60 protein-coding genes and 2 riboswitches (1 of these 62 cut by a window edge) are annotated in these 54,694 nt (G+C 63.0%); of the genes, 11 read left to right on the plus strand and 49 right to left on the minus strand.

Annotated elements, in window-relative coordinates:
• Positions 1-126: 126 nt before the first annotated feature.
• The 31 genes from raiA to B5F94_RS08565 form a co-directional block, all read right to left on the minus strand.
• On the minus strand, positions 127-672 hold the full coding sequence (gene raiA / locus B5F94_RS08415; RefSeq protein ID WP_087329360.1) for a ribosome hibernation-promoting factor, HPF/YfiA family: 546 nt from the start codon (positions 670-672) through the stop codon (positions 127-129).
• A gap of 99 nt (positions 673-771) precedes the next feature.
• Positions 772-1,191: a DUF134 domain-containing protein gene (locus B5F94_RS08420; protein ID WP_087187635.1), complete on the minus strand. Its 420-nt coding sequence runs from the start codon at positions 1,189-1,191 to the stop codon at positions 772-774.
• A 99-nt stretch (positions 1,192-1,290) separates the two neighbouring features.
• A complete protein-coding gene (gene hemL, locus B5F94_RS08425; protein ID WP_087329362.1) occupies positions 1,291-2,571 on the minus strand; it encodes a glutamate-1-semialdehyde 2,1-aminomutase in 1,281 nt (426 codons plus the stop codon).
• A complete protein-coding gene (hemB, locus tag B5F94_RS08430) occupies positions 2,571-3,554 on the minus strand; it encodes a porphobilinogen synthase (protein WP_087329364.1) in 984 nt (327 codons plus the stop codon). Before hemB ends, hemL begins: the two co-directional genes overlap by 1 nt.
• A gap of 1 nt (position 3,555) precedes the next feature.
• Entirely contained in the window at positions 3,556-5,040 is a 1,485-nt protein-coding gene (gene cobA, locus B5F94_RS08435) for a uroporphyrinogen-III C-methyltransferase (RefSeq protein ID WP_087329366.1), read from the minus strand.
• Positions 5,025-5,915 (minus strand): hydroxymethylbilane synthase, encoded by an 891-nt coding sequence (hemC, locus tag B5F94_RS08440; RefSeq protein WP_087329368.1) that lies wholly within the window; start codon positions 5,913-5,915, stop codon positions 5,025-5,027. The genes cobA and hemC overlap by 16 nt, the downstream gene beginning before the upstream one ends.
• Positions 5,912-7,558: an NAD(P)-dependent oxidoreductase gene (locus tag B5F94_RS08445; protein ID WP_242965641.1), complete on the minus strand. Its 1,647-nt coding sequence runs from the start codon at positions 7,556-7,558 to the stop codon at positions 5,912-5,914. The genes hemC and B5F94_RS08445 overlap by 4 nt, the downstream gene beginning before the upstream one ends.
• On the minus strand, positions 7,555-8,247 hold the full coding sequence (cobI, locus tag B5F94_RS08450) for a precorrin-2 C(20)-methyltransferase (protein ID WP_087329370.1): 693 nt from the start codon (positions 8,245-8,247) through the stop codon (positions 7,555-7,557). The genes B5F94_RS08445 and cobI overlap by 4 nt, the downstream gene beginning before the upstream one ends.
• The gene (locus B5F94_RS08455; RefSeq protein WP_087329372.1) at positions 8,244-9,092 is read right to left on the minus strand and encodes an ATP-binding cassette domain-containing protein; all 849 of its coding nucleotides are present in this window, start codon (positions 9,090-9,092) and stop codon (positions 8,244-8,246) included. Before B5F94_RS08455 ends, cobI begins: the two co-directional genes overlap by 4 nt.
• The gene (gene cbiQ / locus B5F94_RS08460) at positions 9,089-9,868 is read right to left on the minus strand and encodes a cobalt ECF transporter T component CbiQ (protein WP_087329374.1); all 780 of its coding nucleotides are present in this window, start codon (positions 9,866-9,868) and stop codon (positions 9,089-9,091) included. Before cbiQ ends, B5F94_RS08455 begins: the two co-directional genes overlap by 4 nt.
• A gap of 2 nt (positions 9,869-9,870) precedes the next feature.
• A complete protein-coding gene (locus tag B5F94_RS08465; protein WP_087329376.1) occupies positions 9,871-10,167 on the minus strand; it encodes an energy-coupling factor ABC transporter substrate-binding protein in 297 nt (98 codons plus the stop codon).
• 13 nt (positions 10,168-10,180) lie between these two features.
• A complete protein-coding gene (locus B5F94_RS08470; protein ID WP_087329378.1) occupies positions 10,181-10,900 on the minus strand; it encodes an energy-coupling factor ABC transporter permease in 720 nt (239 codons plus the stop codon).
• A 53-nt stretch (positions 10,901-10,953) separates the two neighbouring features.
• Positions 10,954-11,078, minus strand: a riboswitch (cobalamin riboswitch).
• Between the two features lie 23 nt (positions 11,079-11,101).
• Positions 11,102-11,887, minus strand: a complete 786-nt coding sequence (locus B5F94_RS08475; protein ID WP_087329380.1) for a sirohydrochlorin cobaltochelatase — start codon at positions 11,885-11,887, stop codon at positions 11,102-11,104.
• A gap of 5 nt (positions 11,888-11,892) precedes the next feature.
• Entirely contained in the window at positions 11,893-12,540 is a 648-nt protein-coding gene (locus B5F94_RS08480; RefSeq protein WP_087329382.1) for a precorrin-8X methylmutase, read from the minus strand.
• Between the two features lie 3 nt (positions 12,541-12,543).
• Positions 12,544-14,040 carry a cobyric acid synthase gene (locus B5F94_RS08485; RefSeq protein WP_087329384.1) on the minus strand — a complete coding sequence of 499 codons (1,497 nt, stop codon included), beginning with the start codon at positions 14,038-14,040 and terminating at the stop codon, positions 12,544-12,546.
• Entirely contained in the window at positions 14,040-15,095 is a 1,056-nt protein-coding gene (cobD, locus tag B5F94_RS08490; RefSeq protein WP_087329385.1) for a threonine-phosphate decarboxylase CobD, read from the minus strand. The genes B5F94_RS08485 and cobD overlap by 1 nt, the downstream gene beginning before the upstream one ends.
• A 39-nt stretch (positions 15,096-15,134) precedes the next feature.
• On the minus strand, positions 15,135-16,112 hold the full coding sequence (cbiB, locus tag B5F94_RS08495) for an adenosylcobinamide-phosphate synthase CbiB (RefSeq protein WP_087329387.1): 978 nt from the start codon (positions 16,110-16,112) through the stop codon (positions 15,135-15,137).
• A complete protein-coding gene (locus B5F94_RS08500) occupies positions 16,109-16,702 on the minus strand; it encodes a histidine phosphatase family protein (protein WP_087329389.1) in 594 nt (197 codons plus the stop codon). The genes cbiB and B5F94_RS08500 overlap by 4 nt, the downstream gene beginning before the upstream one ends.
• Complete coding sequence (locus tag B5F94_RS08505; protein ID WP_087329391.1) at positions 16,693-17,049, minus strand: bifunctional adenosylcobinamide kinase/adenosylcobinamide-phosphate guanylyltransferase; 357 nt, start codon at positions 17,047-17,049, stop codon at positions 16,693-16,695. The genes B5F94_RS08500 and B5F94_RS08505 overlap by 10 nt, the downstream gene beginning before the upstream one ends.
• Positions 17,046-17,813 carry an adenosylcobinamide-GDP ribazoletransferase gene (locus B5F94_RS08510; protein WP_087329393.1) on the minus strand — a complete coding sequence of 256 codons (768 nt, stop codon included), beginning with the start codon at positions 17,811-17,813 and terminating at the stop codon, positions 17,046-17,048. The genes B5F94_RS08505 and B5F94_RS08510 overlap by 4 nt, the downstream gene beginning before the upstream one ends.
• The gene (locus B5F94_RS08515) at positions 17,810-18,331 is read right to left on the minus strand and encodes a bifunctional adenosylcobinamide kinase/adenosylcobinamide-phosphate guanylyltransferase (protein ID WP_087329395.1); all 522 of its coding nucleotides are present in this window, start codon (positions 18,329-18,331) and stop codon (positions 17,810-17,812) included. Before B5F94_RS08515 ends, B5F94_RS08510 begins: the two co-directional genes overlap by 4 nt.
• Before the next feature lie 45 nt (positions 18,332-18,376).
• Positions 18,377-19,435 (minus strand): nicotinate-nucleotide--dimethylbenzimidazole phosphoribosyltransferase, encoded by a 1,059-nt coding sequence (gene cobT, locus B5F94_RS08520; protein ID WP_087329397.1) that lies wholly within the window; start codon positions 19,433-19,435, stop codon positions 18,377-18,379.
• Complete coding sequence (locus tag B5F94_RS08525; protein ID WP_087329399.1) at positions 19,432-20,799, minus strand: cobyrinate a,c-diamide synthase; 1,368 nt, start codon at positions 20,797-20,799, stop codon at positions 19,432-19,434. Before B5F94_RS08525 ends, cobT begins: the two co-directional genes overlap by 4 nt.
• A complete protein-coding gene (cbiE, locus tag B5F94_RS08530; RefSeq protein WP_087329401.1) occupies positions 20,796-21,989 on the minus strand; it encodes a precorrin-6y C5,15-methyltransferase (decarboxylating) subunit CbiE in 1,194 nt (397 codons plus the stop codon). Before cbiE ends, B5F94_RS08525 begins: the two co-directional genes overlap by 4 nt.
• Positions 21,986-22,729 (minus strand): precorrin-6A reductase, encoded by a 744-nt coding sequence (cobK, locus tag B5F94_RS08535; protein ID WP_087329403.1) that lies wholly within the window; start codon positions 22,727-22,729, stop codon positions 21,986-21,988. Before cobK ends, cbiE begins: the two co-directional genes overlap by 4 nt.
• Position 22,730: 1 nt before the next feature.
• Positions 22,731-23,468: a precorrin-3B C(17)-methyltransferase gene (cobJ, locus tag B5F94_RS08540; protein WP_087329405.1), complete on the minus strand. Its 738-nt coding sequence runs from the start codon at positions 23,466-23,468 to the stop codon at positions 22,731-22,733.
• Positions 23,465-24,454 (minus strand): cobalt-precorrin 5A hydrolase, encoded by a 990-nt coding sequence (locus B5F94_RS08545; RefSeq protein ID WP_087329407.1) that lies wholly within the window; start codon positions 24,452-24,454, stop codon positions 23,465-23,467. Before B5F94_RS08545 ends, cobJ begins: the two co-directional genes overlap by 4 nt.
• Positions 24,451-25,206 (minus strand): precorrin-4 C(11)-methyltransferase, encoded by a 756-nt coding sequence (gene cobM, locus B5F94_RS08550; protein ID WP_087329409.1) that lies wholly within the window; start codon positions 25,204-25,206, stop codon positions 24,451-24,453. Before cobM ends, B5F94_RS08545 begins: the two co-directional genes overlap by 4 nt.
• 46 nt (positions 25,207-25,252) lie before the next feature.
• Positions 25,253-26,389 carry a cobalt-precorrin-5B (C(1))-methyltransferase CbiD gene (cbiD, locus tag B5F94_RS08555; protein ID WP_343212807.1) on the minus strand — a complete coding sequence of 379 codons (1,137 nt, stop codon included), beginning with the start codon at positions 26,387-26,389 and terminating at the stop codon, positions 25,253-25,255.
• A 93-nt stretch (positions 26,390-26,482) separates the two neighbouring features.
• Positions 26,483-26,666, minus strand: a riboswitch (cobalamin riboswitch).
• A gap of 48 nt (positions 26,667-26,714) precedes the next feature.
• Complete coding sequence (locus B5F94_RS08560) at positions 26,715-27,167, minus strand: GNAT family N-acetyltransferase (protein WP_087329458.1); 453 nt, start codon at positions 27,165-27,167, stop codon at positions 26,715-26,717.
• 2 nt (positions 27,168-27,169) lie between these two features.
• Positions 27,170-29,605, minus strand: a complete 2,436-nt coding sequence (locus B5F94_RS08565; protein ID WP_087329411.1) for a cation-translocating P-type ATPase — start codon at positions 29,603-29,605, stop codon at positions 27,170-27,172.
• A 190-nt stretch (positions 29,606-29,795) separates the two neighbouring features.
• On the opposite strand from B5F94_RS08565, the gene B5F94_RS08570 reads away from it, so the two are divergent.
• Positions 29,796-30,059, plus strand: a complete 264-nt coding sequence (locus B5F94_RS08570; protein ID WP_087270590.1) for a hypothetical protein — start codon at positions 29,796-29,798, stop codon at positions 30,057-30,059.
• 49 nt (positions 30,060-30,108) lie between these two features.
• On the opposite strand, the gene B5F94_RS08575 is transcribed toward B5F94_RS08570, so the two are convergent.
• The 4 genes from B5F94_RS08575 to B5F94_RS08590 all read right to left on the minus strand — a co-directional run bounded on the left by B5F94_RS08575 (position 30,109) and on the right by B5F94_RS08590 (position 33,944).
• A complete protein-coding gene (locus B5F94_RS08575) occupies positions 30,109-31,059 on the minus strand; it encodes an ROK family protein (RefSeq protein WP_087187607.1) in 951 nt (316 codons plus the stop codon).
• Positions 31,060-31,149: 90 nt separating this feature from the next.
• Positions 31,150-32,223, minus strand: coding sequence for a lysylphosphatidylglycerol synthase transmembrane domain-containing protein (locus B5F94_RS08580; protein WP_087329413.1), 1,074 nt, complete (start codon positions 32,221-32,223; stop codon positions 31,150-31,152).
• Positions 32,223-33,311: an MGDG synthase family glycosyltransferase gene (locus B5F94_RS08585; RefSeq protein ID WP_087329415.1), complete on the minus strand. Its 1,089-nt coding sequence runs from the start codon at positions 33,309-33,311 to the stop codon at positions 32,223-32,225. The genes B5F94_RS08580 and B5F94_RS08585 overlap by 1 nt, the downstream gene beginning before the upstream one ends.
• Before the next feature lie 108 nt (positions 33,312-33,419).
• Positions 33,420-33,944, minus strand: coding sequence for a 4'-phosphopantetheinyl transferase family protein (locus B5F94_RS08590; RefSeq protein ID WP_242965642.1), 525 nt, complete (start codon positions 33,942-33,944; stop codon positions 33,420-33,422).
• A gap of 341 nt (positions 33,945-34,285) precedes the next feature.
• Here B5F94_RS08590 and B5F94_RS08600 point away from each other — a divergent pair, with 341 nt between their 5' ends.
• Both B5F94_RS08600 and B5F94_RS08605 read left to right on the plus strand, forming a co-directional pair.
• Complete coding sequence (locus tag B5F94_RS08600) at positions 34,286-34,984, plus strand: response regulator transcription factor (RefSeq protein WP_087329419.1); 699 nt, start codon at positions 34,286-34,288, stop codon at positions 34,982-34,984.
• Between the two features lie 26 nt (positions 34,985-35,010).
• Positions 35,011-37,131, plus strand: a complete 2,121-nt coding sequence (locus B5F94_RS08605) for a sensor histidine kinase (protein ID WP_087329421.1) — start codon at positions 35,011-35,013, stop codon at positions 37,129-37,131.
• A 38-nt stretch (positions 37,132-37,169) separates the two neighbouring features.
• On the opposite strand, the gene nifU is transcribed toward B5F94_RS08605, so the two are convergent.
• Both nifU and nifS read right to left on the minus strand, forming a co-directional pair.
• Positions 37,170-37,610 carry a Fe-S cluster assembly scaffold protein NifU gene (gene nifU, locus B5F94_RS08610; RefSeq protein ID WP_087329422.1) on the minus strand — a complete coding sequence of 147 codons (441 nt, stop codon included), beginning with the start codon at positions 37,608-37,610 and terminating at the stop codon, positions 37,170-37,172.
• 19 nt (positions 37,611-37,629) lie between these two features.
• Positions 37,630-38,829: a cysteine desulfurase NifS gene (gene nifS, locus B5F94_RS08615; protein ID WP_087329424.1), complete on the minus strand. Its 1,200-nt coding sequence runs from the start codon at positions 38,827-38,829 to the stop codon at positions 37,630-37,632.
• A 207-nt stretch (positions 38,830-39,036) separates the two neighbouring features.
• Here nifS and B5F94_RS08620 point away from each other — a divergent pair, with 207 nt between their 5' ends.
• Entirely contained in the window at positions 39,037-40,161 is a 1,125-nt protein-coding gene (locus B5F94_RS08620) for an AI-2E family transporter (protein WP_087187600.1), read from the plus strand.
• Between the two features lie 48 nt (positions 40,162-40,209).
• On the opposite strand, the gene B5F94_RS08625 is transcribed toward B5F94_RS08620, so the two are convergent.
• Positions 40,210-41,088, minus strand: coding sequence for a DegV family protein (locus B5F94_RS08625; RefSeq protein WP_087329427.1), 879 nt, complete (start codon positions 41,086-41,088; stop codon positions 40,210-40,212).
• 99 nt (positions 41,089-41,187) lie between these two features.
• On the opposite strand from B5F94_RS08625, the gene B5F94_RS08630 reads away from it, so the two are divergent.
• Genes B5F94_RS08630 through B5F94_RS08640 form a run of 3 tightly spaced genes read left to right on the plus strand, consistent with a single transcriptional unit; the run spans position 41,188 to position 43,286 of the window.
• Positions 41,188-41,787, plus strand: coding sequence for a TetR/AcrR family transcriptional regulator (locus B5F94_RS08630; protein ID WP_087270558.1), 600 nt, complete (start codon positions 41,188-41,190; stop codon positions 41,785-41,787).
• Positions 41,788-41,846: 59 nt separating this feature from the next.
• Positions 41,847-43,037, plus strand: a complete 1,191-nt coding sequence (locus B5F94_RS08635) for a nucleoside recognition domain-containing protein (RefSeq protein ID WP_087329429.1) — start codon at positions 41,847-41,849, stop codon at positions 43,035-43,037.
• A gap of 39 nt (positions 43,038-43,076) precedes the next feature.
• Positions 43,077-43,286 (plus strand): hypothetical protein, encoded by a 210-nt coding sequence (locus B5F94_RS08640; RefSeq protein WP_087187596.1) that lies wholly within the window; start codon positions 43,077-43,079, stop codon positions 43,284-43,286.
• A gap of 46 nt (positions 43,287-43,332) precedes the next feature.
• Here the strand turns inward: B5F94_RS08640 and B5F94_RS08645 are convergent, their stop codons facing one another.
• On the minus strand, positions 43,333-43,851 hold the full coding sequence (locus tag B5F94_RS08645) for a spore maturation protein (protein ID WP_087270552.1): 519 nt from the start codon (positions 43,849-43,851) through the stop codon (positions 43,333-43,335).
• 2 nt (positions 43,852-43,853) lie between these two features.
• A complete protein-coding gene (locus tag B5F94_RS08650) occupies positions 43,854-44,432 on the minus strand; it encodes a spore maturation protein A (protein WP_087187594.1) in 579 nt (192 codons plus the stop codon).
• Positions 44,433-44,648: 216 nt separating this feature from the next.
• On the opposite strand from B5F94_RS08650, the gene B5F94_RS08655 reads away from it, so the two are divergent.
• Positions 44,649-44,891: an AbrB/MazE/SpoVT family DNA-binding domain-containing protein gene (locus B5F94_RS08655; RefSeq protein ID WP_087187593.1), complete on the plus strand. Its 243-nt coding sequence runs from the start codon at positions 44,649-44,651 to the stop codon at positions 44,889-44,891.
• 232 nt (positions 44,892-45,123) lie between these two features.
• On the opposite strand, the gene rsmI is transcribed toward B5F94_RS08655, so the two are convergent.
• The 9 genes from rsmI to B5F94_RS08700 all read right to left on the minus strand — a co-directional run bounded on the left by rsmI (position 45,124) and on the right by B5F94_RS08700 (position 52,155).
• Positions 45,124-45,969: a 16S rRNA (cytidine(1402)-2'-O)-methyltransferase gene (gene rsmI / locus B5F94_RS08660; protein ID WP_087329431.1), complete on the minus strand. Its 846-nt coding sequence runs from the start codon at positions 45,967-45,969 to the stop codon at positions 45,124-45,126.
• Between the two features lie 4 nt (positions 45,970-45,973).
• Complete coding sequence (locus B5F94_RS08665) at positions 45,974-46,618, minus strand: tRNA1(Val) (adenine(37)-N6)-methyltransferase (RefSeq protein WP_087270543.1); 645 nt, start codon at positions 46,616-46,618, stop codon at positions 45,974-45,976.
• Positions 46,615-47,226 (minus strand): NUDIX hydrolase, encoded by a 612-nt coding sequence (locus tag B5F94_RS08670; protein WP_087329433.1) that lies wholly within the window; start codon positions 47,224-47,226, stop codon positions 46,615-46,617. Before B5F94_RS08670 ends, B5F94_RS08665 begins: the two co-directional genes overlap by 4 nt.
• Positions 47,223-47,849 carry a CatA-like O-acetyltransferase gene (locus B5F94_RS08675; RefSeq protein WP_087329435.1) on the minus strand — a complete coding sequence of 209 codons (627 nt, stop codon included), beginning with the start codon at positions 47,847-47,849 and terminating at the stop codon, positions 47,223-47,225. The genes B5F94_RS08670 and B5F94_RS08675 overlap by 4 nt, the downstream gene beginning before the upstream one ends.
• 17 nt (positions 47,850-47,866) lie before the next feature.
• Positions 47,867-48,394, minus strand: a complete 528-nt coding sequence (gene nrdG / locus B5F94_RS08680) for an anaerobic ribonucleoside-triphosphate reductase activating protein (RefSeq protein WP_087329438.1) — start codon at positions 48,392-48,394, stop codon at positions 47,867-47,869.
• A gap of 59 nt (positions 48,395-48,453) precedes the next feature.
• Positions 48,454-49,017 carry a chromate transporter gene (locus B5F94_RS08685; RefSeq protein ID WP_087329440.1) on the minus strand — a complete coding sequence of 188 codons (564 nt, stop codon included), beginning with the start codon at positions 49,015-49,017 and terminating at the stop codon, positions 48,454-48,456.
• A complete protein-coding gene (locus B5F94_RS08690; protein WP_087329442.1) occupies positions 49,014-49,610 on the minus strand; it encodes a chromate transporter in 597 nt (198 codons plus the stop codon). Before B5F94_RS08690 ends, B5F94_RS08685 begins: the two co-directional genes overlap by 4 nt.
• A 1-nt stretch (position 49,611) precedes the next feature.
• Positions 49,612-51,534: an NAD(+) synthase gene (locus B5F94_RS08695; protein WP_087329444.1), complete on the minus strand. Its 1,923-nt coding sequence runs from the start codon at positions 51,532-51,534 to the stop codon at positions 49,612-49,614.
• Between the two features lie 156 nt (positions 51,535-51,690).
• A complete protein-coding gene (locus B5F94_RS08700; RefSeq protein WP_087329446.1) occupies positions 51,691-52,155 on the minus strand; it encodes a winged helix-turn-helix transcriptional regulator in 465 nt (154 codons plus the stop codon).
• 411 nt (positions 52,156-52,566) lie between these two features.
• Between B5F94_RS08700 and B5F94_RS08705 the strand changes: the two genes are divergently transcribed.
• The 3 genes in view from B5F94_RS08705 to B5F94_RS08715 are tightly spaced (at most 54 nt apart) and all read left to right on the plus strand, a layout consistent with a single transcriptional unit that may run on beyond the window.
• Entirely contained in the window at positions 52,567-52,917 is a 351-nt protein-coding gene (locus tag B5F94_RS08705; protein WP_087187583.1) for a cupin domain-containing protein, read from the plus strand.
• A gap of 54 nt (positions 52,918-52,971) precedes the next feature.
• Positions 52,972-53,781, plus strand: a complete 810-nt coding sequence (locus B5F94_RS08710; protein WP_087187582.1) for an SDR family NAD(P)-dependent oxidoreductase — start codon at positions 52,972-52,974, stop codon at positions 53,779-53,781.
• Positions 53,782-53,813: 32 nt separating this feature from the next.
• On the plus strand, positions 53,814-54,694 hold the 5' portion of the coding sequence (locus tag B5F94_RS08715; RefSeq protein WP_087270521.1) for a 3-hydroxyacyl-CoA dehydrogenase family protein. It continues 49 nt past the right edge of the window; the window shows 881 of its 930 coding nt (coding positions 1-881); it begins with the start codon at positions 53,814-53,816; its stop codon lies off the right edge, out of view.

The raw sequence follows: 54,694 nt of genomic DNA on the forward strand, positions 1-54,694 counted from the left end.
TAAAACGAAACCTGGCGTTAATTAACGCCAGGCCTCGCAAAGTTTTGAATTTCCATTCTGCCCAGGAATTATGGGACTTCGAACTCAATTCCTGTTGCACTTAGTTTGACAATTCACTCTGAATGATCAGTCCTCGTCCACGATGAGGCCATAGCCGCCGTCATTGCGCTTATAGACCACGGCAAAGCGCCCGTCCTGATCCACATCCTTGAAGACAAAGAAGGTGTGGTCCACCAGATTCATCTGGAGCACCGCCTCGTCCACCGTCATGGGCTTGATGGGGAAGCGCTTGGTACGGACGATCTTGAACTCCTCCTCGTCCACCTCGGGGGCAAAGGAGGAAATCTCCTCGGCGTCCACACTGCGGGAGAAGGCATCCTGACGCAGGCGCTTCTCCAGGCGGCTCTTATTCTTACGCAGCTGGCGCTCCACGGAGGAGACCGCCGCGTCGATGGTGGCAAACATATCGGAGGTACTCTCCGCCACGCGGATGATGGTACCGCCGGAGCGGATAGTCAGTTCCACATTGTTGCGGTCCTTTTCCACGCTGAAGACGATGGCGGCCTCCGCATCCGCCTTAAAATAACGGTCTAACTTGCCCACCTTTTTCTCAGCGTAGGCGTGGACCTTGTTGGGCAGGTTGATCTTCTTGTCTGTGAACACGAACTTCATCGTTTTCAACTCCTTCCGCCCTCCGAAGAGGGATTGGTTCGCCGGCCGGGGCCGGTTCCCTGATTTGATTATACCACGTCGTACGCAGATTGTCACAACTTATTTCAAAAGTTTTTGTGAATTTTGCCCATCACACTCCGGACCCTCCGGGTGGGAACACACCCCGCAGCCGCAGCGGCCTCCGCCGCAGTCCCGCCGCGCACAGTTCCGGCCCGGACATACTTCCCCCTGTGGACACAGGGCATAGTCGCCGCCGGTGATGGTCAGCCGCCGTCCCTCCACCAGGGCCAGCGCCAGCTTCCTGCGGGCGGTATCGTACACTTGCTGCACCGTGGAGCGGGCCACCCCCATCTGGGCGGCGCACTCCTCCTGGGTACAGCCCAGCAGATCCATCAGGCGGATGGCCTCGTATTCCTCCACCGCCATCTCCACCGTCCCGTCCCCGCCCCCGGTCAGCGGTCCAAAGGTGTTGTGCCGGGGCAGGGCACAGATGCGGCGGCATTTCTTCGGTCTTGCCATGGGCGCTCCCTCCTGTTCCTGCTCTCAGTGTAGCAGATTTCCGGTATATGTCAAGAACACGCAAAAATAAAGCCGCTGCCAAAGGCAGCGGCTTTGTAATTACAGTCCGGCGAATACCGCTTCCGCGGCGGCCAGAGTGGCCTGAAGCTCCTCCTCCCCATGGGCAGCGGAGACAAACATGGCCTCGAACTGGGCGGGGGCCAGAGCCACGCCCCGCTCCAGCATCCCCTGGAAGTACTGGGCGTACTTGCCCACGTCGCTGCCCTTGGCGTCCACGAAGGTGGACACGGCGGTGGGGGTGAAGAAGGGGGCCAGCAGAGAGCCGATCTGATTGACCACCACCGGCGCGCCGGTCTTGGCAATGGTTGCCCGCAGACCTGCCGCCAGCTTCTCGCCCTTGGCGGCGATGTGGGTATAGACCTCCGGATGGTCCTTCAGGTAGTTCAGCTGGGCCAGACCGGCGGCCATGGCCACCGGATTGCCGCTGAGGGTACCCGCCTGGTACACCGGGCCGCAGGGGGCCACCTGCTCCATGAGGGCACGGCTGCCGCAGTAGGCGCCCACCGGCATACCGCCGCCGATAATCTTGCCGAAGGTAACGAGGTCGGCTTTCACGCCGAAGTATTCCTGGGCGCCGCCCAGGGCCAGCCGGAAGCCGGTGATAACCTCATCAAAGATCAAGAGGGCTCCGCTCTTGTCGCACAGGGCCCGCAGCCCCTCCAGGAAGCCGGGAGCAGGGCCCACCACACCCATGTTGGCGGCCACCGGCTCCACAATGATGCAGGCGATCTGGCCGGGGTAAGCGTCCAGCAGGGCCTCCACGGAGGCCAGATCGTTGAACTGGGCGGTAAGGGTGTGCTTCACGATGTCCTCGGGCACACCGGCGGAGGAGGGATGTCCTCCCGCCAGGGCGGAGGAGCCGGCGTTCACCAGCAGGCAGTCGGAGTGGCCGTGGTAGCAGCCCTCAAACTTGATGATCTTGTCCCGGCCGGTGGCCCCCCGGGCCAGACGGACGGCGGACATCACCGCCTCGGTGCCCGAGTTGACCATGCGCACCATCTCGATGTTGGGCACCAGGTCGATCATCAGCTGGGCGATCTCCACCTCCCGGCGGGTGGGAGCGCCGAAGGACAGGCCGTCCTTGACGGCCTTCTCCACCGCCTCCCGGATCACCGGGTGGTTGTGACCCAGGATCATGGGACCCCAGGAGCACACATAGTCGATATACTTCCGGCCGTCCTCGTCCCAGATGAAGGGGCCGTCGGCCCGGGTGATGAAGCGGGGAGCCATACCCACCGCCCGGTAGGCCCGCACCGGGGAGTTGACCCCGTCGGGCAGGACCTTCACGGCCTGCTCAAACAGTTCTTCCGAGCGTCCCATCAGCCGATGTCCCCTTTCTGAATGGCCTGAGCCAGTTCTTTGGCGTAGTAGGTAATGAGCATATTGGCACCCGCCCGGAACACGGACAGGGCGGACTCGCACATGATGCGGTACTCGTCAATGAGACCCGCGGCGGCGGTGGCCTTGATCATGGCGTACTCGCCGGACACGGAGTAGGCGCACATGGGCAGATCATAGGCGTCGGAGCACTCCCGGATCACGTCCAGATAGCTGAGGGCGGGCTTGACCATGATGATGTCGGCCCCCTCCTCAATGTCCAGGGCGCACTCCTTCAGGGCCTCCTTCCGGTTGTGGGGGTCCATCTGGTAGCCCTTCCGGTCCCCGAAGGAGGGGGCGGAGCCTGCCGCCGACCGGAAGGGACCGTAGAAAGCGGAGGCATACTTGGCGGAGTAGGCCATGATGGGGGTAGTCTGATAGCCGTGCTCATCCAGAATAGCCCGGATGGCGGCCACCCGGCCGTCCATCATGTCGGAGGGAGCCACCATGTCGGCCCCGGCCTGGACGTGGGACAGGGCGGTTTTGGCCAGCACCTCCAGGGTCTTGTCGTTGTCCACCTCATGGCCGCAGAGGATGCCGCAGTGGCCGTGGTCGGTGTACTCGCACATACATACGTCGGTGGTGATATAAAAGTCGGGGTACTTGGCCTTGATGGCCCGAATGGCCTCCTGGACCACGCCGTGCTCGTCCCAGGCGGAGGAGCCGACAGCGTCCTTGCGGGCGGGCAGGCCAAAGAGGATGCAGTGATTCACCCCGGCGGCCAGGCACTCCTCCACCGCCTGGCACACGCTGTCGATGCCATAGTGATTCTGGCCGGGCAGGGCCTCAATGGGCCGTACCCCCTGGAGGGTCTCGTCCACAAAGATGGGGTAGATCAGGCTGTCGGGGGACATCCGGGTCTCCCGGCACAGGCGGCGCACCGCGTCATTGCCCCGCAGGCGGCGGGGCCGTTGGATCAGTTCCATATCAAACACCTTCCAAAATGGTTTCCACCAGCGCGTCCATGGTGGCCTCACGGGCCACCCGCACAGGAATTCCGAATTTCTTTGCCTCCGCGGCAGTCTGCTGCCCGATGCACATCCCCACCATGCGCGAGAAATTGGCATCCTCACCCACGGAGGAGACGAAGCCCTTCACGGTGGAAGCGGAGGTGAAGGTCACCAGCAGGCCCTCCGCTCCTTCTACCGCCTCCCGCAGTTCCTGAGAACGGGGATTTTCATACACCGTGCGGTAGCTGGCCACGTCGTCACAGGCAATGTTACGCCTTGCCAGCCCCTCTGTCAAGGCGGGGGAGCCCTCCTCCGCCCGGAGGGCCAGCACCTTGCCCGTAGCGGGCAGGCCCTCTCCCAGATGGGCGGCGTCGTACACCTCCGGCACATAGTCGGCCTTCAGGCCGTGGGCGGACAGAGCGCGGGCAGTGCCGGGGCCAATGGCGGCCAGCTTCACGGCACCCAGGGCGCGGGCGTCCTTGCCATGGCCCTCCAGCCAGTTCCACAGGGCCTCCACCCCGGCGGGGCTGGTAAGGGCCAGCCACTCATAGTCACAAAGCCGCTCCATGGCGCTGTCCACAGCGGGACAGGGTTCCAGAGGGATCGTAGCGATGCAGGGGTACTCCCACACATCGGCCCCCAGGGCACGCAGCCGGGCAGACAGGGTGCCCGAGCGCTCCCGAGGCCGGGTGACCACCACCCGTCTGCCCTTCAGCGGCAGCTTGTCAAACCAGTCAAAGTCCTCCGCCAGAGCACACACCTTGCCCACCACGATGACGGCAGGACTCTCCACCTGGGCTTCCTCCGCCACGGCGGGCAGGGTGCCCAGGGTGGCGGAAATGCGCCGCTGGGCTGGGGTGGTACCCCGTTCCACCACGGCGGCAGGCATGGCAGGCTCCATGCCCGCATCCAGCAGCCCCCGGCAAATCTGGGGCAGAGCGGACACGCCCATCAGAAAGACCAGGGTGCCTTTGGTGCGCACCAGGGCCTCAAAGTCAATGTCCAGCTCCTTCCCCGCCCGCTGATGGCCGGTGACGATGTGGAGGGAGGAGCAGCAGTCCCGGTGGGTCACCGGAATACCGCCGTAGGCGGGGGCGGAAATGGCGGAGGTGATGCCGGGCACCTCCTCAAAGGAAACACCGTGCTGGGCCAGCAGCTCCAGCTCCTCGCCGCCCCGGCCAAAGAGGAAGGGGTCGCCGCCCTTCAGGCGCACCACGTTCTTGCCCTCCACGGCCTTGTCCAGCAGGATCTGATTGATCTGGTCCTGGGGCACCGGATGGCGGGCTGCCTGCTTGCCCACGTCGATCTGTTCCGCCTTCTCGGGCATCATGGCCAGGATGGCGGGGCTGACCAGCCGGTCATACACCACCACCTCCGCCTTCTGGAGGGCCTCCAGTCCCTTCCGGGTCAGCAGGCCGGGATCGCCCGGGCCCGCCCCCACCAATGTTACTTTACCAGGCATGGATTTCCCTCCTTCATGGAATTGGCCAGCTGCTCCGCCAGCGATGTACCCTGCTCTCTGGGTCCGGAGATCTTCTCCCGAAACATCTGCCCGGCCTGGTCCACATAGAGGCCGGTGAGGGTAATGGTCTCCCCCTCGAGCACGGCGTGGGCGGCAATGGGAGAGGAACAGCCTCCGTCCAGCTTGCGGACAAAGGCCCGCTCGGCCTGGGCGCACAGGGTGCCCGCTTCATCCACCACGCCGCTGAGATAGCTCAGGTCCTCTCCGGCCCGGGTCTGGAAGGCCATAATGCCCTGGCCCGCCGCCGGGATCATCTCCTCCACGGTAAAATACCGGGTGATGCGTCCCTCCAGCCCCAGCCGCTTCAGACCGGCGGCAGCCAGCACCAGGGCGGAATACTGGCCCTCGTCCAGCTTGCGCAGCCGGGTAAGCACGTTGCCCCGCACCGGAGCCACGGCCATGTGGGGGAACAGGGTCTTTAGCTGCACCGTCCGCCGGGCAGAGGCGCAGCCGATGGGCTTGGCCGGGTCCAGCTCGGTGACACCCTCGGGGAGCACCAGTACATCCCGGGGGTCCTCCCGCTTGGAGAAGCCCGCCAGAGGAATGGCCGGGTCCTCCTCCATGGGCAGGTCCTTGCAGCTGTGTACCGTCAGATCCACCCGACCGTCCAGCAGGGCGGCGTCCAGCTCCTTCACAAAGAGGCCCTTGCCGCCGATCTTGTCCAGGGTGCGGTCCAGGATCTTGTCGCCGGTGGTCTTCATGGTCACCAGCTCCAGCGTCATATCCGGATGGAGCGCCTTGATGCCCTCCATCACCAGCTCCGACTGAATGACAGCCAGCTTGCTCTCCCGGCTGCCCACCCGTATGGTCTTCATTCCAATCCCTCCAGTACGGCCCGGATGGCCTTGGCGGCCCGGGCGGTGCGGGCATGGTCGTCCCCCCGCCCGGCCACCCCGGCCACGATGTTGTCCCCGGCGCACACGGCGGGGAAAAAGAAGGTACATTCCTCCGGGGCGTCGGCCACGCTCACCGGGATGCCCAGCGCCCGGGCCTCCTCCCCCACCGCCCGGTTGACGGCCCGGTCGTCGGTGGCAGCCACCGCAATGGCGGCCCCCGCCAGATCGCCGGGGGTGTAGGGCCGTCCCTCCCACTGTATGCGCCCGTCCAGAGGCTTACACCTGGGGGCGATAACGGTGACCTCCGCCCCGAAGCGGGCCAATACCTCCGCCCGGCGGCAGGCCACCACGCCGCCGCCAATGACCACGGCAGTTTTCCCCACCAGGTCAATAAAAAGTGGAAAACGGAAGTGCTTTTCCGGCGGCAGGCTCCACCGGAGCCGGGCGGCAGTGTGCACCTCGATCTTGGCGGCGCACCGCTCCAGGTCCTCCGGGGTCAGGTTGTCCTTCAGCCCACCGGACAGCAGGTCCACCGCACGACTCACCGCCAGCTCCACCAGTTCCCGGGCCTCCGGCCCTTCCAGGTCGGTGGACAGCACCCGGGCGGCCACCGCCTGCTTCACCCGCTCCAGGCCGGGCAGGCAATTCTTGTAGTTCTCCCACTGGTTCAGCCGGTCCAGATACTTTTCCACAATGGCCGCCGCCTCCGGTGGAAGTTCCCGGCTGGCATCCACCCCCAGATCGTCCACGTTGTACAGGGTGAAGCCGGGCAGAGTGGCCACCTGGGGCTCGATATCCCGGGGAATGGCCAGGTCGGCCAGCACACGGGGCGGATGGGACAGCTCCGCCAGTTCCCAGGCCGTCACCGTATAATGGGGACTGGTGGTGGCGGAGAGTATCAGGTCCATGCCCTCCATGGCTTGATACCGCTCCTCGTAGGGGGTGACGGCGCACCCGGCGGGCACCACGGTCTCTCCGTGGTGATAGCTGCGCAGGGTCACGGTGACGGCACATCCCGCCTCGTAGAGGAGGGAGGCAGACAGCCGCCCCATCTCTCCGTTGCCGATGACCAGGGCCTTCCGGCCCTTCAGGCCCCCCAGATGGGCTTCCAGCCGGTCCACGGCGGACCGGGCCGCCGACCGGGGCACCCCGATAAAGCGGACCTTTGTCTTGATCTCCTTACCGGCGGCGGCGGCGTTGCGGAACAGGGTCTCCAGCACCCCGTCCGCCGTGCCCACCTCACGGGCAGCCTGAACCGCGCCCTTCACCTGGGTGACAATCTGATCTTCCCCCCAGATCTGGGAGCGCAGGCCGCCAGCCACCTCCATCAGGTGGCGGGCCGCCTCCTCCCCCGTCCGGGTCACAAAAGCGGCCGCAAAGGGGGTATATTCCACCCCCGCCTCAGCGCACAGCAGCCGTCCCGGGTCGGGCATGGGCCCCTCCCCGCAGGATAGGTAGAGCTCGGTGCGGTTGCAGGTGGACAGCAGCACGCAGCCCTCCACCCCTTCCCGGCGGGACAGGCGGCGGTCCAGCTCCAGCACCTGATTGCGGGTGAAGGACAGCTGTTCCCGCAGGTCGATGGGGGCTTTATGCCAGTCCAGGCCGGTCATAATGAGCTTCACGCCTCTTCCCCCTTTTTCACCAGCACCACCGAGAAGTAGCCGCTGCCCTCCTCCAGGTCGGCAAAGCGGGGACACACCAGTTCCCCTTCCATGCCGCAGTTGGCCACCAGGGAAGCCCGGCCCAGCAGGCCGTGCTCCTCCAGGGTGTTTTTCAGGGCGCCGATCTCCTTGCCCGCCTTCATAAACACCAGGTTGGCGTCCAGGTCCAGGCAGTCGGACACATCCTTGTGGGAGGCGGGGACGATGAGCAGCCGCTCGCTCTTCTCGCACAGGGCCATGTTCAGCTTGGCGGCTACCGCACAGAAAGAGGGTACGCCGGGGATGATCTGGGCGTCGTACCCCCGGGCTACCACCTTCTTGTGGAGATAGAGATAGGTGGAGTACACCGTGGGGTCCCCCAGGGTGATAAAGGCCACATCCTTACCCCCGTCCAGGGCGGCACACACCAGGTCGGCATTGCGCTCATAGGCCGCGTCCAGGGCGGCATGGTCCCGCACCATAGGGGCCTCGCAGGTCAGCAGTTCCTTGCCGTCGGCCAGCTCCCCCACGATATTGAGGGCGGTCTTTTCCCCCCGGCCCGCGTCGGGCACGGCCAGCACCGCCGCCTGGCGGATAATGCGCTCAGCCTTTTTAGTGATGAGTTCGGGATCGCCGGGGCCAACCCCCACGCCGTACAACATTCCTCTCATTGGTTTTCCTCCTTGAGCATTCGCAGGATCTCCCGTCGGGCCGCCCCGATGGTGGCGGCGGACCGGTCGGTATCCAAACCATCCACCTCCCGCAGCACCTCCATCAGGTGGGCGATGCGGGGCAGACGGAGATGATTGGCACGCAGGGCCGCCGGGTCGGCAAAGAGCTGCTCCGGCGTGCCCTCCAGCAGTACCTTGCCCCCTCCCAGCAGGTAGGCGTAGTCGCAGTACAGGGGCACGATGTCCATATCATGGGTGGCGATGAGTACCGTCATGCCCAATTCGTCCCGCAGCCGGGCGAGCAGCTTCATGATGTCGCTGACCCCCTGGGGGTCCAGCCCGGCGGTAGGTTCATCCAGAATGAGCACCTCCGGCTCCATCACCAACACACCGGCGATGGCCACCCGCTTCTTCTGTCCGTAGGACAGGGCGTGGGTGGGTTTGTCCCGCAGATGGGACACTCCGGTGCGGTCCAGAGCCGCCTCCACCCGGCGGTGGACTTCCTCCGCCGGCAGGCCCAGGTTCACCCCGCCGAAGGACACGTCCCGGTACACGTCGGCGGAGAAGAGCTGGTCGTCCGGGTCCTGGAACACGATACCCACCCGGCGGCGCAGCTCCAGCAGGCCCTTTTTATCGTAGCGCACCGGCTGGCCCCCCAGCACCACCTTGCCGCTCTTGGGGGTGAGCACCCCGTTGAGGCTGAGGAATAGGGTGGACTTGCCCGCCCCGTTGGCCCCCAGGATACCGGTGACCTTCCCTTTTTCTGCGGCAAAGGTGATATGGTCCAGGGCCACAGTGCCATCTTCATAGGTATAACACAGATCTTCTGCCTGGATGGCCTTCACGGCAGCAGCCTCCCTTCTACAAACCAAATGGCAATCTGCCCCGCCGCCGCAAATACGGTGAGGGGGAGCAGCCCCCACCCCGGACGATAGGCATCGTTCAGGGTGGTAAGGCTGCCGGTATAGCCCCGGGACTCCAGGGCGGTATAGATACGGTCGGCCTTTCGCCATGCCCGCAGGAACACCATGGAGGCCAGCATCCCCAGGGAGGACACCGACCGGCGAAACCCCCGGTAGCCCAGCCGGGAATCCTGGGCGGTGCGGATGTTGGAGGCCGTCTCGGCCAGCACGAAGATGAAGCGGTAAATGAGCTCCATCAGCTCCACCAGCAGCTTGGGCACATGGAGCCGCCCCAGAGCCATGGTCAGGTCGGTGACGGGGGTATTGAGGGAGAGAAAATACATACATCCCACCGCCCCCAGGGCCTTGCAGAAAATCCGACCGCCCATCCACAGGCCATCCATGGTAAAGCCCCACAAACTGTCACCTACCGGAATGGCGGCCACCATCTCTGTCCCGGCGGGGTAGGCCCCCGCCACGATGGTAAGACAGCCAATGACCAGGAAGATCATCGGCACCTTGAGAAAATGGAGGTACACCCTGGGGGAGAGTCCCCCCAGGGCAGTAATCAGCACCCCCATCAGAAGCAGGGTAAACAGGCCCACCGCCACGCTGTCGCAGCACAGGCAGATCACCAGAGCGACTACCGTCAGCAGCAGCTTGGGCATGGGAGACACCCGCCGCAGGCGGGACTGATAGGCGTAGCGGTCGGTGCCCATGGTCAGTTCGTTCCTTTCTCTTTTCCGTCCGGCTTCTTGGTGATGCGGCCCAGAATGAAGCCCACCACACCGGCGCCGATGGCGGCCTGGAGGGCGAAGAGCATGGACTCCACCTCGCCGCTGGCGGGCTCCAGAATGGGCTCAAACCAGGGCTCATAGTCGGGGTTAAGCTCCGTAATGGCCTCCTCAGCCTGGCCGTCGGCCCCGCCGAACTCGGCATTGGGCAGCAGCCACAGGGGCACGGCGGCGATGACCACCACCAACAGGATCAAAATCAAATTTTTCTGCCAAACTTTCATATCCGTCCCCTCCTTACAGCACCTGCAGCTCATGGAGCTCAGTCTTGCTGTACTTCTCCAGCACGTTGAAGATGACCACGGTGAGCAGGCCCTCGGCAATGGCCAGAGGGATCTGGGTCACGGCAAAGATGGTGAGGAACTTCACCATGCCGCCGTTGATGACCCCCAGCTGCACCGAAGTGACCACATAAGTGAAGAGGTCACCCAGGGCTGCGGCGGCAAATACCGCCACAGCGGCAGGAGCCTTGGCCTTCCGCAGCAGCTTATAGACCAGCCAGGACACGATGGGCCCGGCAATGGCCATGGAGAATACGTTGGCGCCCAGGGTAGTGAGGCCGCCGTGGGCCAGCAGCAGGGCCTGGAAGAGCAGCACAATGAGGCCCAGCACCGTCATCACCAGGGGCCCGAACAGGATGGCACCCAGGCCCACACCAGTGGGGTGGGAGCAGGAGCCGGACACCGAGGGGATCTTCAGGGCGGAGAGCACGAAGGCAAAGGCGCCGCACATGGCCAGCAGGATCTTGGCCCGGGGGGCCTGGTCGATCTTCTTCTTGATGGAGAAGAAACCGGCCACCAGGAAGGGCACGCACACCGCGCCCCAGCCGATGGCCCAGTTCACCGGCAGCATACCCTCGGCGATGTGCATGGCGGAGGCGCTCATGGTCATCAGACCCAGCAGCCCCACCAGCACCGCCGCGGCGCGGACGGTTTTGTTGGCAGTCAGAGTTTTCATGGTTGTTTCATCCTTTCCTATCACTCGTAGGTGGGTGGTTTCCGGGCCGGGCAAGGTTTTCCGGCTTGAGCCTCTCTGCCGCCGCGCGTCTTCCCAGGTTTTCCCAGTGACATGGTGCCCGGCGGCTCTTCTCTTACGGCAGCGGGACTGCGCGGGAGTTGCACCCGGCTTCCCTTTTCCCGGCCCTCTATGCAAACAGGCTTACGCCTGGAGTTGTTTGGCCTCTCCGGCGTGCTTGACGAAGAGGGCCTGGATACTGGGAAACTCTCCCAGGCCCTGGAGCACGCAGTTGACGGCGTAGCCCTCCTGCTCCAGCAGGGACTTCCAGGAGTCCTCCTCCTCCCCCGCCAGATCGTTTTTGGCATGGTCGCCCGCCACGATCATCAGGGGCCGCAGCTCCACTCGACTGGCTCCCAGTTCTTTAATACGGCGCACCGCCTCCCCAAAGCCGGGGTAGCCCTCCACCGTGCCGATGACCACGTCCTTCCGGCCCATATCCCGGAACACATACTCCAGCAAGGCGTAGCAGGAGTTGGCAAAGTGCTCGGTGCCGTGGCCCATGTAGAGAATGGCTTTGCCCTCCTCCGCCTGGGGCAGGTCTTGGAGCAGGGCCCCCACCGCGTCCAGGTAGTCCCCCGTCTCGGTGAGCAGGGGACATCCGAAGGTCAGTTTCTCAAACCGGCCCTCGAAGGGGACGGCCAGAGCCATCATCTTGTCGTACTCGTCGCCGTTCATGATGTGAGTGGGCTGGACCAGCACGTCGGTGTACCCCTCCGCCGCCAGCCTCTCCAGGGCGGCGGGCACATCGTCGATGTGGGTACCTTCCCGCTCCAACTTTCTTAAAATCATACCGCTGGTAAAGGCCCGGCGCAGGGTGCGCTCCGGAAAGGCGGAAGCCAGAGCCTTCTCAATGGCGGCGATGGTCTTTTCCAGGGTGTCCCGGTGGCTGGTGCCGAAGGACACCGCCAGAAGGGCTTGTGTATTCATATCCTTCACTCCCGTGCGTTGTTGCTGGCCTGGTAGAGCAGGGCGTTGCAGATGGCAGCGGCTACGTTGCTGCCTCCCTTGCGGCCCCGGGCCACGATGTGGGGGGTGTCCATGGTGAGCAGCAGCTCCTTGCTTTCCACCACGTTGACAAAGCCCACCGGCACGCCGATCACCAGAGCGGGGGCCATTTTCCCCTCCTCGATGAGCTCACAGGCCCGCACCAGGGCGGTGGGGGCGTTGCCGATGGCCAGCACCAGGGGGCCCTCCAGCTGAGCGGCCCGCTCCATGGACACGGTGGCCCGGGTCTCCCCCCGCTCCTTGGCCTCAGCGGCCACGTCCGGGTCGGACATGAAGCACACCGCCTTGCCGCCGAACTTCTCCAGCACCTTCTTGTTGATGCCGGAGAAGGCCATCTGGGTGTCGGTGACGATGGTGCAGCCCCCCTTGATGGCGGCGATGCCCGCCGCCACCGCATCCGGGGAGAACACCAGATTGTCGGCATAGTCGAAGTCGGCGCTGGTGTGGATAGCCCGCTTGATGATGGGCAGCTGGTCGGCGGGAAACACCCGGTCCCCCAGCTCCTGGCCGATGATCTCCATGCTTCTGGCCTCAATGTCGGCGGGAGCCACCCGCTGCAGCTCGATTTTTTTCATGGGTCATTCCTCCCCGTTCAGGATGCGGTAGATCCGCTCCATATCCAGACTGGCCCGCAGGCCGTCCGCCAGCTTGTCATACTGCCGCTGGGCGTACTCCTGCCAGTCCACGCTGGCGGCCTGGCCCTCCAGGCCCTTGGCCTTCAGCAGGCAGTTCACCAGAGCGGAGGCCGCTCCAGCCTTGTCAAAAATACCGTGGACGTAGCAGCCCCACACGTTGCCCTTGCTGAGGCCGTCGGTGTGTTCCTCCCCGGTCTGGGTGGCAAACTGCACCAGCGGGGCGGCGGCACTCTCCGTCTTGCCCATATGAATCTCATAGCCCTCAAAGGCCACACCGGCCAGAGGGGCGAAGATGCCCCCGGCCTGGACAAAGGTACCGGTCACCCGGGTGCGGGTCTTCTCCCCCTGGAACACGGTCTCAGAGGGCAGCAGGCCCAGGCCTGCCAGGGTGCCGCCTCCCTCCACCCCGTCCGGGTCGGAGACGGTGTTGCCCAGCATCTGATAGCCGCCGCAAATGCCGATGACCGCGCCGCCCCTGGCAGCGTGCTTCAGGATGGCGCCCTCCAGGCCGCTCTGCCGCAGCCACCGCAGGTCGTCCATGGTGTTCTTGGTGCCGGGCAAAATGATGAGGTCGGGATGGCCCAGCTCCCCCACGCTCCCCACATAGCGGAGGGAAACCTCCTCCATCCGCTCCAGGGGGTTGAAGTCGGTGAAGTTGGAAAGCCGGGGCAGGCGGATCACCGCCACGTCTACCAGGCCCACTTTACCGGATTTGGACAGACGGGCGGACAGGGAGTCCTCGTCGTCCACATCCACCTCCAGCATAGGCACCACGCCCAACACCGGCTTGCCCGCCAGCTCCTCCAGCTGGGTGAGGCCGGGGCGGAGAATCTCCACATCCCCCCGAAACTTGTTGATAATCAAGCCCTTGATCATCTCCTGCTCGTCCGGGTCCAGCAGCTTTACCGTGCCGTAGAGGGAGGCGAACACGCCCCCCCGGTCGATGTCGCCGCACAGCAGCACGGGGGCGTGGGCCATACGGGCCATGCCCATGTTGACCAGATCATCCTCTTTCAGGTTGATCTCCGCCGGGCTGCCCGCCCCCTCGATGACGATGATATCATACTCCGACCCCAGAGAGGAATAGGCCTCCATCACGTCGGGAATCAGGTTTTTCTTATACTTGAAGTAATCTCCCGCCTTCATAGTACCTCGTGGAATACCATTGACGATGACCTGGGAGCCCACATCGCTGGTGGGCTTCAGGAGAATGGGGTTCATCCGCACATCGGGAGCCACCCCCGCCGCCTCGGCCTGCATGACCTGGGCCCGGCCCATCTCCAACCCGTCGGGGGTGATGGCGGAGTTGAGGGCCATGTTCTGGGACTTGAAGGGGGCCACCTTGTAGCCGTCCTGCTTGAAGATGCGGCACAGCCCTGCCGCCAGCAGAGACTTGCCGGCGTTGGAGGCGGTACCCTGGATCATAATTGCCTTTGCCATCACTGCACCTCGCTGAGGGCGGCCAGCAGCCGCCGGTTTTCTTCTTCGCCCCGGACGCACATCCGGTACCAGTCGGGGCCCAGGCCGTAGTAGTTGGCGCAGGAGCGGATGAGCACCCCCCGCTCCAGCAGTCTCTCTTTCAAATCGGCCACACCGGGCAGCCGGAACAGGAGATAGTTGGCCTGCCCGGGAATCACGGTACACCCCGCCGCCGTCAGACCGGCGGCCAGACCGGGCAGGGCTTCCTCCACAAAGCGCCTGCCCTCCTCCGGCCAGTGGGGACAGCAGGTCAGGGCCGCCACGCCTGCCGCCTGAGCGGGGGTGGACACGCTCCAGGGCTGGGCGAATTTGCCCAGCTGCTCCCGCAGTCCCTCGTTGGCCGTCAGGCAGTAGCCCAGCCGCAGACCCGCCATGGCGTAGCTTTTGGTGAAGGCCCGCAGCAGCACCAGATTGGGGTGGTGGGCCAGCCAGGGGGCCAGCCCCGGCCCGCCGGTGGCCAGAGGCAGGAAGCACTCGTCCACCACCAGCACCGCGCCCACAGCACCACACCGTGTCACTACTGCTTTCAGCAGATCTTGATCGATCAGCCGCCCGGTGGGGTTGTTGGGGGTACACAGGAACACCAGGTCGGTGTCCGATTCGATGGCGTCCACGAAGCCAGCGTCCAGGTCGAAGTTTTTGTCCTGATCCAGAGTGTACCGGACCACCTGGCAGCCCACGCAGGTCACGGCCTCCTCATACTCGGAGAAGGCGGGGGCAGTGACCAGGGCCTTTTTTGGTTTCAGCGCAAACACCAATCGGAAGATCAGGTCGGCGGCACCGTTGCCGCACACCACCTGCTTCTCCCCCACTCCGTCATGGGCGGCAATGGCCCGCCGCAGGTCCCGGCACAGAGGGTCCGGGTAGCAGGCCGACTGGTCCGCCGCCTGCCGGACCGCCTCCGCCACCGGGGCGGGCATCCCCAGGGGGTTCAGGTTGGCGGAAAAGTCCAGGACCTCCCCGCCGTAGGCGGCCTGGGCGGTGAGGATATCCCCGCCGTGGGTGTAGACTGGCATAACAACGCTCCTTTTCGTGGACCATGTGGGCATTTGTCCTCAGGGGAACAATAAAATCAGCAGGGGCACCCCGCAGAAAAGCAGCAGGGCAAAGAAGGCGGTGGCGTACAGGATCCGGCCCGCCCGCAGAATATCCAGAGGCTCGGGAGGCCGCTGATCGTCCCCGATGTAGGGCTTCTCCACCAGCTTGCCGAAGTACCAGCTGGGCCCCACCAGCCGAAGCTGGAGGGCGCCGGCACAGACCGCCTCGGTGTGGGCGGCGTTGGGGGACTTGTGCTTTTTCCGGTCCCGCTTGAAGATGCGCCAGGCATTCTTCCCATCGTACCCCGCCGCCACAGCCCCCAGGCACATGAGCACACCGGAGATGCGGGCGGGAATGAAGTTCAGAATATCGTCCCACCTGGCCGCCGCCCGGCCAAAGTAGAGATATTTGTCGTTTTTATAGCCCACCATGGAGTCCATGGTGTTGGCCGCCTTGTAGAACATCCCCAGGGGCGCGCCGCCGATGGCCAGGAAGATGAGGGGGGCGATGACGCCGTCGGAGGCGTTTTCCGCCACCGTCTCTACCGCCGCCTTGGTTACCCCTGTCTCATCCAGCCGGTCGGTGTCCCGGCCCACGATCATAGAGACGGCGTACCGGGCCTTGTCCATGTCTCCGGTTTTCAGAGCATCGTATACCTTTCGGCTCTCAACGGCCAGGGACTTGGTGGCCAGCAGCTGGTAGCTGATCACGCTCTCCACCGCCAGAGCCAGCCAGGGGCTGACCAGCCAGCACCCCCACAGCAGCAATACCGTCAGACCGGTGGGGATCGCCAGGGTGAGGAGCACCAGCACCACGCCCCCTGCCAGCTCACCACCGTGGGACTTGGGGAAGATCTTCCGCAATCCCTTCTCCAGTACGGAGATGAGGGCGCCGATGGCCCGCACCGGGTGGGGAGCCCAGTGGGGGTCCCCCAGCAGCAGGTCCAGGCAGAAGCCAATGAGCAGCGCCGTCAAATGACTGATCCACCAACTCATCCCTTGTACTCCTCCAGCACCGTCAGCTCCAGGGTGTCCGGGTCCAGCGCCATGCGGAAGCCGCCGCAGTTGGGGCACATCCAGCCGTAATACTCCCGCTCCGGGCGGCCATACTTGGAAAGCAGGCCCATCAGCGCCCCGCCGTGGGACACCACGCCCACCCGCTCAAAGCCGCGGGCAGCGGCATCCTTGGCCAGCTTCCCGAGGCCGATGGATACCCGCTCCACCACCTGCTCGGCGGTCTCCCCTACCGGCATAGCAGCAAAGTTCAAACGGTCGCCCTGGCCGATCCAGGCCTGATACAGGGGATCGTCCTTCAGCTCCTCGTGGTTTTTCCCCTCAAAGGGGCCGAAGTCGGTCTCCCGCAGCTCTTCGATCACGGTGGTCTCCACCCCCGGCCACAGCAGCTCTGCCGTCTGGCGGCACCGCATCAGGGGGGAGCGGTAGATGTGCTCCACCTTGGGCAGGGTGGGCCCCACTTTACGGGCCAGCTCCTCCCCCTGGGGGGTGAGCGGTACATCCAAAGTGCCCACAAAGCGCTTCTCCAGGTTGCCCTGGGTGGTTCCGTGCCGAATGAGGATCAGTTCCATGGTTTGTCTCCTTTCAGGGTCATGGGCAGGCCGCAGAAAATGCGCTCCACACGCTCCGCCCGCTTAGCCAGACGGCAGCACAGCCGACCCACGTCCTCCCGCCAGGCCCGTTGGGCCGGGTCGATGGGTACCACGCCGCAGCCCACCTCGTCGCAGATGAGGATCAGGTCGGGATTGGCGGTCAGCAGCTCCTCCTCGTCCAGGTGGGGCCACTGCTCCAGGCCGTCAAAGATCGGCTTGGTTTTGGCTTCTTCGGGAGAATGGGCCACCTGGTCGGGAGTATATCCCGTTTTTTGCAGCACATAGTCCAGTTTTCCCTGGCCCGCGCCACCAACGATGAGTATCATACCAACACCTCGATTTTCTGGACCACAGCCACCATCAGCACCATAGCCAGCTCGCAGATCTGGAGGAAGAAGCCAGCCAGATCGCCGGTGACGCCCCCAAACTGCCGCTGGCTCATGACCCGATAGTACAGGCAGGCCAGTCCCGCCCCCAGCAGGGCAGCGCCGCCGGTCCACAGGTCCAGCCACAGCATGGCGGCCACGCAGGCCACCACCCAGATCACCATGACGCCACGGGCCTTGGCGGTATCCATGGTGTCGGTAAAGGTGGCCAGCAGGCCGGTGCCCCGGGCGTTGGGCAGGGTAACGGCAAAGAGACCGGACAGGCTGCGGGAGAGCACCGGCCCCAACGCCAGCACCAATGCGGCCCGCCCCGCTGCCGCCACCTCACTCCAGCAGGCGAAAAATACCAGCAGGTAGAGCCCGCAGCAGATGATGGCAAAGGCCCCGGTGTGGGAGTCCTTCAAAATCTCCAGCTTGCGCTCCCGGCTCTGGTGGGAGGACAGGGCGTCGCAGGTGTCGCAGAAGCCGTCCAGATGGATGCCTCCGCTAAGGGCGATGGGGATGAGCAGGGCGAAGGCGGCGAAGAAGAGGGGCCCGAAGCCCAGGTACCGGGCCAGAGCCATCCAGCCGTACAGCACCGCACCAATGACCGCTCCCACCAGAGGAAACCAGCACAGGGCCCAGGACAGAGCCTTTTTCTCCCAGTCCACCCTCGGCATGGGGACCTTGGAGTACATGGCAAAGGCAATGATAAGACTTTTCACACACGTTCTCCTTTCCACGCCACGGGGATGCCGCACACCACTTCGTAGACCTGTCCTGCCAGGGCGGCCACCCGGCGGTTCAGCTCTCCCAGCACCGACAGATAGTCCAGGGTGACAGGATCGTAATCCATGCCGTCGGAGAAGAGCTCGTTGGTGACCACCACCAGCAGCTCCGCCTGCTCCGCTGCCCGGCGGATGCCGGAGAGTACCCGGTCCAGCGCATGGTCCTTTCCGTCGGGGGAAAAGTACTCGTTGGCGCACAGGTTGGACAGGTCCTCCAGCAGCACGGCGCAGCCGGGGGGCAATACGATGTCCGCCAAACCGGTGGGGCACTCCACCGTCTCAAACCCCTTGCCGGCCCGCATCTGCCGGTGGCGCTCCACCCGGCGGACGCTCTCGGCGTCCCACACTTGCATGGTGGCCAGATAAATTCTGTTCTCCAGGCCGGAGGAGGTCACCAGAGATTCGGCAAATTCCGACTTCCCGCTGGCCGAGCCGCCGGAGACTAAGATCAGCATAACGCATTCTCCATTTCGTAGGGGCGGCCTTTATGGTCGCCCGCCTCAGCTCAGGGGCTGGTAGGCCTCAATGTCCACGGCCTCAAAGGTGGCCATCTCCCGGTACACCGCCAGGCCCATGTCCAGCAGGGGCATCACCGCCACTGCGCCGGTGCCCTCTCCCAGCCGCATACCGGCATAGAGGAAGGGCTCCAGACCCAGCTCCGCCAGCACCAGCTTGCTGGCCGGCTCGTCGGAGGCGTGGGAACCCAGCATATAATCTTTACAATTGGGGCAGATGCGGGCAGCAATGAGGGCGGCCACCGAGGAGATAAAGCCGTCCACCAGCACCGGCACATGGCACATAGCGCCGCCCAGGAACACGCCCGCCAGGCCCGCCAGATCCAGGCCTCCCACCTTGTGAAGCACGTCCAGAGGATCACTGGGGTCGGGCTGGTTGACAGCGATGCCCCGCTCAATGGCATGGATCTTCCGCACCAGGCCCTCGCTGGACAAGCCGGCGCCCCGGCCGGTCATGACCTCCGGCTCTTTATTCAAGAATACAGCGGCCACGGCGGAGGATGTGGTGGTGTTGCCAATGCCCATCTCGCCGGTGCCAAGCAGCTTGACGCCCTTGGCGCACAGGTCCCGGGCGATCTCCACACCCACCAGCACGGCCCGCTCCGCCTCCTCCCGGGTCATGGCGGGACCCTGGGACAGGTTGGCGGTGCCCCGGCGGATGTTTCTCTGCAAGATCCTCTCCCCGTGGAGAGGGACGGCCACGCCGATATCCACCGGCACGATCTCCACCCCGGCGGCCCGGCCCATGGCGCACACACTGGTGTCACCGGTGGACATATTCTCCGCCACGATGGCGGTAACCTCCTGCCCGGTCTGAGTGACTCCGTCAGCCACCACGCCGTTGTCGGCACACATCACCACCACCGCCCGCTTGGAGATGTCCACATTGGGGGTGCCGGTGATGGCCGCCATGCGGATTACCGCGCTCTCCAGAGCGCCCAGACTGCCCAGGGGCTTAGCGATGGAGTCCCAGCGGGCTTTGGCCTGTGCCGCCGCGTTCTGATCGGCGGGGGTAATGGAACGGACCACTTCTTCCAGTGTCATAGCGATTCCTCCTTGTAGCGGCGGGCCGCCGCCACGAAATTGCGGGCCATCTCAGGTCTGGCCCAGAAATGAAAGTGGGGAAAACCGGCGTACAGCGTAGGCGCATGAACACCGCAGTCCCAACCACGATTGCTCAAAGGTTTCTGGGCCCGGAAGCTGTCGCCGGGGTGCTGGCTGTCCCAGTAGTGGAACTCGTGGGCGGGCAGCTCCTCTCCCGCCTGACACAGCAGGCCGTGGGTACGGGCGGTGAGGGTCACATAGCCGAACCGGCCCAGCTTGCCGGTATTCCAGGCCCGGCCGGGGATCACCCCCGCCATGGGCCAGTCTTTTCCGCCCACATCCTCCAGTTTTTCATGGAGGTAGAGGAAGCCGCCGCACTCGGCCACGGTGGGCAGACCGCCCACCACCCCGTTCCGGATGGCGGACAACATGGCGGTATTTTGGCTCAGCTGCTCCGCCAGCAGCTCCGGGTAGCCGCCCCCCAGGTAGAGGCCGCAAGTGCCTTCCGGCAGGGCCTGGTCCTCCAGAGGGGAGAACTCCACCAGCCTGGCTCCCAGCTTCTCCAGCAGCTCCAGACCGTCGGCATAGTAGAAGCAGAATGCCTTGTCCCGGGCTACCGCGATGACCGGCGTACCCTCTACCGGCTCCGGCAGGTCCAGAGGCCCGGCGGCCAGGTCGGGGGCGGAGGCCGCCAGGGCCAGCAGGCCGTCCAGATCCATGGTTTGCTCCGCCTGGGCGGCCAGCTTTTTCAGCTTCTCCTTCAGGCCCGCCACCTCGTCGGCGGTGACCAGGCCCAGGTGGCGGCTCTCCAACGCACAGTCGGGCAGGCTGGGCAGGAACCCGTACACCGTGACGCCGGTCTCGGCCTCTATACATTCCTTCAGCCGGGGGTAGAGCATGGGGGACACCCGGTTGAGGATCACGCCCCGGATGCCGCTGTCCGGCCGGAAGGTTTTCAGGCCGTGGACCACGGCGGACAGGGTGAGAGCGCTCCCCCGGCCGTCCACCACCAGCACCGCCGGGGTGCGGGTGGCTTTGGCCAGATGGTAGGCGCTGGCCTCATGGCTCATGGCGATGCCGTCGTAGTAGCCCATGACTCCCTCGATGAGGGCCAGGCCGGACCCCACGCTGTTGTGCTCCAGCAGGGACCGGGTGCGGTCCTCCCCCAGGAAGAACAGATCCAGGTTGCGGCTCTTGGCCCCGATGACCTTGCTGTGGAACATGGGGTCGATGTAGTCGGGGCCGCACTTGAAGGCCACGGGATTGATTCTTCGATCCATCAGGGCCTGCAAAAGGGCGCAGGTCACCGTGGTTTTACCCCCTCCGCTGGCGGGGGCGCACAGCAGCAGCCGGGGGGTACTCATGGCCGTCCCTCCCCGGAGAAGATCCACACCGGATTCTGGGCGTCCATGAGGTGATACCGGCCCGCCTGCCGGGTGCGGGTGGCGGCCACCTGCACCATGTCAGCCCCCTCCAGAGGGGCGAAGAGCCGGGCGGCCTCGGCCACCGTCTCCAGGGTGACGGCGGTACACACCACCCGGGCGGCGGGATTTTTACGGAAAATTAGATTCAAAATCTCCTCCAGCTCGCCGGAGGTACCCCCCAGAAAGACCCGGTCGGGGGCAGGCAGGTCCTCCAGAACTGCCGGGGCGGTACCGGGTACCACCACCAGATTGCCGGTGTGGAACCGGGCCTTGTTCTCTTCCAGCAGGGCCACGGCCTCTTCCTTCTTCTCCACGGCATACACCTGCCCGGCAGGGCAGGCCAAGGCGCACTCCACCGACACCGAGCCGGTACCTGCCCCCACGTCCCACACCACATGGTGCTCCTCCAGCCGCAGCTTGGAGATGGCCAGGGTACGCACCTCCTCCTTGGTCATGGGCACGTCCCCCCGGAGGAAGGCCCCGTCGGGCAGGCCGGGGGAGTTGAAGGGCCGCACCACCGGGTCGGGGTTCTCCGCCAGCACCACAGACAGATCGGCAAAGGACTGCCCCGCCAGTTCCGCCGCGGTACCGGTGACCACCCGCTCGTCGGGGTAGCTCAGCCGCTCCCCCACTGAGACAGTGACCCCACCCAGCCCCCGGCGGGTCAGCTCCTTGCAGATGTCCTCCGCCTTGGTGGCTCCGCCGGTGAGGGCGAAGGTGCGGCTGTTGCGCTGGATCTCCCCCACCACGTTGTGGCTGCGGCCATGGGCGCTGACGATCTTTACGTCCTGCCAGCTGGTGTGCAGCTTGGCGCAGAAGTAGCTGAGGGAAGAGATGCCGGGGATGGTAATAACCTCGTGATTACCCAGCAGGGTCCACAGCTTTTTGGCTCCGCTGTAGAAGCCGGTGTCCCCGGACAGGAGCACCCCGACGGGACCCTCCTGCTGCTTTTCGATGTATTCAGCGATATCGCTTCCGGCGATGAGGGGGACGCAGGTGTGGCTCTCCTGGAAGGGCTCCAGCAGCCGGGGAGCGCCCACCAGGGTGGAGCACTCCTTGACGGCCTCCAGCGCCCACACCGTCATGGTCTCCGGAGCGCCCATACCCATGCCGATGAGATAGACTTTCATGCTTCTCCCTCCCGCAGCAGTTTCTCCTTACATTCTTCCAGGGTCAGGCCGGTCTCGGCCCGGGGCCGCTCCACCACCAGCAGCGCGCACCCCGCCTCACGGGCGGCCTCCGCCTTCTCCCGGAACCCGCCGTAACCCCCGGTGTCCTTGGTCACCAGAGTCTTGATGTGATATTGCTTCAGCAGGGCCACATTCAGCTCCCTGGAGAAGGGGCCCTGCATACAGATGATGTTTTTGGGCGGAAAACCCAGCTTCAGGCAGCGGTCCAGGGAGTCCGCCATGGGCAGTACCCGGGGATAGCACCGCTCTACCAGACCGGGCTTGGCAAAGGCGTCCAGCTCCTTGCTGCCGGTGGTGAGCAGCACATTACCCGGCAACCGCTCCAGCATATACGCCGCCCCGGCCATGTTTTCCGCCTTGTAGCGCCCGTCCCCGCCGCCGGACTGGCGCACCAGCCGCAGGAGGGGCAGACCTACTCCTTCCGCCGCCGCCTTGATGTTGGCGGTCACCTCCACAGCGTAGGGGTGGGTGGCGTCCACCACATGGGTGAAGGGGCGGGAGGCCATCAGAGCCTCCATCTCCCCCCGGTCCATCCGGCCCACATGGGCCTCCGCCTCAGGGGGCAGGAGGGTCTCACCGTACTCAGTGGCCACGCACACCAGGGTGGGAATCTTCTGATCCAGCAGCCACTGGGCCAGCTCTCTCCCCTCGCCGGTGCCGCCGAAGAGCAGGATGTTCATCTTATTCCCCCCGCTGGAGGTAGCCGCGGGGGGTTACCATCTTACCGCCCAGCACCTTGGTCTGGCTATTGCCGATGAACACGGTGGTGAACATATCCACCTGGGTGTCCCGCAGCTGGGCCAGGGTGAGGAGCTTGCCCTCCTCACCCTCCCGGCCGATGTTGCGGACGGTGCCGCACACGGTCTCCGGGTCCTTATCCCGCAGCAGGATGTCGCAGGCCCGCTGCAAATAGTCGGGCCGGTTCCGGCTGGAGGGGTTGTAGAGGCAGATCACGAAGTCCGCCTGGGCGGCAGCACTCAAACGCTTCTCAATCTTCTCCCAGGGGGTGAGCAGATCGGACAGGGAGATCACCGCGAAGTCGTGGGTCAGGGGGGCGCCCAGCACGGCGGCGCCGCCGCAGGCGGCGGTGATGCCGGGCACCACTTCGATCTCGATGGGGTCATACTCCTGGGCCACCTCGTAGATGAGCCCCGCCATGCCGTACACGCCGGAATCGCCGGAGCACACCACCGCCACATCCTTGCCGGTGAGGGCGGCCTCCACGGCAGCCCGGCAGCGGTCCACCTCCCGGCGCATCCCGGTGGACAGCACCTCTTTCTCCGGGAAATCCGGCTTGACCAGTTCAATATAGGCGGTATAGCCCACGATCAGGTCGCACCCTTCCAAAGCGGCCCGGGCACGGCCGGTGAGGTCGGCGCCCCCGCCGGGGCCCAGTCCGATGACAGTTACTTTTTTCATAGGATCTTCCTTCCCGCCACCGCCACGGTGACGCCGTTTTTTGCCTGCTTGGGCACCAGAATAGTCCCTCCGGCACACACTGCCGCCCGCTCGCACACGTTGTCCACCCCGGTGATACGGGCCACAAAGGCGGACGGGGTGAAGGTTCCCTCCGCCTGTTCCAGCTCCACCGCCGAAAAGACGGACAGGGGCAGGTTATGGGCGGCACAGAAGGCCAGCAGGCCTGGTTCGTCCTGTTTCAAATCAATGGTGGCCACCTGGGCCACCGCCTGGCACTCATAGCCGGACAAGGCCTCCTCCACCGCCCCCCGGATGGTCTCCATGGGGGTGCCTCTCCGGCAGCCGATCCCCAGAATCAATCCCCTGGGGGCCAGCCGCAGGGTACGGGAAAAGGGGCCCTTTTCCTTCCGATAGGTCACCCACACACCCAGCTCCGCCGGGTCCCCGGTCAGTCCCACCGGGCAGGGGTGGTCAAAGTCGCTGGCAAAGCCCACCGGCTTCCCCTCCAGCAGGGCGGCGGAGATCTCCTTGGCCAGCACCCGGTCGGTGATGACCATGTCCCGCTCCCTGGCCCACACGTCCACGGCGAACAGGCCGTTGACGTCGGTGGCGGTGGACACCGCCGCCTGACCGCCGGTAAGGGCGGCCACCTTCACCGCCAGCTCATTGGCCCCTCCCACATGACCGGACAGCAGGGGGATGGCAAACCGCCCCGTCTCGTCCACGCTTATCACGGCGGGGTCGGTAAATTTATCCCTCACATGGGGGGCAATGGCCCGGACGGCGATGCCTGCCGCTCCCACAAAGATCAAAGCGTCCGCTTCGGTCCAGGCTTTTTCCGTCCAGCCCTCCAGGCTGTCATAGGCCTCCGCCCCCACTTCAGGGGCGAACCGGGCGGGCACATGGAGGGTGGCCTCCAGCGCGTCAGCCAGGGTACGGCCCAAAGCCGCCCCCCGCCGGGTAAAGGCAATGATGGCCGCCGTCACTTGCTGGCCTCCCGGAATTCATGGGTAAAGGTGGGGTCGTACAGCTTGGACCGCTGGTAATCATCCCCCAGAAAATAACCGATGGTAATGAGGGCCGTCTTGGTTACATGGTTCTCCTTGGCGGTTTTCGCCAGGGTGGACACGGTGCAGCGGTACACCTTTTCCTCCGGCCAGGTAGCCTTGTACACGATGGCCGCCGGGGTGTCGGGAGAATAGCCCCCCGCCATCAGCTCCTCCTCCACCTGCTCCAGCAGGCCGGTGGACAGGAAGAGCACCATGGTACAGCCATGGGAGGCCATCTTCCGCAGCTGCTCCCCCTCGGGCACAGGAGTGCGTCCCGCCATACGGGTAATGATAACCGACTGTGATACGTCAGGCAGCGTATACTCCGCGCAGAGGGCGGCGGCCGCTCCCGAGAAGGAGGACACGCCGGGGGTGACATCGTAGGCAATGCCCAGTTTGTCCAGCTCATCCATCTGCTCCCGGTGGGCGCCGTACAGGGAGGGGTCGCCGGTATGGAGCCGGACGGTGGTGCCCCCTCTGGCCTCGGTCTCTTTCATCACCGCAATGACCTCTTCCAGGGTCATCTTGGCGCTGTCATAGACCTGGCAGCCTTCCTTTTTATAATCCAGCAGGGCGGGGTTCACCAGGGAACCGGCGTAGATGATCACATCCGCCTCCCCCAGCAGCCTGGCGCCCCGCACGGTGATGAGATCGGCCCCACCGGGGCCCGCGCCGATGAAATGTACCATAATCGAAACTCCTATCTGTATCGGCGGACGGCCGTAAAAGTCGCCCCTACGATTGATGTTGATGCAGAGCCAGCAAGTTGTCAGCCCCTGTTGTCTTTCCCAGCAGTCCGTACTGGTTGGAGAAGAACACCGCCGCGATGGCCAGGTCCGGCCCGGCCCGGTGGTGCAGCACCTCCTCCAGAGCCTGGGCGATGGAGGCCATCACCGGCTTCAGCAGCCCGTCCTCTTTCAGCAGCTCCACCCCGGCATCGGTGGTAGGGCAGGCAAAGAGGGCTTTCAGCAGCGCCGGGCTCCCGCCCGTCAGAGCGGCGTGGGCAGTGAGGGTCTCCCGCCGGCCATCGGCCACCTTGGAGTGGGTGTTCATGTTCCCCGCCGCCACTTTAATCAGCTTGCCCAGGTGGCCCACCAGCAGGAAGGATCGGAAGCCCAGCCCGGCAGCGTGGTCGATGGCGTGACCCAGATAGTTGCTGCAAGTGCAGCGGTGGGTCAAGTCCAGGCCCAGAGTCCCCTCCGCGAAGGAATCCCCGTAGTTGCCGGGGGTGACCAGCAGATCGGTGACGCCTGCGGCTTTGGCTATATCCTGCTCCAGGTAGAGGGAGTCGATGAGGGCGGCCTCGCTCATGGGGCGGACGATGCCGCTGGTGCCCAGGATGGAGATGCCCCCTTCAATACCAAGCCGGGGGTTGAAGGTGTGGGCGGCCAGGGCCTCCCCCTCCGGCACCGAAATGGTAATGGACAGCCCGCCGGTATAGCCTGCCTTGGCCATCTCCTCCTCCGCCTGGTGCCGGATCATCCGCCGGGGGGTGGAGTTGATGGCAGCTGCGCCTACCGGCTGGTCCAGTCCGGGCCGGGTCACCCGGCCCACGCCGGTACCGCCGTCGATGATAATGCCGGGGGCGCCGGTTTTTTCCGCCCGGGCAAAAATCAGGGTACCGTTTGTCACATCCGGGTCGTCCCCGCCGTCCTTCCGGACGGCGCAGCTGGCCCAGCCGGTTCCGGCGGACTGTTCCAGCAGTTCAACCTCCACCGTGATCCCCGCCGGGGTATCCACCCTTACCGCGGGCAAAGTCTCCCCGGTGAGCAGCAGTCTTGCCGCGCCAGCTGTGGCGGCGGCGGCGCAGGTGCCGGTGGTGTAGCCGCAGCGCAGCTGCTTATTTCCCACCGGGATATACAGTTTCAGCACCAGACCGCCTCCTTCGACACAAAAAGGCCCTCCCCAGCTTTGGGGAGGGCCTTTTTCAATGAAAAATGCCGCACCTCTCCACCTCAGAGCTACGCAATACGGTATCCCTGCAGCGGGTCTCCTGGCTTGCGTTTCCTCCTCCGGCGCACCTTCTCAGCCCCACGGGCCAATGGTATTCGCGCCTTCGTCCACGCTTACAGTAGAGGTAAGACTGCGCCGGATTTGCACCGGCTTCCCCTTTCGCGGCACTGCCGCAACTGCGGATACGATTCAATTCTCCGCTCATTATATCAGGACGCAGAGGAAAAGTAAAGGTAATTTCTTGTCATATGAGCGCACAGGGCGGTTCCCATACCATGACAAAATTGGTCAATTTGACCCCATGGCGTTCCACCTGCTGCTCCCGCTCCACCCGCCAGCCCCGGTGTTCAAAGAAGGGCCGGGCGGTAAGAGAAGCATGGGTCAGCCGGGCGCCGGGCAGGCCGTCGCACAGGGCGGTGGCAATCCCCCGGCCCTGGAGATCCTTATGGACATAGAGCCGGTCCAGGTAGCCGTCGCCGGCCAGGTCGGCAAATCCGGCAATCATCCCGTCCCACTCCGCCACCAGAGTGGTATGGGCCTGAAAGGAGGCGTCCCAGGCCGCCAGATCCACCTGGCCGTCGGCCCAGGCATCCAGCTGCCGCAGGGTATAGTCCTGTCCGCACACCCCATGAACCGTCTGATAAAAGAGCTCCGCCAGAATGGGGCAGTCCGACGGACGGTAGGGCCGTACCGTCAGACTCATGTGCGGCGCCTCATATGTCTGGCCTTGTCCCACAGCAGGGCGCCGTACTGACATACCTTCAGCAGCACGTTCATCACCGGGTAGGACAGGCACAGGAACACCACCAGCACCAGGAAGGACTGGATGGTCAGCTGGCTCAGGCCAAAGCTGGCCCCGAACCAGATAATGGCCACCGCGGAGGAGGCGCTCATGGCGATCATCAGCACCCGCCGCTTCCAGTCGAAGGGCTTACACACCTGATAGAGCACCAGCAGGCCGATGACCACCAGCAGGATGGTAGACATAGTGGACAACTCATCGGTGGTAAAGCCAAAGACCAGATAGAAGGCCTCCAGCCCCAGCACGATGATCAGGTCGGTGAGGCCGCCGGGCAGGGCCGCCCGGAACACGTTGGTGAGGAATTTTCCCTTCACCAGCGCGTGGTTGGGCTCCAGAGCCAGGAAGAGGGAGGGCACGCCGATGGTGACGGCGCTGAGGAAGGAGATCTGCAGCGGGGTCACCGGGTAGGGGAAGGTGGCAAACAGAGAGATGATGGACAGGAAAAAGGAGAAGATGTTTTTCACCAGATAGAGGGCGGCGGCACGCTGGATGTTGTTGATGACCCGCCGGCCCTCGGCCACCACCTTGGGCATGGCGGCAAAGTCGGAGTTAAGGAGCACCAGCTGGGCGGCGTGGCAGGCGGCCTCCGCGCCGGAGGCCATGGCAATGCCGCAGTCGGCATCCTTCAAAGCCAGCACATCGTTGACGCCGTCGCCGGTCATGGCCACGGTGTGGCCCGCCCGCTGAAGGGCCTGGACCAGCTTGCGCTTCTGGTCGGGGGTGACCCGGCCGAACACGGTGAATTCCCGCACCGCCCGGTCCATATCCGCGTTGGAGTGGAGGGTGGCGGCGTCCACATAGCGGTCCGCCCCCTGGATACCCGCCTGACGGGCCACCTCGGCCACCGTCACCGGGTTATCGCCGGAAATGACCTTAACGGCCACCTTCTGCTCGGCAAAGAACTGGAAGGTCTTGGGCGCCGATTCCCGCACCCGGTTGGACAGCAGCACCAGGGCCATGGGGCACACCCGCCGGGGGTCCAGCCCCTTCTGGTCGGGCATCCCCTGGTATTCTGCGGCCAACAGCACCCGGTAGCCCTTGGCGGACCAGGGGTCCACCTGCTCCTTCAGATCCCCGTACCGGGGCCCCAGGATGAACTCGGGAGCGCCCACCAGATAGGCGCCGTGGCCGGGAAAGACGGCGGCGCTCCACTTGGTGGCGGAGGTGAAGGGGATGGTCTTTTCCGCGTGCCAGGCCGACCGGCCGTGGAACTTCTTCTGCATGGCCCGGGCAGTATCGTTGTCCGCCTCGGAAACCTGATAAAAGGCGTTGAGGATCTCGGTGACCTCGGTCTCGGCGTACTTCTCCGGGTCCAGGTACACCACCTCCCCCACCTCCATCCGGGGTTCGGTGATGGTGCCTGTCTTGTCCACACACAGCACGTCCACCCGGGCCAGGGTCTCGATGCAGTTCATATCCTGGGCCAGCACCTTGCCCTGGGCCAGCCGGATCATGCTCACCGCCAGAGCCACGCTGGTCAGCAGGTAGAGACCCTCGGGGATCATGCCGATGAGGGCAGCCACCGTGGACACCACCGTCTCCTGGAAGGTGCGGCCCACGATGAAAAATTCCTTGGCAAACAGGGCGATGCCGATGGGGATGAGCAGGATACCGATGACCCGGATCAGCTTGTCCAGAGAGGACATCATCTCGCTCTTGCCCACCGTGACGTCCTTTTTGGCCTCCAGGGTAAGGCGGGCGGCGTAGGAGTCGGCCCCCACCCGGTCCAGCCGGGCCCGGCAGCGTCCCGCCACCACAAAGGAACCGGAGAGCAGGGCGTCTCCCGGCCGCTTGATGATGGCATCGGCCTCGCCGGTAATGAGGGCCTCGTTGACCTGGATCTGACCGGCCAGCACCGTGGCGTCGGCGGGGATCTGATCGCCGGAGGCCAGCTCCGCCACGTCGTCCCGCACCAGATGGGCGGCGGGCACCGAGCCCAGCTGCCCCTCCCGCACCACATTGGCCCTGGGGGCGGCCAACAGGTTCAGCTTGTCGATGGTCTGCTTGGAGCGCAGCTGCTGCAAAATGCCGATACCGGTGTTAGCCATGGCGATGAGCAGGAACAGCAGATCCTCCACCGATCCCACAAAGATCAGCAAAGCAGCCAGCACCACAAAAATAAAATTGAAGAAAGTAAAGACGTTAGCGCGCACGATCTGGCCTACGGTCTTGGTGGGGGATTCCACCGGATCGTTGGCCCAGCCGTTCTGCTGGCGCTCCCGCACCTGGACCATGGTCAGGCCCAGATTGGGATCGGCGCTCACCCGGGGCACGTCCCGGCGAGGACGGGGGACGGGCTGGGGAGATGGATGCTGTTTCTGCTTGCCTTTCATGTAGTCGCCCTCAATACTGTAAATTCCGTCCTCAGGACGGACAATTTCCAAAATCTTGTCACATTATAGCCGATTTTTCCGGCACATACAAGGCCGCCGGATAAATCTTAACCAATTCTCCACAATTTCTTAAACCGGGGTCATGGGGGCCCTCCTTCTCCGCTATACTGGAATCAAAGGAGGGGTATCCATGGAGCCCATTTCAGACAAGATGCACGTCCTGCTCCGGCTGGCACTGTGCGGCGGCGGCGCGGCTCTGCTGTACGCGGGCGCCCTCAAGTTGCCTGCTCTGGAGGAGCGCCGTCCCTGGCTGGAGGAACACCGGCTTCAGATCATTGCTCTGGGGGCGGCTGCGCTGTTCGGTCTGTCCCTGCTGGCTTTTCCCCGGCCGGAGGATGACAAGGAGCAGGAAGAGTCCGACTGTTGCTGCGACGGCTACGAGCCGGTGGAGTGAGCCGCCCCAAAAGCACAGGGCCCGCCGGATGGCGGGCCCTGTTTTGGACTTATCGGAAAAGGGGCAGCAGGGCCGCGCCGATGATACCGGCGTCGTTGCCCAGAGCCGCCCGCACCAGCCGGGTACGGTGGACGCTGTTGCGGGCGTAGTCCTCCCGATTCAGGATGTAGCGCACGGGAGCCATCAGCGTCTCCCCCTGAGCGGAGGGCCCACCGCCGATGCAGAACACCTCCGGCTGGAAGATGTTCACCAGGCTGGCCACACCGCAGCCCAGGTAATCCACATACTCATCGATGACCTTTCCGGCGGCCGCGTCGCCCAGGGCGGCGGCGTCAAAGGGGGTGCGGCCGTTGACCGCCTCCAGAGTGCCCGCCAACTCCCACAGCTTGGAGTCGGGGTGTTCCTCCATGACCTCACGGGTGCGTTTGATGAGGGCGGTAGCGGAGCAGTAGGCTTCAAAGCAGCCCTTCCGGCCGCAGGTACACAGCCGGCCGTCGTGCTCGATGACAAAGTGGCCCACTTCCATGCCGGCGTAGTTGAAGCCGGTATACAGCTTGCCGTTGAGGACAGCGCCGCCGCCCACACCGGTACCCAGGGTAATGGCGATCATGGACTGGCTGCCCTTGCCGGCGCCGGCGGCAAATTCGCCCAGAGCGGCGGCATTGGCGTCGTTCTCCAGGTAGATCTTTTTATTCAGCCGCTCCTCCATCAGGGCGGTGAGGGGCACATTGGAAAAGTCCAGGTTGGACCAGAACCGGATCACGCCGGTATCAGGCTCAATGGTACCAGGGGAACCAATGCCCACCGACTCAATATCATCCATGGACAGGCCCACCTGCTCCACCGCCGCCCGGGAGGCTGCCGCCATCTGATCGGCTACCTGTTCCGCCGGCACACCCCGGGGGGTTGGCAGACTGACCTTGCCCAAAAGTTCACCGTTTTCAGTCACCACAGCGGCAGCCACGTTGGTGCCGCCCAGATCGATCCCCAAATAGTACATCATCCCGCCTCCTTTGTTCTTCTCCCTGATTATAATGCACCCGGCCCGGCGGCACAAGAGGAAAAAACGGCGTCCATAGGACGCCGTTTTTCAGGTCACGATAGGCCCCCGGGCCTGCTTAGGGTAAGGGGTGGAATCCTCCATTCTCCGCTGGCGGCGGGTCCGCAGATGGACCGCCAGCGCGACAATGGCGCTGATCACCAGGAAGGAGTAGAAGCTGATGCCCCGGGACACCAGCACGGCAGGCGTCACCAGGCTGGAACCGAAGAAGAGGGCCATGGCGGTCACAAAGCCGCCCTCAGAGGCGCCCACGGCGCCGGGCAGCGGCAGATTGGCCACCGCCAGGGTCACCAGCGCCTGGGTGGCGATGATCTCCATCGGACTGGCGCCCGACAGGCCGAATGCGTAGTATACCGCCACAGGAATGGAGAAGAGAGCGGTGAGCTGGATGATGGTGATGAGCACCAGGCCCACCATCATACCCGGATTCTGTTTGACGCACTGGGCGCCCTTGTGGTACTCCTCCATCTGCTTCTCCAGCCGCTGGCGGGCCTTGTCCCCATTGCGGATGATGCGCACCTTCACCAGCAGTTTGAGCACGCCGCCGGTGAGCTTGCGGGCAGCGTTGGGCAGAAACATCAGGGAGAGCATTCCCACCGTCAGGCTTCCGTTGACCACCACACCGTAGAGCAGCAGCAGTCCCAGACCGCTCCCCAGATTCTGCACCAGATAAAAGTGGGTCAGGGCCGCCGCCAGAGCATAGACGATGACCACCGCCTGATAACACACCGCGATGAGCATCATATTCAGCGCGCCGTGGGCCGCCGGGATATTGTCCTTGGACATATAGTAGACCTGAGCCGGCTGACCGCCAGTAGAGGAGGGGGTAATGGAACTGACGTAAAAGCCCACAAAGGAATAGCCCAGGCAGCGGCGGTAGCGCACCTTATGGCCCAGACGCCCCAAAACGATCCTGGAACACAGGGCCTCGCTGCCCACAAACACAAACATCATACCCAGCCCCACCAGCAGCCACAGGGGATTGAGCTGCCGCAGGGTGCTGGCCAGCCGCGAGAAGGACATATCCCGGAGCAGCATATAGCCGGTAAAGGCCATGAGAGCCAGGATCAGCCCGATACCGACCAAGCTCTTCCGTTTGTCCATCAGGCGCACACCCCTTTTCCCGCAGTCAGCCGGGCCAGGATATGGGTCAGGCTCTCCTGCTCCAGCTGTTCTTTCAATGCGTGCATTTTGGCCGACATATCGGCCAGCGTATAGTCGTCATAGATCAGTTCCCGAATGGCGGTCAGACACTCATCGGGTTCCTTGGCCGCCACCCGGCCCATTCCCCGCTTCACCAGGAAACGGGCGTTGTTCTTTTCTTGCTCCAGGAAAGGCTCCCAGGCCAGAATGGGCAGTTCGGAGAAAATGCTCTCAAACATGGTGATGCCGCCGGGCTTGGTGAGCACCAGGTCGGCCCAGGCCATATATTCATAGACCCGGTCGGTAAAGCCGATCACCCGGATGTTCTCATATTTGTTGACCAGCCGGTCGTACAGCTTCTGGTTGCGGCCGGTAATGATGGTGGTATGTACGCCAGGCATGGTGTCCAGCGCCTCATAGAAGGAATCCTTCCGGGGCATCATGCCCAGGCCGCCGCCCATAATGAGCAGGTTGCGTTCCTTTCGGTCGCCCCGGTGGACGGGCAGCTTGAACTCCGCCCGGACGGGAATTCCGGTGACGCAGATGATGTCCCGGCTGACTCCCTTGGCCGCCAGCCGCTCCCTGATCTCCTCGGTGCCCACCAGATAGCAGTCGGTAACCCGGTGGATCCACTCGGAATGGCTGGTCAGGTCGGTGACACAGGTCACCATGGGCAGGCTGCTCCCCGTCTCCTTCTTCCAGCGGGCCACAATGCGGGCACAGATGGGATGAGTGGCGATGATCACATCGGGCCGCTTGCGCTCGAAGAGCTCCTCCACCCGGTCGGGGCACTGCTCATCATTCAGGGGCCGTTCGTCGGAATCCTTGTTCTGGGTAAACTTATAATAAAGGTTGAACAGTCCGCTGCCCCGGGTCACCAGGACATTGAACCACTTGTACATGGACTCGGAGTTGTGGTTGGTATAGGCGATCAGGTCCATGACCTCCACCTGTGCCTCCGGGAATGCCCGCAGCAGCTGCTGACGCAGGGACATGGAGGCCGACCAGTGGCCCATGCCGAACTTACCCGTTACGATCAGGATATTCACGCTGCTCCCTCCTCACGATACTCTTTCTCATGGTCAAGTATAGCGGGTGTTCTTTTAGAAAATCAGAGCCTGTTTCTTAAAAAGATATTAAGAAAAAGAAACAGATTGTCACTTTCCCGCCCAGACCTGCCGGGGCAGGGGCTCTTTTCCAGCGGTACACACCGCCGCCCGCCAGTCCGGACCGGCGTAGGCCCCAAAGCGCAGGCCGTCTTGTTCCCCCGTCTGTCCCGGCTCCAGCAGAGGCACGCCAATGGTCCGGGGCGCTTGACGCAGGCCGGTCCCCAGGCACTTGACCTTGGCCTCCTTCAGGGTCCACAGGGTATACAGGCTTCCCCAGTCCCCGCCCCGGCCCTGAAACCAGGCAAACTCCTCCTCCGAGAGCACATAACGGGCCAGTCCCGCCCGCCGGGGCCGCACCCGTTCCACATCCACCCCCAGCGGAGCCTCGCCTGCGCCGCACAGGGCCAGGCCGCCGCTGTGGCTCAGGTTAAAGTGCAGGCCGGGCACATCCGGAAACCAGGGCTTCCCCGACTCCATGCGGGCCACCCGGGGCAGTTCCGTCCGGCCAAAGTTCTCCCTGATCAGACGGGCGAGCAGCGCCCAGGCGTCGCCATTCTCCATCCGGAGCACCATCGTTGCCCGCCTCCTTCCGCAGCCACAAAAAGACGGCGAGCCCCGCCGGCCGCTTCACGGCACAGCAGGGACGCCGCAATATGCGTTTATTCATCATTATATCCGTCCGTCTCCCAATCCGCAAGCCCTTTTTACGTCATGATACCATTTTTCACAGTTTTTTCCTCTTCATTGAAAGAGAAGAAGAGGCCATTTACCCCTGCATTTGCTTTTACCGGCGGTTGGAGGTACAATGAGATACAACACACATCAGACCAGACGCTCTTAAAGGCTTTTTAAACAAATTCCCGTTCCTCCCTTAAAAGACGTCTGCTATTCTTTGCAGCATACGAGGTGAGCCTATGTATACCATTCTCGTCTGTGATGACGACCGCGACATTGTTTCTGCCCTGGATATCTATCTGACCAGTGAAGGTTACCGCACCGTCAAGGCCTACGACGGGCTGGAGGCCGTCAAGGCGGCGGAGGCCCAGCCGGTGGACCTGATCCTGATGGACATCATGATGCCCGGCCTGGACGGCATCCGGGCTACCGCCAAGCTGCGGGAAAAGTTTAACGTTCCCATTATCCTGCTCACCGCCAGGAGTGAGGACTCCGACAAGGTGCTGGGGCTGAACATCGGCGCCGACGACTACATCACAAAGCCCTTCAACCCCATTGAGGTCATCGCCCGGGTGAAGAGCCAGCTGCGGCGGTATACCAGCCTGGGCGGCAAAAGCGGCGCCAGTGAGAACACCCAGCTGCTCACCAACGGCGGCATTGTCCTGGACGACAGCGCCAAGTCGGTCACCGTGGATGGGGACCGGGTGAACCTGACCCCCTTGGAGTACAATATTCTCCTTCTGCTGCTGAAAAACCCGGGCCGGGTCTTTTCCACCAGCCAGATCTACGAGCTGGTATGGAACGATCCCTCCCTGGGTTCGGAGAACACCGTGGCAGTCCATATCCGTCACCTGAGAGAAAAAATCGAGATCGATCCGGCCAACCCCAGATACATTAAAGTGGTGTGGGGGTTGGGCTACAAGATGGAAAAGCTTTGACCCATTCAAAAGGAGGGGGAAACACCATGAAAAAACTGGGGACCCGGCTGGCGGTGAAGGCGATCGCCTTCCTTCTGGCCCTGGGCACCGGCGTTGGGGGCTTCTGGGCCACCCTGTTTATCCTCTCCCAGTGGGACACCCTGTGGACCGGCGTAGGCTACTACTCCAGCAACTCCTGCGCCCAATACATGAGCAACCGCATGGTGCAGGTGGAAGAACTGGCCCGATTGCTCCAGTATCAGGCCTGGGAGGCTCCGCTGTCCTACCTGGATCAGCAGCGCCTCAGCGACCTGGAATATGCGCTGGACAGCGAGCGCACCAATTTCTGCTTTACCATCCGGCGCAATGACAGCGGCGCGCTGGTCTACTCCAATCTGGAGGATGGCCAGACGGTGGAGAGCAGCGTCCATACCGTCCTGCGGGACTCCATCGACGTCACCTACAACGACGGCGGCGAGCGACGGAAGGATTACTTTGTATGGAACGGAGAAAAGCAGTTTTATCTGCTCTATGTGGTGCTGGACAACGGCACCGAGCAGCTGCTCACCCCTACCGACGCCGCCCTGGCAGCTCAATACGGCTACACCTTTAACGGAAACTCCTGGGACTACAACCAGGCCCAGGACAGCCGCCTGCTCTATATGGATCTGGCCATTGAATACGGCGTGGCCTATCCCCTGTCGGTCCACGACGAGTTCTGGGACAGCTCTCAGGATTTCAGCGAATATGCCCGGTATCTGCCCGCTCTGGCGGTGCTCACCGTGGTGCTGGACGTATCCTGTGTGCTGACCTGTGTCTTTTTGTGCCGGGTGGTGGGACGCCGTCCCGGCAGAGAGGATATCGTCCCCAGCCGGTTTGACCGTATTCCTCTGGACCTGCTGGTGCTGCTGGAACTCTGGATCATCATCCTGCTGCTGACCGGCGGCGATCCCATGGCAGTGGCCCTTAACTCCAACGGCCCGTCCACCGATGTGGTGGTGGGGCTGGCCCTCGTCTCCAGCGGGGTGGGTCTGTGTCTGCTCTCCTCCCTGCTCACCCTTATGACCCGCATCCGCACCAAAACCCTGTGGACCAACACCCTTGTTTGGCGGCTGATCCAGGTACTGGGCCGGGCGATCCGCAACGCCGCCCACAGCTGGCCCCTGACCGGGCGGGTCATCGTGCTCTTTCTGCTCTACCTGGTGGGTACCTACCTCACCGCCCTCACCATAGTGCTTGTTCCGGTCTATCAGGGCCTGGTGCTGTGGCTGCTGTGCCGGTGGGCCATCCAGTGGCACCGGGTCCGCCAGGGCACCGACCACATTCTGGGCGCAGATCCCAGCTTTAAGATCGACACCAGGGGCCTGTACCACGACCTGGCCCAGCACGCCAAGCAGCTCAACGACCTGGGCGGCACCATTAGCCAGGCAGTGGATGAGCGCATCCGCAGCGAACGTTTCCGGGCGGAGCTCATCACCAACGTATCCCACGACCTGAAAACCCCCCTGACCTCCATTATCAACTATGTGGATCTGCTGAAAAAGCAGCCCATTGACAACCCCCAGGTCCAGTCCTATATTGAGGTACTCACCCGGAAAAGCCAGCGGCTGAAAAAGCTGACCGAGGATCTGGTGGAGGCCTCCAAAGCCTCCACCGGCACCCTGCCCGTCCATCTGGAGCGGCTGGGCATGGTGCAGCTGGTCCAGCAGGCTCTGGGAGAATTTGAGGAGCGATTTGCCCAGAGTAATCTGGCGGTGGTCACCCTCTACCCGGAGGAAGAGGTGTGGATCATGGCGGATGGCCACCACCTGTGGCGGGTCATCGACAACCTGCTGTCCAACTGCAACAAGTACGCCCTGGAGGGCACCCGGGTCTATCTGGAAATCACCCGCCGGGATAACAGCGCCGTATTCTCGGTGAAAAACATCTCCCGGCAGCAGCTCAACATCCCCCCAGAGCAGCTGATGGAGCGTTTCGTCCGGGGAGACACCTCCCGCACCACCGACGGCTCCGGCCTGGGGCTGTCCATTGCCCGCAGCCTTACCGAGCTGCAGCACGGCCAGTTCGATCTGAGCATTGACGGCGATCTGTTTAAGGCCACCGTCACCTTCCAGCTGGCTCCCCCGCCGGAGGGGGAGGCGGAACCCCAGCTTCCTCCGCCCGCATAGCGAAAACGTCCTGCCGTTTTCACGGCAGGACGTTTTCGTTATCCGCAGGAGGAGCAGCAGTGCCCCTCCTCACAGTCGCAGGGCAGTTTAAGGGACTCGGGCACCGGCTCTCCCTTCTTCTGATAGTAGTCGGCCAGCGCCGCCTTGATGGCCTCCTCCGCCAGCACGGAACAGTGCATCTTGTGGGCGGGCAGCCCGTCCAGAGCCTCTGCCACGGCGGCATTGGTAAGGGTCATGGCCTCGGCAATGGTCTTGCCCTTGATCATCTCGGTGGCCATGGAGGAGGTGGCGATGGCGGAACCGCAGCCGAAGGTCTTGAACTTCACGTCGGTAATAACGTCGCCGTCCATCTTCAGGTACATCTTCATGATATCGCCGCACTTGGGATTGCCCACCTGGCCTACCCCATCGGCGTTCTCGATCTCTCCCACGTTGCGGGGATGCTCAAAATGGTCCATCACTTTATCTGAATACAGCATTGTAGTTGCTCCTTTCCAATTACAGTTCCCAGGTGGGTTTCTGGGCTTCCTTGTCCCACACCGGGGACATCTCCCGCAGGTAGGCTACCACGGCGGGTACTTCTTTCAGGATATAGTCCACGTCCTCCTCCGTATTCTCCGCTCCCAGAGAGAGCCGCAGGGACCCGTGGGCAATGGCGTGAGGCAGTCCGATGGACAGCAGCACATGGGAGGGGTCCAGAGAGGCGGAGGAACAGGCCGAACCGGAGGAGGCACAGATCCCCTTGGCGTCCAGATGGAGCAACAGGGCCTCACCTTCCACACCTTCAAAGACAAAAGAGGCGGTGCCGGGCAGCCGCTTCACCGGATGGCCGGTGCGGCGGGAATAGGGCAGCGCGGACAGGCCGGCGATGAGCTTGTCCCGCAGAGCGGCCAGCCGGGCTGACTCCTCCGGCAGATGGTCCACCGCCTCCTTCAAAGCGGCAGCCATACCGACGGCGCCGGGCACATTCTCAGTGCCGGAGCGGCGGCCCTTCTCCTGTCCGCCGCCCTGGATAAGGGCGGGCAGCCGGAGGGGCTTTTTCATATACAGGGCCCCGATCCCCTTGGGTCCGCCGAACTTATGGCCGGACAGGGAGAGCAGGTCCACATTCCACGCCTCCACATCCACCGGGATGTGGCCCACCGCCTGGACGGCGTCGGTGTGGAACAGCACCTTATGGGCTCTGGCAATGGCGCCGATCTCCGCAATAGGCTGGATGGTGCCGATCTCGTTGTTGGCGGCCATGACAGAGATCAGGATGGTATCCGGCCGGATGGCCTGTTCCAGGTTGGCGGGGTCCACCAGACCGTCCCCGTCCACCGGCAGGTAGGTCACCTCATAGCCCCGCTTCTCCAACCACTGGGCGGTATGGAGGATGGCGTGGTGTTCAATGGCGGTAGTGATGATATGGCCGGTCTTTTTGCCCTTGAGGGCCATCAGTTCGGCCACCCCCCGCAGGGCCCAGTTATCGGCCTCGGTGCCGCCGGAGGTAAAATAGACTTCTTCCGGCTTTGCGTTCAGGCAGGCGGCCACCTGAGCCCGGGCTTCCTCCAGATGGGTCTTGCCCTCCTGGGCAAAGCGGTACAGGCTGGAGGGATTGCCATAATCCCGGGTAAAGTGGGGCAGCATGGCGGCAAGAGCGGTATCGGTAACGGCTGTAGTAGCCGCATGATCAGCGTAGACAAATTTTTCAGACATCGGTGGCTCCTTTCCGGAATCTACTTAATTCCTATCTGTTTACTAGATTATACGAAATCTCACTTTGTTTGTCAAGCAAAATCTTCCGGCCGCATTTGATTCGGCCGCTAATTAAATTTTCTTAAAGATCCTGCTTTCCCGTTGACGGTATGCGGCGAGGGTGCTATAGTGGAGTCACCAGTTCCTGTAAAGAAATCGAGGTTTCACATGGATAAGAAACTCTTCCGCAGTATCCTGCTCATTATTACATACGCAGTCCTGCTGGTTATGGTCCTGGCCCGTCTGGATGTGATCGGCGGTGTGCTGGGCACTTTACTGGCGGTCTTTAAGCCGCTGATCATCGGCTTCTGTCTGGCCTTTATCCTCAACCGGCCCTGTCAGTTCTTTTACCGGCTGTACAGCCGTGGGCTGGACAAAACCCCCGCCCGGGGGGCCGCCCGCCCGCTGGCGGTGCTTACCGCCTATCTGGCCCTCATCCTCCTGATCGTGGCGTTGTTCTCCTTCGTGCTGCCCAAGCTGGTGGAGAGCATCCAGACCTTTGTGCTCAATCTGGGCGGCTACATCACCAACGCCCAGAACTCCATCAACCAGCTGCTGGAATACCTGCACCTGGACATGGAGCAGCTGGACCTGTCCAGCCTGAACACCACCCTGGAGGGTGTGCTCAAAAACGCCCTGAACATCCTGTCCAATCTGGGTCCCCGGTTGGTGGAGTTCACCACCGGTCTGGTCTCCATTCTGGTCACCGGCGTGCTGGCCCTGGTCTTTTCCATCTATATGCTTTCCGGCCGGGACAAACTGCTGGGCCAGTGCCGGCGGCTGCTGAAGGCCTATGTTCCCGCCAAGGTGGCCGGCCCCATCTCGGACGTGGTCTCCCTCACCGCCGCCACCTTCACCAAATTTGTTACCGGTCAATGTATCGAGGCCTGTATCCTGGGCAGCCTGTGTTCCCTGGGAATGCTCTTCATCCAGCCGGATTACGCCCCCCTCATCGGCGTCACGGTGGGAGCCTCCGCCCTCATCCCGGTGGCGGGCGCCTACATCGGCGCCATCGTATCCGCCATCCTGCTGCTGATGGTCTCCCCGCTGAAGGCCTTTATTTTCGTGATTTTCCTTATTATCCTCCAGCAGGTGGAGGGCAATGTGATCTATCCCCGGGTGGTGGGCACCTCTCTGGGGCTGCCCGGTATCTGGGTACTGGCTGCCGTTACGGTGGGCGGCAGCCTGCTGGGCCTGGTGGGTGTGCTCATCAGCGTACCCATCGCCTCGGTGATCTACACGCTGCTCCGCCGGGACATCCACAAGCGCCTGGGGCCCCCGGACCAGGCCTGAAAACCATAAAAAAGCCTGCTGCCGCAGCAGCAGGCTTTTTTGCACTTGTCAATCCTCCAGGATCTGGATGCCGCCTCCCAGCACACCGTCGCCGATGTACACGCTGAGGGTGGCGTCAATCTCGCCCTCCCACATATGCACAGCATCGGGAAAACGCTCCTTCATCCGGACGGCAAATTCCGCCATCTCCTCGGGCGCGCCGCCGTTGGCAATGCCCAGGTTGTACCGGACGCCGGGCCGGATGTGCTGTTCCATCAGCTCCAGGATCTTGTCCTGAACCTGCCGGCGGCCCCGCACCTTGGCCACGCTCTGAAGCTGGCCGTCGGAGGCAAAGGAAATCACCGGTTTGATGCTCAGCAGGGTACCGGCAAAGGCGGCCACCTTTCCAATACGCCCGCCCTTGCTCAGGTATTCCAGGGTGTCCACCGAGAAGAAGGGGAAGGTATTTTCGATCAGCTTGGGTACCCGGTGGCTCACCAAAGTATCCCAGTCCACCCCGGCCAGAATGTCCTCCCACAGCTGGAGCACCATGATCCCCATACCCAGGGAGCCGCTTTTGGAGTCGAACACGGCAATGTCCAGGTCCTTCCGGGTCTCCGCCTGGAGGCGCACCATATTATAGGTGCCCGACAGCCCGGAGGAAAGCATGACGGCCAGCACCTTTTCATAGCCGTCGGCCTTGATGCGGTCCAGGGTGTCGCTGATGCTGCCGCCGTCGGGCAGAGAGGTGCGGGGCAGCTCTCCCCGATGGAGGCGGTCATACACATCCTTGGCAAAGATGTCCACTCCGTCGGAGTATTCTCCGTCGTCGCAGACGATCTTCAGGGGCACCGTATAGATGGGCTTATCCGCCCGCAGCGCAGGGGACAGGTCGGCGGTGGAATCGGTAAGCAGCGCGATCTTCTGTACGTTTGACAAGTTGATCATCCTACCCTATAATCAATATTGCGAAACTGACATAACGTCGTTATGTGACTACTTAAATTATAGCGGCAAAGAGCCGCTGCTGTCAAGAGGTGGAAGCCAATGGAGGACTATCGGACCCGCAGAAAAGAGCAGGCCAGGCAGACCGAACAGGCCATTTTGCAGGCCGCCATGGATCTGTCCCGAAAGCAGAGCTTTGACAAGGTATCCATCCGGGAAATCTGCCAGCAGGCGGGGATTACGACCGGCGCCTTCTACCACCACTTCCGCTCCAAGGAGGATCTGCTCTCCCGGGGTTTCGCCCCCCTGGACACCTATCTGGAGCAGTGCCTGGCAGGCCATGAGGACGATCCCCCCGCCCGCCGCCTGTGGCGGCTCATGACCAACTATGCGGAATTTTTGGAAAACCTGGGCTGGGAGCTGGTGGCCCGGTATTATCAACGGCGTCTGGACGCCCCCGACGACACTTCCTCCATGGACTCCAGCCGGTTCACCCTCCGGGCCATGGCCGGCTGCCTGGCCCAGGCGGAGGCGGAGGGCGGACTGCTGCCCGGCTGGTCGGCGGAGTGGACCGCCGATTTTCTGCTCCGCCATTTCCGGGGCGTGGTCATTGACTGGACCCTCCACCGGGGCTCCTACCGCCTGCTGACCAAACTGGAGCAGGATTACACCCTCTTCAGCCATGTGTTCCGCACCGGCTGAGGAGGACAGGCAACTTTTGGCCCCATGGCGCATACCCATCTGTGAAGGAGGTGTGTGCCATGTCCCGGCTGCTGTCCAAAGCCAGAGTCCGCGATCTGATTCTGGGTCTTGTTCTGTTGTGCGCCACATTGGCGCTGATGCTCTACCCCAAGCCCTCCATGGAGGCGGCCCGCACCGGCCTCCAGCTGTGCTACAACGTGATCATCCCCTCGCTCTTTCCCTTTTTTGTGCTCTCCTCCCTGGTGGTGGAGCTGGGCCTGGCCCGCTACCTGGGCCGGCTGCTGGAGGGGATCATGCGCCCTCTGTTCCACGTCAGCGGAGCCTGCGCCTCCGCCTTTGCCCTGGGTTTTGTGGGAGGCTATCCGGTGGGGGCCAAGACCGCCATCAGCCTCTATGAAAAAGGGATGTGTACCCGCACCGAGGCGGAGCGGCTGCTGGCCTTCTGCAACAACTCCGGCCCGGCTTTTATCCTGGGCGTGGTGGGGGCGGGTATCTTCGCCAGCAGTACGGTGGGAGTCCTTCTCTACCTGGCCCATGCCATGGCCTCGGTATGTGTGGGGCTGCTCTTCCGCTTCTACAAGGCCGGCGAGGACAGCGGCAGAGGGAAATCCACCCGTCCCGCGCCCCAGTTTCAGGCCCAGCGCTTTTCCACCGCCTTTACCGGCTCGGTGAAAAGCGCCTTTCTCTCTACCTTAAATATCTGCGCCTTTGTGGTGTTCTTTACGGTGGTCATCCAGCTGCTTATCCGCTCCGGCTTCCTGCCCGGTCTGGCCCAGGCGCTGGGCACCGTGCTGGCCCCCTTCGGCCTGACACCGGAATGGGCCCAGCGGCTGCTCACCGGCGCGCTGGAGATCTCCTCCGGAGTGTCCACCCTGTCGGAGGGAGGCGCCCTCAGCAGCCGGTTGACCATGGCAGCCTTTATGCTGGGCTGGGCAGGCATCTCGGTCCACTGTCAGGTGCTCTCCTTCATCGGGGGCAGCGGCCTGTCGGTGGGCACCTACCTGGCAGGCAAGCTGCTCCACGGCGGTCTGTCCGCCCTTTTCATCGGCATTCTGGTCCGTTTTGTCCCCCTCAACGCCCCCGTCTCCAATTACCTGGCCGATCAGGTGGCCGGCATCGCCGGTATGGAGTTTCACGGCGCCCTCACCGCCTCCATCCTGGCCGCCTGGATGATCTTTCTGGGCTTTCTGCTGGCAGCAGCCCTGGGTTCACGAAAAAGCCTTGGCAAACGCCGCAAGCCCGTGGTATAATGATAAGTACTGAATTTATACAAGGACAGGAGGGATTCCATGCTGTTCCAAAAGGATATCGAACCCCGCTGCTGCTACTGTCAACGGGGCACTCAACTGGACGAGGAGCAGATCCTCTGCGTCAAGAAGGGTGTGGTCTCCCCTGGGGGCAGCTGCCGGGCCTTCCGGTATGATCCGCTGAAGCGGGTACCTACCCCGCCGGTGACGCTCAATCTGGATAAACTGAAAGACGAAGATTTCTCCCTGTAAACAGACCGGGACCCGCTGCTCAAGCAGCGGGTCCCGGTTTTTTGTCTCAGAAGATCAGCCGCACCGCCCAGGCGGCAGCCAGAAAGCCCGCCAGGTCGGCGCACAGAGCGGCGGGGACGGCATAGCGGGTTTTGACGATGCCCGCCGCCCCGAAGTACACGGCGATGGTATAAAAGGTAGTTTCGGTCGACCCCAGCATCACGGCGGCAGTGCGACCAATCTCCGAGTCGGGTCCATAGGTAGAGATCAGCTCCGCTCCCACGCCCAGGGCGGCGGAGCCGCTCACAGGCCGCACCAGCATCAGGCCCACCGTCTCCGGCGGGATGCCCACGGCAGTAAGCAGGGGGGCCAGCGCCTGGGCGGCCAGTTCCAACGCTCCCGACGCCCGCAGCATATAGACCGCCGTCAACAGCCCAACCAGAGCCGGAACAATGCGGATGAGCACGCTCAGCCCCTCCCCGGCCCCCGAGAGCAGGGCGCTGTAGACGTCCACCTTCCGGGCCATACCCCACAGGGCCACCACTCCAATGATGAGGGGCACCAGCATGGTGAAAAAGGTATCCATGCTCAGTCCCTCCACAGCCGGGCCAGCACCTTGGCCGCCAGGATGCCCACGCATACCGAAATGGCGGAGGCCAGCCACACCGCCGGCAGAATATCAAAAGGGGTCTCACATCCTGCGGCCAGCCGCACCCCTGCCACAGTGGTGGGGATCAGCTGGATGGAGGCGGTGTTGCACACCACCAGCATACACATCCCGTCGCAGGCCACCCCCGGCCTGCGGCGGCTCATCTTCTGGGCGGCCTGAATGCCCAAAGGAGTGGCCGCATTGCCCAGCCCCAGCAGATTGGCCGACACATTGGCGGAAATACAATCCATTACCTCCCGGTCCCGGGCAAACTCCGGATAGAGCCGCCCCAGCAGCGGGCGCAGCAGCCGGGACAGACCCGCCGACAGGCCGGAGCGCTTCATGATCTCCATAACTCCCATCCACAGGCAGAGCACCCCCGCCATGGCCAGACAGAGATCCACCGCCGCCCCGGCTCCCTCCAGAGCCGCCGCTCCTACCGCCGGACCGTTCCCCGTGGCCAGCCCACACAGGATGGAAATCACCACCATGCCCGTCCAGATCGCCGCCATTGCCATGGCTGTCCGCCCCTTTCCCTGTCCAAATTTCCAGTTCAGACTATCTATACGATCCAGCTTCGGAAAAGATACCCAATTCCAAGGCGAAAAATGGCAGATAATATATGAAGTTTTTGTAACATTGCTTGACAGAACAATACGTTGTGTTATAATTGTGTCAGTTTCTAGTTAATGAAGGGAATAATTGGAAACTAATAGGGAAAGGAAGTAGCATTTATGAAGTCAACCGGGATCGTACGTAAAGTAGATGAATTGGGCCGCATCGTTCTGCCCATCGAGCTCCGCCGCACACTGGATATCGCAGAGAAGGACTCTCTGGAGATCTATGTGGACGGTGCTTCCATTGTGCTGAAAAAGTATCAGCCTGCCTGCATTTTCTGCGATGATGCAAAGGATGTCATCAACTTCAAGGGCAAGAACGTCTGCACCAACTGCATTCGTGAGCTTCAGCTGAAGTAATCCGAGTTGAAAGAAAAAGGGACTCCTCTGGCGTTTTTGCCGGGGAGTCCCTTTCTTTTTCCATTACTGTTAATAATTATACGATTAACACAGGTTAAAAGATTCCTGCAATTTTGTGCTGTTTTTTCCCATCTTTTTCCCTGTTTTCCCGGCGATTCGACCGTTTTTTTGCTGATTCAGCATTTTTGGAACGCCTCCAAAAAATACGTTTTGTAATATTCAATTCCTCTCATTAGCATAACGGCGTTTTTTCATTCATCGCCCTGCCGTACAGCTCATTCTTAGGCAAACCGGTCTCCTTGGCGGCCTGCCGGGCGGCATCCTTCAGGGACAGCCCTTCGGTCCGCAGCTGGGCCACCCGCTCCAGGCCCTGCTCCAGGGTGGGGGTCTCTTTGGCGCTCTCCGCCGCCCCCTCCACCACCAGGACAAACTCTCCCCGGGGCGGATTTTCCTCATACCAGGTCACCGCCTCCCCCAGAGTGGTGCGGCGCACCTCCTCGTGGAGCTTGGTCAGCTCCCGGCACAGGGAGATCCGCCGGTCCGGTCCAAACACCTCCGCCAGGTCGGCCAGGGTGGCATTCAGCTTATGGGGGGCCTCATAGAAGATCATGGTCCGCTGTTCCTGCCGGAGCTCCTCCAGGTGGGCGCGGCGGTTTTTCTTGTTCATGGCCAGAAAGCCCTCAAAGGTAAAGCGGCCGGTGGGCAGGCCGGACACCGACAGAGCGGTGATGAGGGCGCAGGGGCCGGGAATGGCCACCACCTCCACCCCGCTCTGGGCACACAGCCGCACCAGGTCCTCGCCGGGGTCGGACACTGCCGGGGTGCCCGCGTCGGTAACCAGGGCGCAGCTCTCCCCCGCCAGCAGGCGGCCCAGCACCGCCTGTCCCCCCGCCTCGGTGTTGTGGCGGTAGTAGGAGATGAGGGGCTTTTTCAGCCCCAGGTGGTTGAGCAGCTTGAGGGTCACCCGGGTGTCCTCGGCAGCAATAAAGTCCACCGACTCCAGAGTGTCCGCGATGCGCTGGGAAATGTCCCCCAAATTGCCGATGGGGGTGGGTACCAGATATAAAATGCCGGCCATAGGATTACCTCCGGTTCATCAGTAGTGTGGGCAGGACCTCCAGTCCCGGCCTGCCCTGGCGCACCGCCTCCACCAGAACGGCAGAGGGGGGCGTGTCGGCGTCATGCTGGATCAGTTGGAGCCGTTTGGGCTCCAGACCGCCGCCCTGCAGGGCGGTAAAGAGCTCCGCCAGCCGTTCCGGCCGGTGGACCAGAGCAAACCGCCCGCCGTTTTTCACCAGCCGTCCGGCAGCGGCGCACCAGTCGGTCAAAGTGGCCTCCTCCATGCGGGCCGCCCCGCCGTCTCCCCCGCTGCCCGCCTTGAAATAGGGCGGGTTGGAGATCACAAGAGAGAACCCTCCCGCAGATAACGTTTTGCACACCTGGCGGAGATCGCCGGTGTAAATTTCCCCTGTCAGACCGTTTTCTGTCAGATTTTTGCGGGCCAGAGCGCTGTCCTCGGGGGAGATTTCCACACCGGACAGGGCCAATGTGGATTGCCGGGCCGCCAGCAGCAGGAGCAGGGCTCCCGCGCCGCAGCCCAGGTCGCACACCCGATCCCCCCGCCGCAGGGTGGCAAAGGAGGCCAGGACCAGACTGTCCTGCCCCAGGGGAAAGCAGGTATCCGACTGCTCATAGCGGTAAGGCCCCAGCTGCTCCGGCGCTCTCATGCCATTTCCTCCATCAGGTGGCGGACGATGCGGCCGGTAAGGCCCCAGATGGGCCGGTCCGGCCAGGCGTAGACGGGCACGGTGGTCTCCCCGCTGCGCCAGCGGTAGCCCCGGGGAAAACCGATGCTGTCATAGGGAAAATCCGCCGCCACCTGGGGTTTGAGCTCGTAGGAGTAGACCTGGGGCGGGTGATCCCGGAGCCAGGCTACCGGCACCAGAAAGGTACTGTCCACCTCCGCGGGGCTGGGTACCATAGCGGCCATTCCCGCCGGGCTCACGATCCCCAGGAAAGGATGCATGACGAACTTGCCCTGCTGCACCAGCCGGTCCAGGGGGGCAATAGTCTCCACCTCATGGGGCGGAATTGCCAGCTCCTCAAAGGTCTCCCGCAGGGCGCAGTCCTGGGGATTCTCCCCCGGCTCCACCCGCCCGCCGGGAAAACACACCTCCCCCGGCTGATGGGCCAATGTGCTGGCCCGCACTTCAAAAAGCAGACTGGGCCCTTCCGGCCCATCCACCAGCGGCACCAGCACCGCGTACTGCTGCTTGACGTCCTGTATGCCAGGCATATGGCCCGCCCAGCGGGCCCGGAAATCCGATAAGGTCATAGTGTCTCCATCCAATCACAGAGGGCCTGATGGAAGCGTCCCACATGGACGCCGTCCAGCAGGCGGTGGTTCAGTTCCAGACTGAGGCTGAGCAAGGTCCTGTCCCCCCGCTCCTCCCAGCGGCCCCAGCTTACCCGGGGCACCGAGTCCCAGGGCACCACATCCCGCTCGTTGGTCAGGGCAGTAATGGGGAACCAGGGCAGACAGGTAAAGTAGATCAGTTCATCCTCCGCCCAGGGCCCGGCGGTGATGAATTCCGTCTGGGCCGCCGAGGCGGCCTTGGCCCGGCGGCAGAAGTCGGCCAGATCCTCCCCCGCCTCCAGGGTGACAATGTGGAAGAGGTCGCTGCCCTCCTTCAGGTCGGTGAAGCTGGGCACCAGCCGGTCATGGCGCACGATCTTGCCGTTGCGGTCCTTGTAGAGGAAGGCCTCCACCCCCTCCATGGCCTTGGTCACCCCAAAGACCATAGCGGAGTAAAAGGACAGTCCCTCCTGCTTGCACCGCCGCCGGAGCGCCGTCACATCCACCGGGAAGGTCAGGCTGTAAAAGGGGTGGGACATGGGGGCGAAAAAGGCATAGTGTTCCTTTCGGGCCCAGGTCTCCAGATCGATCTCCTGTGTCATAACAATTCCCTCTCTTTTCAGCTCTCCGGCCGGGTGAAGTGAGCCAGCGGATCGGGCCGGCTCCACAGCACCACCGTTCCCGCCTCCCGGCTTTTGGGCACATCGATGAGCCGCTGATTGGTGCTACCCCGGAACAAAGCGTCGTAGGACTTGAGATTTTCCACAAAGGGCCCATCCACCAGCACGTCCACCTGCTCCAGCAGAGCCAGCACATCCGGCATTCCCTGCTCCAGCATGGTTTCGTAGCGATAGCCGGTATAGGCCCACACATTGAGGCCGTTTTCTTTGGCCCGGGCCGCCAGGGCGGCGCACTCTCCCGCCTGGTCAAAGGGCTCCCCGCCGGAGAGGGTAAGCCCGTCGGTCAGGGGATTGGACAGCATCTGCTCCGCCAGCTCTGTTACCGTGGCCTCCCGGCCCCCTGCGGGATCGTGGGTCTCCGGATTGTGGCAGCCGGGACAGCGGTGGGGACAGCCCTGGGTAAAGACAGTAAACCGCAGGCCGGGACCGTCCACAATGGAGTCGGACACAACATTGGCAATACGCATATCATTTCTCCTATAAAAAGCGGGGGCTGCTGCACCAGGGTGCAACAGCCCCCGCTTCTTTAGAATTGGAACACAACACCGATCACCGCGGAGGCGGCGATAAACACAATGGGGTGCAGCTTTTTCAGAGGCTTTACCTGGAGGCAGACAAAGACCGCTGCCGCCAGAACAATGCCCTTCCAGTGGAAGAAGTCCGCCGTCCCGAAGGCCACGCTGGTATTTACCAGGGCAATGGCGCATACCTCCACCAGAGCCGCCGTAATGAGGGCAGTGGAGGCGGGGCGAATGCCGTAAAACACCGCATCCACCCCACGGCTCTCCCGGAACTTTTTCAGGAATCCGGCAATGATGAGGATGACGATGATGGAGGGGCACACCAGCCCCAGGGTGGCGATGACGCCTCCCGGAATTCCGCCGGTTTGGAATCCCACATAGGTAGCCATGTTCACCCCCATGGGACCGGGGGTGGCTTCGGAAATGGCGATCATATTGGCCAGATCCCCGGCGGTGAACCAACCTGTACGGGCGCCGATATCAGTGAGGAAAGGGATGGTAGCCAAACCCCCGCCAATGGCAAACAGGCCCGCCTTGAAAAACTCAAAGAACAACTGAAGGTAGATCATGCTTTCAGCCCTCCCTTGGCGGCCCGGACGCACAGTCCGGCCGCCCCGGCCAGCACCACCAGCACGATGGGGGAGGTCACAAAGCCCATCACCGCCGCCAGAGCGGTGCCGGCAGGGAAGGTGACAAAGTTGCCCACCACTGCCAGAACGGCCACCACCACAAAGATGATCACGGTGGGCACATCCACCACTGTGCTCTTGCGCAGCTTGAGCACGCTGGACAGGATGAGGGCGCACACGCAGGCCCGCACACCATTGAAGGCGTGGATCACCACCGGCAGCTCGGCAAAGTTCTGAAGAAATGCCGCAATGAGCATGATGATGACCAGGCAGGGAAACACCAGCCCCAGGGTGGCTACTACGCCTCCCACCGGGCCTTTCAATTTATGGCCCACAAAGGTGGCGGTATTGACGGCGATAATGCCGGGGGTACACTGACCGATGGCAAAGTAGTCGGACATCTCCGCCTCAGTGGTCCAGTTTCGCTTCTCCACCAGCTCCCGCTGGAGGATGGGCAGCATGGCATAGCCTCCGCCAAAGGTACACACGCCAATTTTGGCGAAGGTCCAGAACAATTCGAAATAGAGGTTCACCTTACTCCAGACCCTCCAGTTCCTCCAGCCACAGAGAAGCCATGGCGTCGGAAGGCATCCGCCAGTCGCCCCGGGGGCTGAGGGCCACCGAGCCAACCTTGGGGCCGTCGGGCAGGCACGAGCGCTTGAACTGCTGGGAGAAGAACCGGCGATAGAAGTTCTTCAGCCACTTGAGGAGGGTGGAGCGGTCATAGCGCTTGCCCATGGCCTGCTCCGCCAGCCGCAGCGCCTTTCGGGGCCCGAAGCCCCAGCGGATGGCGTAGTAGAGGTAGAAGTCATGGAGCTCGTAGGGTCCCACCAGATCCTCGGTCTTTTGGGCAATCTGCCCCTCGATGGCTGGGAGCAGCTCGGGGGACACGGGGGTATCCAGAATATCCGCCAGCACGGTGGACAGCTGGGGGTCCTCCGCCTCCTTGTCGTCCGAGATAAAGCTGACCAGATGGCGCACCAGAGTCTTGGGGATACCGGCGTTGACGGCGTAGTTGCTCATGTGGTCGCCGTTGTAGGTACACCAGCCCAGGGCCAGCTCGGAGAGGTCGCCGGTGCCGATGACCAAGCCGCCGGTCTGGTTGGCGATGTCCATGAGCACCTGGGTCCGCTCTCTGGCCTGGCCGTTCTCAAAGGTCACGTCGTGGTCCTCCATGGACTGGCCGATGTCCTTGAAGTGGCGGCGCACCGCCTCCCCAATATCGATGGTTTTGAGGGTGCAGCCCAGCCGCTCAGCCAGCAGCACCGCGTTGGACTTGGTGCGGTCGGTGGTACCGAAGCAGGGCATGGTCACCGCAATGATATCGCTGGCAGGCCGGTCCAGCATCTCCATGGATACCGCGGTGATGAGCACCGCCAGGGTGGAGTCCAGGCCGCCGGACAGGCCCACCACCGCCGTCTTGGCGTGGGTGTGCTCCAGCCGCTTCTTCAGGCCCAGGGCGGCGGTATACAGGATCTCGTTGCACCGCTCCGCCCGGTCGCTCTGGTCCTGGGGCACGAAGGGGGTGGGGGACACGGGCCGGGTGAGATGGGTATCCGCCAGATCCATGTCAAAGGACATCCGCCAGCACTCCTGGGAAGGATCGGCCCGATAGGTATTCATCCGCTGGCGCTCGTAGACCAGCCGGTCCACGTCGATCTCGCTGATGGTGAGGCCGGTGGCAAACCGGCGCTCGGCCAGGATGGAGCCGTTCTCCGCCACAATGTTGTGGCCGGCAAAGACCAGGTCGGTGGTGGACTCCCCCTCCCCGGCATCGGCATATACATAGCCGCATACCAGCCGGCCGCTCTGGCCGGACACCAGCCCCCGGCGGTAGGCCGCCTTGCCCGCCAGTTCGTTGGAGGCCGACAGGTTCAGGATGATGGTAGCCCCCGCCCGGGCCAGGCGAATGGAGGGAGGCTCGGGGGCCCACAGGTCCTCGCAGATCTCCACGCCAATGACCAGATTGGGCATATCCGCGCAGGCAAACAGATCGTTGTTGGACAGGGATACCTCCTGGCCGCACAGGGGAATTCTGGTCTCCACCCCGGCCCCGGAGGCGAACCACCGCCCCTCATAGAACTCTCCGTAGTTGGGCAGGTAGGTCTTGGGCACCAGGCCCAAAATCTCTCCGCTCTGTATCACAGCGGCGCAGTTATACAGTTTGTTGTCCCATTTGTTCCATACGGGCAGACCAATGGCCGCCACCATATCCAGATTCTTGGTGGCCTCCAGAATGGTGGCCAGGCCCTCCTCCGCTCCTCTCAGCAGGGTGGGCTGAAGAAACAGATCGGCACAGGTATAGCCGGTGAGGCACAGCTCCGGCAGGGCCAGCACCTTCACGCCCTGCTTGTCCGCCTCCCGCATCAGAGTAAAGATCTGCTCCGCGTTATAACGGCAGTCGGCCACCCGGATTTTGGGGGTGCCGGCGGCTACTTTTACAAATCCATCGCGCATATCACGCGCCTCCTTCGCTCAGGATCTTTTTCTAGCGAATATGATACCCCAAACCGGTCCCGATTGCAACGTCTCCCAGGCCAGGAGAAACAAAACCCTGCTGAAACCCGGCAAAGGCCGGCTTCAGCAGGGTCTTTGTGAATTGGTCGGGGCTGCTCAGTCCCGATTCTCTCCCCGGTCGCGCCCCTGGCGCTTCCGGTCCGGGTTAAAATCGTTGGCCGCCATAATGTCTTGGAGCTCCTGCGTATATTTGCTGGAGGTATGGACTACAAAGGCGTCAGAGTCGATGGGGATACCCCGTTCGTCCATCTGCCGGATGCTCCAGATATACAGAGCGTCCAGCGCGGGGATGAGCTGCTCTCCACTGGGGGTGAGCACATACTCCACCTTGGGCGGAATGGTGTCGTAGGAGATACGGCGGATCAGTCCCGCCTCCACCAGCTCCCTCAACTGCTGGCTGAACACTTTCTCGGAAATGGGCAGAGCCTTCAACGTCTGGTTAAAGCGAATGCTCCCGTAGGTGTGGATCTCATGGAGGATGGTCATCTTCCACTTCCCGCCGATGCAGTGCAGCACATAGTGGTAGGGATTTGTCGGTGTGTCAAAATGATCGTTCCACACAAGCAGTTACCTCTTTCTCTTCCCGGATTTACGCAGAGGAGCCGCTCTGGCTCCACTGATATCATGATAACACAGCCGCCAGTTCACCACAAGATAGCAGTCCAGACTCCCGCGTTATGTATGCCAAAATTTTAACAAAAAATTTGTGCAGCTTTAACAACGGTGTATCATCCCGTCATCCGTTTTAGCTTTTTTGCACATTTTATTTTCGCCCCTTTTGTCCAATTTTACAACTTTCCGACACTTACCATTCGGTGGGTGCAAACCCGCAAGTTACCTACTTACATAATTGTGCGTATTGCACAAAAGCCGCGTCGTGGCTACACTATAACCAGACAAAGTGCTTAGGCCAAAGGGCCTGGCAGAGATCCCGAAAACATGAAATATTTTATTTAAAGGAGCGGATTTCAAATGGTTAAGCGTACTGTTGAGGAGCTCAAGACTTATGAGGCCGCCGGCCACTTCGGCTGCGTCGCCATGCGTATTCACGGCAAGGAAGAGACCGGTGCTGAGAAGTTCTGGGTTGGCGTTTCCACCTTCCTGCCCGGCGGCGGTGCTGAGTGGGCTTACGAGGACAACCCGCTGGAGAAGGTCTACTACGTTCTGGAGGGCGAGATGACCGTTACCGATAAGGACGGCAAGAAGTATGTCATCCACAAGAACGAGTCCATCTCCTTCCCCCCCAACGAGGGCCGCGGCCTGAAGAACGAGAGCAACCTGCCCGCCCGTATGCTGGTCATCATCAACTACCCCAACGCCTGATCCGGTTGCGGAACAGACATTTGACCACTCATTCGATATAAGGAGGAAATCATCATGGTTCCCGTGAAGAAGGATTTCGTTGAGAATATGTTCTCCGTTAAGGACAAGGTGGCCCTGGTCACCGGCGCTACCGGCGCTCTGGGCTGCGTGCTGGCTAAGGCTTACGGCTACGCCGGCGCCAAGGTCTTCATGACCGGCCGCAACGACGCCAAGCTGAAGGCTCTGGAGGACGAGTTCAAGGCTGAGGGCATTGACTGCGCTTACTTCGTGGCCGACCCCGCCAAGGAAGAGGATGTGGACGCTCTGGTGAAGGCCTGCGTGGCTCAGTACGGCTGCATCGACATCCTGGCTGTTTCTCACGGCTACAACAAGCCCCAGAACGTGCTGGATCAGTCTGTTGCCGACTGGCAGTACATCATGGACGCTGACTGTAAGAGCGTGTACATCGTGACCAAGTACGTTGCCCATCAGATGGTGGCTCAGTACGAGGCCGACAACACCAAGCGCGGCAAGATGGTCATCGTGACCTCTCAGCGTTCCAAGCGCGGCATGGCCGGCTACACCGGTTACTGCACCTCCAAGGGCGGCGCTGACCTGATGGTCTCCTGCCTGGCCTGCGACCTGTCCGCCAAGTACCACATCAACGTCAACTCCATCTGCCCCACCGTGTTCCGCTCCGACCTGACCGAGTGGATGTTCGATCCCGAGTCCGCCGTGTACAAGAACTTCCTGAACCGCGAGCCCATCGGCCGCCTGGGCGAGCCCGACGACTTCGTTGGCTACGCTCTGTTCCTGTCCTCCGACGCCTCCAACTTCATCACCGGCAGCAACTGCGACTGCTCCGGCGGTTACCTGGTGGTGTAATTTCCGCTTGACGGGAAGGACGGCATAACGCAATGAAGAACATTAAGAATATCCTGATCTGCGGCGCGGGCATGATGGGCAAGAACATCGGCTTCGTGTTCGCTTCCAACCCCGACTTCCAGGTGGGTATGTACGACCTGTACCCCACCGATGTGGAGGCCGGTATCCGTACCAACACTAAGCAGCTGGTGGAGAAGGGCGTCATCACCGAGGAGGAGCTGGCTGACCGGCTCTCCCGCATCTCCTTCACCAACGATATCGACAGCGACATCGTCAAGAACGCCGACTTCGTCATCGAGGCCGTGTTTGAGGACATGAAGATCAAGCGCGAGACCTTCGCCAAGCTGGAAGAGCGCTGCGCCGAGGACACCATCTTCTGCACCAACTCCTCCGTGATGAGCCCCAGCGAGATCTCCGCTGAGCTCAAGCACCGTGAGCGCTTCGTGGGCACCCACTTCTGGAACCCCGGCCACCTGATCCCCCTGGTGGAGGTGGTTAAGTCCGACGCTTCCTCCGACGAGACCGCTCAGACTGTCATGGAGGTCCTGCGCTCCGTGGGTAAGAAGCCCGTGCTGTGCAAGAAGGACGTCCCCGGCTTCATCGCCAACCGGATGCAGCACGCCCTGTGGCGTGAGGCCATCTCCATCGTGGAGAACGGCATCGCCGATGCCGCCACCGTGGACGAGGCGGTCCGCTACTCCTTCGGTCTCCGTCTGCCCCAGCTGGGCCCCATGGAGAACGCCGACATGGTGGGCACCGACCTGACCTACAATATCCACGACTACATCCTCCAGGACCTGGAGGATTCCCACAAGCCCTCTCCCCTGCTCAAGCAGCTGCGGGATGAAGGCAAGATCGGCTTCAAGACCGGCGAGGGCTTCCAGAAGTGGACTCCCGAGCAGGTGGCCAAGGC

This window comes from Flavonifractor sp. An4, from assembly GCF_002161755.1.
Lineage (GTDB): Bacteria > Bacillota > Clostridia > Oscillospirales > Oscillospiraceae > Flavonifractor > Flavonifractor avicola.

Excerpts from the sequence above, each read along its gene's own strand:
- raiA (WP_087329360.1), bottom strand. The coding sequence starts at position 672 with ATGAAGTTCGTGTTCACAGACAAGAAGATCAACCTGCCCAACAAGGTC.
- B5F94_RS08420 (WP_087187635.1), bottom strand. The coding sequence starts at position 1,191 with ATGGCAAGACCGAAGAAATGCCGCCGCATCTGTGCCCTGCCCCGGCAC.
- hemL (WP_087329362.1), bottom strand. The coding sequence starts at position 2,571 with ATGGGACGCTCGGAAGAACTGTTTGAGCAGGCCGTGAAGGTCCTGCCC.
- hemB (WP_087329364.1), bottom strand. The coding sequence starts at position 3,554 with ATGGAACTGATCCAACGGCCCCGCCGCCTGCGGGGCAATGACGCGGTG.
- cobA (WP_087329366.1), bottom strand. The coding sequence starts at position 5,040 with ATGCCTGGTAAAGTAACATTGGTGGGGGCGGGCCCGGGCGATCCCGGC.
- hemC (WP_087329368.1), bottom strand. The coding sequence starts at position 5,915 with ATGAAGACCATACGGGTGGGCAGCCGGGAGAGCAAGCTGGCTGTCATT.
- cobI (WP_087329370.1), bottom strand. The coding sequence starts at position 8,247 with ATGAGAGGAATGTTGTACGGCGTGGGGGTTGGCCCCGGCGATCCCGAA.
- cbiQ (WP_087329374.1), bottom strand. The coding sequence starts at position 9,868 with ATGGGCACCGACCGCTACGCCTATCAGTCCCGCCTGCGGCGGGTGTCT.
- B5F94_RS08465 (WP_087329376.1), bottom strand. The coding sequence starts at position 10,167 with ATGAAAGTTTGGCAGAAAAATTTGATTTTGATCCTGTTGGTGGTGGTC.
- B5F94_RS08470 (WP_087329378.1), bottom strand. The coding sequence starts at position 10,900 with ATGAAAACTCTGACTGCCAACAAAACCGTCCGCGCCGCGGCGGTGCTG.
- B5F94_RS08475 (WP_087329380.1), bottom strand. The coding sequence starts at position 11,887 with ATGAATACACAAGCCCTTCTGGCGGTGTCCTTCGGCACCAGCCACCGG.
- B5F94_RS08480 (WP_087329382.1), bottom strand. The coding sequence starts at position 12,540 with ATGAAAAAAATCGAGCTGCAGCGGGTGGCTCCCGCCGACATTGAGGCC.
- B5F94_RS08485 (WP_087329384.1), bottom strand. The coding sequence starts at position 14,040 with ATGGCAAAGGCAATTATGATCCAGGGTACCGCCTCCAACGCCGGCAAG.
- cobD (WP_087329385.1), bottom strand. The coding sequence starts at position 15,095 with ATGCCAGTCTACACCCACGGCGGGGATATCCTCACCGCCCAGGCCGCC.
- cbiB (WP_087329387.1), bottom strand. The coding sequence starts at position 16,112 with ATGAGTTGGTGGATCAGTCATTTGACGGCGCTGCTCATTGGCTTCTGC.
- B5F94_RS08500 (WP_087329389.1), bottom strand. The coding sequence starts at position 16,702 with ATGGAACTGATCCTCATTCGGCACGGAACCACCCAGGGCAACCTGGAG.
- B5F94_RS08505 (WP_087329391.1), bottom strand. The coding sequence starts at position 17,049 with ATGATACTCATCGTTGGTGGCGCGGGCCAGGGAAAACTGGACTATGTG.
- B5F94_RS08515 (WP_087329395.1), bottom strand. The coding sequence starts at position 18,331 with ATGCTGATCTTAGTCTCCGGCGGCTCGGCCAGCGGGAAGTCGGAATTT.
- cobT (WP_087329397.1), bottom strand. The coding sequence starts at position 19,435 with ATGACACTGGAAGAAGTGGTCCGTTCCATTACCCCCGCCGATCAGAAC.
- B5F94_RS08525 (WP_087329399.1), bottom strand. The coding sequence starts at position 20,799 with ATGAGTACCCCCCGGCTGCTGCTGTGCGCCCCCGCCAGCGGAGGGGGT.
- cbiE (WP_087329401.1), bottom strand. The coding sequence starts at position 21,989 with ATGAAAGTCTATCTCATCGGCATGGGTATGGGCGCTCCGGAGACCATG.
- cobK (WP_087329403.1), bottom strand. The coding sequence starts at position 22,729 with ATGAACATCCTGCTCTTCGGCGGCACCGGCGAGGGGAGAGAGCTGGCC.
- cobJ (WP_087329405.1), bottom strand. The coding sequence starts at position 23,468 with ATGAAAAAAGTAACTGTCATCGGACTGGGCCCCGGCGGGGGCGCCGAC.
- cobM (WP_087329409.1), bottom strand. The coding sequence starts at position 25,206 with ATGGTACATTTCATCGGCGCGGGCCCCGGTGGGGCCGATCTCATCACC.
- B5F94_RS08565 (WP_087329411.1), bottom strand. The coding sequence starts at position 29,605 with ATGAAAGGCAAGCAGAAACAGCATCCATCTCCCCAGCCCGTCCCCCGT.
- B5F94_RS08570 (WP_087270590.1), top strand. The coding sequence starts at position 29,796 with ATGGAGCCCATTTCAGACAAGATGCACGTCCTGCTCCGGCTGGCACTG.
- B5F94_RS08575 (WP_087187607.1), bottom strand. The coding sequence starts at position 31,059 with ATGTACTATTTGGGGATCGATCTGGGCGGCACCAACGTGGCTGCCGCT.
- B5F94_RS08580 (WP_087329413.1), bottom strand. The coding sequence starts at position 32,223 with ATGGACAAACGGAAGAGCTTGGTCGGTATCGGGCTGATCCTGGCTCTC.
- B5F94_RS08590 (WP_242965642.1), bottom strand. The coding sequence starts at position 33,944 with ATGGTGCTCCGGATGGAGAATGGCGACGCCTGGGCGCTGCTCGCCCGT.
- B5F94_RS08600 (WP_087329419.1), top strand. The coding sequence starts at position 34,286 with ATGTATACCATTCTCGTCTGTGATGACGACCGCGACATTGTTTCTGCC.
- B5F94_RS08605 (WP_087329421.1), top strand. The coding sequence starts at position 35,011 with ATGAAAAAACTGGGGACCCGGCTGGCGGTGAAGGCGATCGCCTTCCTT.
- nifU (WP_087329422.1), bottom strand. The coding sequence starts at position 37,610 with ATGCTGTATTCAGATAAAGTGATGGACCATTTTGAGCATCCCCGCAAC.
- nifS (WP_087329424.1), bottom strand. The coding sequence starts at position 38,829 with ATGTCTGAAAAATTTGTCTACGCTGATCATGCGGCTACTACAGCCGTT.
- B5F94_RS08620 (WP_087187600.1), top strand. The coding sequence starts at position 39,037 with ATGGATAAGAAACTCTTCCGCAGTATCCTGCTCATTATTACATACGCA.
- B5F94_RS08625 (WP_087329427.1), bottom strand. The coding sequence starts at position 41,088 with ATGATCAACTTGTCAAACGTACAGAAGATCGCGCTGCTTACCGATTCC.
- B5F94_RS08630 (WP_087270558.1), top strand. The coding sequence starts at position 41,188 with ATGGAGGACTATCGGACCCGCAGAAAAGAGCAGGCCAGGCAGACCGAA.
- B5F94_RS08635 (WP_087329429.1), top strand. The coding sequence starts at position 41,847 with ATGTCCCGGCTGCTGTCCAAAGCCAGAGTCCGCGATCTGATTCTGGGT.
- B5F94_RS08640 (WP_087187596.1), top strand. The coding sequence starts at position 43,077 with ATGCTGTTCCAAAAGGATATCGAACCCCGCTGCTGCTACTGTCAACGG.
- B5F94_RS08645 (WP_087270552.1), bottom strand. The coding sequence starts at position 43,851 with ATGGATACCTTTTTCACCATGCTGGTGCCCCTCATCATTGGAGTGGTG.
- B5F94_RS08650 (WP_087187594.1), bottom strand. The coding sequence starts at position 44,432 with ATGGCAATGGCGGCGATCTGGACGGGCATGGTGGTGATTTCCATCCTG.
- B5F94_RS08655 (WP_087187593.1), top strand. The coding sequence starts at position 44,649 with ATGAAGTCAACCGGGATCGTACGTAAAGTAGATGAATTGGGCCGCATC.
- rsmI (WP_087329431.1), bottom strand. The coding sequence starts at position 45,969 with ATGGCCGGCATTTTATATCTGGTACCCACCCCCATCGGCAATTTGGGG.
- B5F94_RS08665 (WP_087270543.1), bottom strand. The coding sequence starts at position 46,618 with ATGAGAGCGCCGGAGCAGCTGGGGCCTTACCGCTATGAGCAGTCGGAT.
- B5F94_RS08670 (WP_087329433.1), bottom strand. The coding sequence starts at position 47,226 with ATGACCTTATCGGATTTCCGGGCCCGCTGGGCGGGCCATATGCCTGGC.
- B5F94_RS08675 (WP_087329435.1), bottom strand. The coding sequence starts at position 47,849 with ATGACACAGGAGATCGATCTGGAGACCTGGGCCCGAAAGGAACACTAT.
- nrdG (WP_087329438.1), bottom strand. The coding sequence starts at position 48,394 with ATGCGTATTGCCAATGTTGTGTCCGACTCCATTGTGGACGGTCCCGGC.
- B5F94_RS08685 (WP_087329440.1), bottom strand. The coding sequence starts at position 49,017 with ATGATCTACCTTCAGTTGTTCTTTGAGTTTTTCAAGGCGGGCCTGTTT.
- B5F94_RS08695 (WP_087329444.1), bottom strand. The coding sequence starts at position 51,534 with ATGCGCGATGGATTTGTAAAAGTAGCCGCCGGCACCCCCAAAATCCGG.
- B5F94_RS08705 (WP_087187583.1), top strand. The coding sequence starts at position 52,567 with ATGGTTAAGCGTACTGTTGAGGAGCTCAAGACTTATGAGGCCGCCGGC.
- B5F94_RS08710 (WP_087187582.1), top strand. The coding sequence starts at position 52,972 with ATGGTTCCCGTGAAGAAGGATTTCGTTGAGAATATGTTCTCCGTTAAG.